44 protein-coding genes, 1 pseudogene and 1 CRISPR repeat array (2 of these 46 cut by a window edge) are annotated in these 57,671 nt (G+C 68.9%); of the genes and pseudogenes, 18 read left to right on the top strand and 27 right to left on the bottom strand.

Features of this window, described 5'->3' with window-relative positions; translation table 11 throughout:
- From FM112_RS09705 to FM112_RS17570, 5 genes are all read left to right on the top strand, one after another.
- Positions 1-599, top strand: partial view of an NAD(P)/FAD-dependent oxidoreductase gene (locus FM112_RS09705; protein WP_087006927.1) — the final stretch only. The gene continues 850 nt to the left of window position 1, outside the view; only the last 599 of its 1,449 coding nucleotides appear in the window; its start codon lies off the left edge, out of view; the stop codon is at positions 597-599.
- Positions 600-624: 25 nt separating this feature from the next.
- Positions 625-1,200 carry a hypothetical protein gene (locus FM112_RS09700; RefSeq protein ID WP_087006925.1) on the top strand — a complete coding sequence of 192 codons (576 nt, stop codon included), beginning with the start codon at positions 625-627 and terminating at the stop codon, positions 1,198-1,200.
- Complete coding sequence (locus FM112_RS09695; RefSeq protein ID WP_254910438.1) at positions 1,197-2,258, top strand: hypothetical protein; 1,062 nt, start codon at positions 1,197-1,199, stop codon at positions 2,256-2,258. The genes FM112_RS09700 and FM112_RS09695 overlap by 4 nt, the downstream gene beginning before the upstream one ends.
- A gap of 86 nt (positions 2,259-2,344) precedes the next feature.
- Positions 2,345-3,469 (top strand): DUF1611 domain-containing protein, encoded by a 1,125-nt coding sequence (locus tag FM112_RS09690; RefSeq protein WP_217874502.1) that lies wholly within the window; start codon positions 2,345-2,347, stop codon positions 3,467-3,469.
- A complete protein-coding gene (locus FM112_RS17570; RefSeq protein ID WP_254910437.1) occupies positions 3,466-5,505 on the top strand; it encodes an ABC transporter transmembrane domain-containing protein in 2,040 nt (679 codons plus the stop codon). Before FM112_RS09690 ends, FM112_RS17570 begins: the two co-directional genes overlap by 4 nt.
- 1,198 nt (positions 5,506-6,703) lie before the next feature.
- On the opposite strand, the gene FM112_RS09675 is transcribed toward FM112_RS17570, so the two are convergent.
- From FM112_RS09675 to FM112_RS09665, 3 genes are read right to left on the bottom strand one after another with little or no spacing between them, the layout of a single operon-like run.
- Positions 6,704-7,393 carry a response regulator transcription factor gene (locus FM112_RS09675; RefSeq protein ID WP_087006922.1) on the bottom strand — a complete coding sequence of 230 codons (690 nt, stop codon included), beginning with the start codon at positions 7,391-7,393 and terminating at the stop codon, positions 6,704-6,706.
- Positions 7,390-8,892 carry a cell wall metabolism sensor histidine kinase WalK gene (locus FM112_RS09670; protein WP_254910436.1) on the bottom strand — a complete coding sequence of 501 codons (1,503 nt, stop codon included), beginning with the start codon at positions 8,890-8,892 and terminating at the stop codon, positions 7,390-7,392. The genes FM112_RS09675 and FM112_RS09670 overlap by 4 nt, the downstream gene beginning before the upstream one ends.
- Before the next feature lie 9 nt (positions 8,893-8,901).
- The gene (locus tag FM112_RS09665; RefSeq protein WP_087006920.1) at positions 8,902-9,339 is read right to left on the bottom strand and encodes a hypothetical protein; all 438 of its coding nucleotides are present in this window, start codon (positions 9,337-9,339) and stop codon (positions 8,902-8,904) included.
- A gap of 656 nt (positions 9,340-9,995) precedes the next feature.
- Here FM112_RS09665 and FM112_RS17240 point away from each other — a divergent pair.
- Positions 9,996-10,646: a hypothetical protein gene (locus FM112_RS17240; protein WP_087006918.1), complete on the top strand. Its 651-nt coding sequence runs from the start codon at positions 9,996-9,998 to the stop codon at positions 10,644-10,646.
- A gap of 638 nt (positions 10,647-11,284) precedes the next feature.
- Positions 11,285-13,594, top strand: coding sequence for a phosphoribosylformylglycinamidine synthase subunit PurL (gene purL / locus FM112_RS09655; protein ID WP_087006916.1), 2,310 nt, complete (start codon positions 11,285-11,287; stop codon positions 13,592-13,594).
- Positions 13,595-14,819: 1,225 nt separating this feature from the next.
- On the opposite strand, the gene FM112_RS09650 is transcribed toward purL, so the two are convergent.
- A complete protein-coding gene (locus FM112_RS09650) occupies positions 14,820-15,743 on the bottom strand; it encodes a LysR family transcriptional regulator (RefSeq protein ID WP_087006914.1) in 924 nt (307 codons plus the stop codon).
- 70 nt (positions 15,744-15,813) lie between these two features.
- On the opposite strand from FM112_RS09650, the gene FM112_RS09645 reads away from it, so the two are divergent.
- Positions 15,814-16,848: a YeiH family protein gene (locus FM112_RS09645; RefSeq protein WP_087006912.1), complete on the top strand. Its 1,035-nt coding sequence runs from the start codon at positions 15,814-15,816 to the stop codon at positions 16,846-16,848.
- A gap of 1,086 nt (positions 16,849-17,934) precedes the next feature.
- Here FM112_RS09645 and FM112_RS09640 read toward each other — a convergent pair.
- From FM112_RS09640 to FM112_RS09620, 5 genes are all read right to left on the bottom strand, one after another.
- Positions 17,935-19,338, bottom strand: a complete 1,404-nt coding sequence (locus FM112_RS09640; RefSeq protein ID WP_087006910.1) for an MFS transporter — start codon at positions 19,336-19,338, stop codon at positions 17,935-17,937.
- A 219-nt stretch (positions 19,339-19,557) separates the two neighbouring features.
- On the bottom strand, positions 19,558-20,574 hold the full coding sequence (locus FM112_RS09635; protein ID WP_087006908.1) for an Ldh family oxidoreductase: 1,017 nt from the start codon (positions 20,572-20,574) through the stop codon (positions 19,558-19,560).
- A complete protein-coding gene (locus FM112_RS09630) occupies positions 20,571-21,551 on the bottom strand; it encodes an NAD(P)-dependent oxidoreductase (protein WP_087006906.1) in 981 nt (326 codons plus the stop codon). Before FM112_RS09630 ends, FM112_RS09635 begins: the two co-directional genes overlap by 4 nt.
- Entirely contained in the window at positions 21,548-22,414 is an 867-nt protein-coding gene (locus FM112_RS09625; protein ID WP_087006905.1) for an NAD(P)-dependent oxidoreductase, read from the bottom strand. The genes FM112_RS09630 and FM112_RS09625 overlap by 4 nt, the downstream gene beginning before the upstream one ends.
- An 86-nt stretch (positions 22,415-22,500) precedes the next feature.
- A complete protein-coding gene (locus FM112_RS09620; protein ID WP_087006903.1) occupies positions 22,501-23,925 on the bottom strand; it encodes an NAD-dependent succinate-semialdehyde dehydrogenase in 1,425 nt (474 codons plus the stop codon).
- Positions 23,926-24,154: 229 nt separating this feature from the next.
- Here FM112_RS09620 and FM112_RS09615 point away from each other — a divergent pair, with 229 nt between their 5' ends.
- Positions 24,155-24,892: a FadR/GntR family transcriptional regulator gene (locus FM112_RS09615; RefSeq protein ID WP_087006901.1), complete on the top strand. Its 738-nt coding sequence runs from the start codon at positions 24,155-24,157 to the stop codon at positions 24,890-24,892.
- 81 nt (positions 24,893-24,973) lie between these two features.
- On the opposite strand, the gene FM112_RS09610 is transcribed toward FM112_RS09615, so the two are convergent.
- Positions 24,974-26,134, bottom strand: coding sequence for a UxaA family hydrolase (locus FM112_RS09610; protein ID WP_087006899.1), 1,161 nt, complete (start codon positions 26,132-26,134; stop codon positions 24,974-24,976).
- A complete protein-coding gene (locus FM112_RS09605) occupies positions 26,113-26,415 on the bottom strand; it encodes a UxaA family hydrolase (protein WP_087006897.1) in 303 nt (100 codons plus the stop codon). Before FM112_RS09605 ends, FM112_RS09610 begins: the two co-directional genes overlap by 22 nt.
- 378 nt (positions 26,416-26,793) lie before the next feature.
- Between FM112_RS09605 and FM112_RS09600 the strand changes: the two genes are divergently transcribed.
- Genes FM112_RS09600 through FM112_RS09590 form a run of 3 tightly spaced genes read left to right on the top strand, consistent with a single transcriptional unit; the run spans position 26,794 to position 29,557 of the window.
- Positions 26,794-27,648 (top strand): ABC transporter permease, encoded by an 855-nt coding sequence (locus tag FM112_RS09600; protein ID WP_087006894.1) that lies wholly within the window; start codon positions 26,794-26,796, stop codon positions 27,646-27,648.
- Between the two features lie 50 nt (positions 27,649-27,698).
- Positions 27,699-28,733 carry an ABC transporter substrate-binding protein gene (locus FM112_RS09595; RefSeq protein ID WP_087006892.1) on the top strand — a complete coding sequence of 345 codons (1,035 nt, stop codon included), beginning with the start codon at positions 27,699-27,701 and terminating at the stop codon, positions 28,731-28,733.
- Complete coding sequence (locus FM112_RS09590) at positions 28,730-29,557, top strand: ABC transporter ATP-binding protein (RefSeq protein ID WP_254910435.1); 828 nt, start codon at positions 28,730-28,732, stop codon at positions 29,555-29,557. The genes FM112_RS09595 and FM112_RS09590 overlap by 4 nt, the downstream gene beginning before the upstream one ends.
- 259 nt (positions 29,558-29,816) lie before the next feature.
- On the opposite strand, the gene FM112_RS09585 is transcribed toward FM112_RS09590, so the two are convergent.
- From FM112_RS09585 to FM112_RS09570, 4 genes are all read right to left on the bottom strand, one after another.
- Positions 29,817-30,674, bottom strand: coding sequence for a sugar phosphate isomerase/epimerase (locus tag FM112_RS09585; RefSeq protein ID WP_087006890.1), 858 nt, complete (start codon positions 30,672-30,674; stop codon positions 29,817-29,819).
- The gene (locus FM112_RS09580; protein ID WP_087006888.1) at positions 30,671-31,888 is read right to left on the bottom strand and encodes a dihydrodipicolinate synthase family protein; all 1,218 of its coding nucleotides are present in this window, start codon (positions 31,886-31,888) and stop codon (positions 30,671-30,673) included. Before FM112_RS09580 ends, FM112_RS09585 begins: the two co-directional genes overlap by 4 nt.
- The gene (locus tag FM112_RS09575) at positions 31,888-33,042 is read right to left on the bottom strand and encodes a Gfo/Idh/MocA family protein (protein ID WP_087007114.1); all 1,155 of its coding nucleotides are present in this window, start codon (positions 33,040-33,042) and stop codon (positions 31,888-31,890) included. The genes FM112_RS09580 and FM112_RS09575 overlap by 1 nt, the downstream gene beginning before the upstream one ends.
- A gap of 123 nt (positions 33,043-33,165) precedes the next feature.
- Positions 33,166-34,212: a LacI family DNA-binding transcriptional regulator gene (locus FM112_RS09570; protein ID WP_087006886.1), complete on the bottom strand. Its 1,047-nt coding sequence runs from the start codon at positions 34,210-34,212 to the stop codon at positions 33,166-33,168.
- 112 nt (positions 34,213-34,324) lie between these two features.
- Between FM112_RS09570 and FM112_RS09565 the strand changes: the two genes are divergently transcribed.
- From FM112_RS09565 to cas2, 4 genes are all read left to right on the top strand, one after another.
- Positions 34,325-35,437, top strand: a complete 1,113-nt coding sequence (locus tag FM112_RS09565; protein WP_087006883.1) for a glycerate kinase — start codon at positions 34,325-34,327, stop codon at positions 35,435-35,437.
- Between the two features lie 393 nt (positions 35,438-35,830).
- Positions 35,831-39,211 carry a type II CRISPR RNA-guided endonuclease Cas9 gene (gene cas9, locus FM112_RS09560; protein ID WP_087007112.1) on the top strand — a complete coding sequence of 1,127 codons (3,381 nt, stop codon included), beginning with the start codon at positions 35,831-35,833 and terminating at the stop codon, positions 39,209-39,211.
- A 16-nt stretch (positions 39,212-39,227) separates the two neighbouring features.
- Positions 39,228-40,115: a type II CRISPR-associated endonuclease Cas1 gene (cas1, locus tag FM112_RS09555; RefSeq protein WP_176386773.1), complete on the top strand. Its 888-nt coding sequence runs from the start codon at positions 39,228-39,230 to the stop codon at positions 40,113-40,115.
- A 1-nt stretch (position 40,116) separates the two neighbouring features.
- On the top strand, positions 40,117-40,434 hold the full coding sequence (gene cas2 / locus FM112_RS09550; protein WP_087006878.1) for a CRISPR-associated endonuclease Cas2: 318 nt from the start codon (positions 40,117-40,119) through the stop codon (positions 40,432-40,434).
- A 63-nt stretch (positions 40,435-40,497) separates the two neighbouring features.
- A CRISPR array of direct repeats spans positions 40,498-43,668; the repeat unit is 36 nt; unit sequence CAAGTCTAGCTGGGATTACGGAACGGGATTCCCAAC.
- 11 nt (positions 43,669-43,679) lie between these two features.
- On the opposite strand, the pseudogene FM112_RS09545 reads toward cas2, so the two are convergent.
- Positions 43,680-44,947: pseudogene (locus FM112_RS09545) on the bottom strand (ISL3 family transposase); the annotation flags it as partial.
- Between the two features lie 240 nt (positions 44,948-45,187).
- Between FM112_RS09545 and FM112_RS09540 the strand changes: the two are divergent.
- A complete protein-coding gene (locus FM112_RS09540; RefSeq protein ID WP_140400647.1) occupies positions 45,188-45,808 on the top strand; it encodes a DUF4352 domain-containing protein in 621 nt (206 codons plus the stop codon).
- Positions 45,809-45,879: 71 nt separating this feature from the next.
- Here the strand turns inward: FM112_RS09540 and FM112_RS09535 are convergent, their stop codons facing one another.
- The 10 genes from FM112_RS09535 to FM112_RS09490 all read right to left on the bottom strand — a co-directional run bounded on the left by FM112_RS09535 (position 45,880) and on the right by FM112_RS09490 (position 55,635).
- Positions 45,880-46,161, bottom strand: coding sequence for a putative quinol monooxygenase (locus tag FM112_RS09535; RefSeq protein WP_087006874.1), 282 nt, complete (start codon positions 46,159-46,161; stop codon positions 45,880-45,882).
- Positions 46,162-46,214: 53 nt separating this feature from the next.
- Positions 46,215-46,550 (bottom strand): hypothetical protein, encoded by a 336-nt coding sequence (locus FM112_RS09530; protein WP_087006871.1) that lies wholly within the window; start codon positions 46,548-46,550, stop codon positions 46,215-46,217.
- Positions 46,551-46,656: 106 nt separating this feature from the next.
- A complete protein-coding gene (locus tag FM112_RS09525; protein WP_254910434.1) occupies positions 46,657-47,697 on the bottom strand; it encodes a zinc-binding dehydrogenase in 1,041 nt (346 codons plus the stop codon).
- Positions 47,694-48,635 (bottom strand): NAD(P)-dependent oxidoreductase, encoded by a 942-nt coding sequence (locus FM112_RS09520; protein ID WP_087006869.1) that lies wholly within the window; start codon positions 48,633-48,635, stop codon positions 47,694-47,696. Before FM112_RS09520 ends, FM112_RS09525 begins: the two co-directional genes overlap by 4 nt.
- Entirely contained in the window at positions 48,632-49,417 is a 786-nt protein-coding gene (locus FM112_RS09515; protein ID WP_176386772.1) for an HpcH/HpaI aldolase/citrate lyase family protein, read from the bottom strand. The genes FM112_RS09520 and FM112_RS09515 overlap by 4 nt, the downstream gene beginning before the upstream one ends.
- Entirely contained in the window at positions 49,414-50,844 is a 1,431-nt protein-coding gene (locus tag FM112_RS09510; RefSeq protein ID WP_087006867.1) for an aldehyde dehydrogenase family protein, read from the bottom strand. Before FM112_RS09510 ends, FM112_RS09515 begins: the two co-directional genes overlap by 4 nt.
- 52 nt (positions 50,845-50,896) lie before the next feature.
- Positions 50,897-51,619 (bottom strand): GntR family transcriptional regulator, encoded by a 723-nt coding sequence (locus FM112_RS09505; RefSeq protein WP_087006864.1) that lies wholly within the window; start codon positions 51,617-51,619, stop codon positions 50,897-50,899.
- Between the two features lie 67 nt (positions 51,620-51,686).
- Positions 51,687-52,544, bottom strand: coding sequence for a 5-deoxy-glucuronate isomerase (iolB, locus tag FM112_RS09500; protein ID WP_087006862.1), 858 nt, complete (start codon positions 52,542-52,544; stop codon positions 51,687-51,689).
- A complete protein-coding gene (locus tag FM112_RS09495) occupies positions 52,541-54,013 on the bottom strand; it encodes an MFS transporter (RefSeq protein ID WP_176386771.1) in 1,473 nt (490 codons plus the stop codon). The genes iolB and FM112_RS09495 overlap by 4 nt, the downstream gene beginning before the upstream one ends.
- Before the next feature lie 350 nt (positions 54,014-54,363).
- Entirely contained in the window at positions 54,364-55,635 is a 1,272-nt protein-coding gene (locus FM112_RS09490) for an aldo/keto reductase (protein WP_369678166.1), read from the bottom strand.
- Here FM112_RS09490 and FM112_RS09485 point away from each other — a divergent pair.
- Entirely contained in the window at positions 55,634-56,962 is a 1,329-nt protein-coding gene (locus FM112_RS09485) for a hypothetical protein (protein ID WP_087006857.1), read from the top strand. The genes FM112_RS09490 and FM112_RS09485 overlap by 2 nt on opposite strands.
- A 34-nt stretch (positions 56,963-56,996) precedes the next feature.
- On the opposite strand, the gene FM112_RS09480 is transcribed toward FM112_RS09485, so the two are convergent.
- Positions 56,997-57,671: the 3' end of a CopD family protein gene (locus FM112_RS09480; protein ID WP_176386770.1), read on the bottom strand. Its footprint extends 978 nt past the window's final position; 675 of the gene's 1,653 nt are visible here — the last part of the coding sequence; its start codon lies off the right edge, out of view; its stop codon occupies positions 56,997-56,999.

Below are 57,671 nucleotides of genomic sequence, written 5' to 3'. Positions count from 1 at the left end.
TCGGCCGCTGGCGCTACGGCGTCGGCGTCTACAAGATCGACTACCTCCTGGCCGAGCCGATCCCGTGGAGCGATCCGCGCAGCGCCGAGGCCACGACGGTGCACGTGATCGGCGGACCCGGGGAGCTCGAGCGGGCGGAGGCGCTCGCCGCCGCGGGCAGGATGCCCGACCGCCCCTTCGTGATGGTGGGCCAGCAGCAGGTCGCCGACCCGGGCCGCGCCGGCGGCACCGGCTACCACGTGGTGTGGACCTACGCGCACGTGCCCCACGGCTACGAGGAGCCCCGCGAGGGCGAGGTGATCGACCTCGTCGAGCGGCAGCTGGAGCGCTTCGCGCCGGGCTTCCGCGACACCGTGGTGTTCCGCAACGCGACGCCGCCCGCCGCGCTCGAGGCCTGGGATCCGAACCTCATCGGCGGCGACGTCGCGGGCGGGGCGTCCACCGGCCTGCAGGCGCTGCTGCGCCCCGGGCCGACGCTCGACCCGTACCGGCTCGGGCCGGGGCTCTACCTCGCCTCGGCATCCACCCCGCCCGGCGCCGGCGTGCACGGCATGCCCGGCGCGTGGGCCGCCCGCGCCGCGCTCGCCGACGCGCCCTGACGCCGGCCCCTTCCCAGGAGGATCCATGCCCGCCCGACCGTCATCCCGCCGCGCCGACCGGCGCGGCCTGCTCCTCGGCCTCGCGTTCGCCGCCGCGCTGCTCTCGCCGCTGCGCCACTACGCCCGCCCGCTCGACGAGGTCGCCGAGCGGAAGTTCGCGAGGGACTCGTTCCCGCTGTCGACCTACCCCATGTTCTCCGTCGACCGGAAGGGACGGGTGGTGGTGCCGCACGTCATCGGCGTCACCGCGCACGGCGAGCGGGTGGTCCCGCACTACCGGCACTACGGATCGGGCGGGCTGAACCAGGTGCGCAAGCAGGTGGCCCGCGCGCTGCGCCGCGGCCGGGCCGCCGAGGTCGCCCAGCGCTACGCGGACTCGCTGGCCGACTCGCAGGCGCGGGCGGCGGAGGCCGCGGGCGCCGCCTCCGCGGACGAGGCGGCGATCGTCACCGTCGCCGTCGTGCGCTCCCGGTTCGTGTTCGAGGACTACTTCGCCGGGCGCCGCCTCCCCGACGCCGAGTCCATCCGCGCGGAATGCCCCGTGGGCGGCATCGCCTTCGCGCATCCGCCGAGCCGGCTCTCGAAGCGGGCGTTCGCATGAGCCGCCTCCTCAGCGCGCTCACCGGGCGCCCCAACGGCGGCCACGCCGCGCGGCGCCTCGAGAGCGGCCGCGGCCGAGAGCCTGCCGCGGTCGGATCCGCGGGCGTCGGCGACCCCGCCCGCCGGCGGTCCGCGCACGCCGAGCGCCGGGGAGCCGCCTCCGCGCGATCCGGCCTCGGCGAGCACGTCCTCGACCTGCTCCGCCCTCGCGCCCACGCCGCCCGCCCCGCCGTGCTGCGGATCGCGGCGCACGGCTACTCGGCGGCGCACAACCTCCGGCGCCGGCGGATGATGCGCGCGCTGCACCGGCAGGACGCCTCGCGCTTCGCCCCGGTCGGGGTCGTGCGCGTCCTGCGCGCCCCGCTGCCCCCGCGCATCGCCGACCTGCTCTTCGACGCCGCGCAGGTCGCGAACCTGCTCGCCGCGCTGGGCGTCGCGCATCGGGTCACCGGCCCGCTCAACGCCGCGCTGCAGCTCTGGACGCTCGCCTATCGCAACTCCTGGGGCATGGTGCTCCACAACGACAACATGCTCGTGCTGCATCAGGCGGTGCTCGGCGCGACCCGATCGGCTGATGCGCTCTCGGTCGACGCCCTGCTGCGCGACGGCGCGCTCCTGCCCCGGCGCGAGGGCCGGGAGTACGGCGCCGTCGCGACCGCGATGAACCTCGCCACGACGTCGGTCTACCTCATCTCGGGCGTCGCGAAGGTGCGCAGCCCGAAGGGGTTCGGCTGGGCGAGCGGCGACGTGCTGCGCGAGCAGATCGCGGCCGACGCGGTGCGCAAGGAGCGCTTCGGCGTCGAGGCCCCGCGGCTCGCGGGCGCGCTCTACCGCAGCAGGGCCCAGTTCGGCGTGCTCGCGGCCGGCGCCCTCGCGATCGAGCTCGGCGCGCCGATCTCGCTGCTCCACCGAGGGGCGGGCAGGCTGTTCGCCCTCGCCGCGTGGTCGATGCACGCCGGCATCCGCGCCATCATGGGCATCAAGTTCCCCTACAACGTCTCCGGACTGTCGTACCTGCCGTACTTCCCCGTCGAGCGGCCGCTCGTGCGGGGTTCATGAGAGCGGTCTCATCCGCACCTCATCGCCGCCTCATCGCGCCGGGGTTCACTGCGAGCAATCGTTCCGAACTCCGAAAGGCGATCATCATGACCACCGCGCTGCTCTCCCCCGCATCCGCCACCCGTGCCGAGGCCGACGCCGTGTCCGCGCCGCTGCCGGGGCGCATCCAGGCCGCCTACACGACCAGGTTCGTGGCTGCCGCCGTGCACACCGACCGCGCGGCCTTCCACCTGCGCTCGGGTGCGGGGCTGCACCCCCGCCCCGGCGATGTCGTCGTCGCCCGCATCGGCCGCATCGGCAGCCACAAGCGCATCGAGACACCGGAGTCGCGCAAGGCGATCCTCTTCGAGGGCGCGCTCGTGATGCTCGCCTACGGGCACCGGTACGCGGCCGACCAGTTCCTCGCGCACGTGCCCGGCGGCCTCGAGCCCTGTCACATGGTCGCCGCCGGGGGCGTGGCCGGCCGCGTCGTCGCGGCCCACGACCGGGTGTCGGCGCCGACGGAGATCGAGCCGCTCGGGCTCCTCGCCGACGCGCGGGGCGTCGTGAACCTGCGGCGCTTCGCCCCGCTGCGGAACGATCCCGCGACCCTGCGGGTCGAGCGCCCCGCGGTGATCGGCGTGCTCGGCACCTCGATGAACTCCGGCAAGTCCACCGCCATGGCCTGCCTCATCAACGGGCTCGTGAAGTCCGGACGGACGGTGGGCGCGGCGAAGATCACCGGCACCGGGGCCGGCAACGATCCGATGATCTACGGCGACGCCGGCGCGGCCGAGGTGCTCGACTTCACCGACTTCGGCTACGCCACCACGTTCCGGCTCGACATGCCCTCGATCCGCGCGCTCACCGCGAACCTCGTCGCGAAGCTCTCGGCCTCGCGGCCGGACGCGATCGTCGTGGAGATCGCCGACGGCGTCTTCCAGGAGGAGACCGCGGCGCTGCTGCGCGACGGCCGCTTCCAGCGCACCGTGGACCGGGTGCTGTTCGCGGCCTCGGATGCGCTGGGCGCCCGCGCCGGCGTGCAGGAGCTCCGCTCGGCGGGGCTCGAAGTCGCGGCCGCCACCGGCGTGATGACCTCCTCGCCCCTCGCCTCGGCCGAGGCCGGGGCGGTGCTGCTCGATCAGGGCGCGGAAGTGCTCGGCACCTACGAGCTCGCGCTGCCCGAGGTCGCCGAGCGCGTCCTCGCCGGCCGCGGCCCCGCGGACCGATGACCCGGGCCGTCGCCCGCTCGGAGGCGCCCTCGATGCCGCCGGTGTGGCGCGGGCGGCGCCGCGCGCTGCTCCTCTGCCTGGCCGGGCTGGGCGTGCTGCAGGCGGTGCTCGCGCTGTGCCTCGCCCTGGGCGTGGACGGGCTGCTCTCCGGCGCCGGGGCGTCGGCGGCCGGGGCGTCGGGCCCGCTCGGGGCCGGGGCGCTCGGCATCCTCGCCTCGGCGCTCGGCATCGGCGCGGCGCGCTGGCTCGAGCGGGTCGTGGCGGAGCGGCTGGGGCAAGACTACGTCGCCGAGCAGCGGCGACTGCTCGTCGCGGCCTCGCTCGACGGCGTCGGCAACCCCTCCCTCGGGGTGGTCGTGACGCGGGCGTCGAACGACCTGACGGCCGTGCGCAACTGGATCGCGCAGGGCGTCGTGCCCCTCGTCACCGCGCTGCCGCTCATCGGCATCGTCCTCGGCGCGCTGGCTCTGACGAATCCGCTCCTCGCGGCCGCGGTCGCGCTGCCGCTGCTCGGCATGGCCGCGGCCCTGCCCGGGCTGTCGCGCAGCGTGCACCGCCGCGCCCGCGAGCTCCGGCGCCTGCGCGGGCGCATGTCGGCGCACATCGCCGACACCGTGCGCGCGGGCGAGTCGGTGCGGGCGTCGGGCGCCGTGCGGCGGGAGCTCAACGCCGTCGACCGGCACTCGGGCAGGGTGGTGGATGCCGCGGTGCGGCGCGCGTGGGCCACGGGGCTCGTGCGCGCAATCACCGTCACGGCGGCCTCGCTGGGCACGGTCGCGGTGGTCGTGCTCGCGGCGGGCGGCGGGATCGGGGTGGCGCAGGCGGCGTCGGCGATGACGCTGCTCGGCGTGCTGGCCGCGCCGCTCGCCGACCTCGGCAGGGTGGTCGAGTACCGGCAGAACTACCGGGCGGCCCGGCGCATCCTCGCGCCGCTGCTCGCCGAGGCGCGGCAGCGCATCCGGGAGGAGCGCAGGCGCGAGCGGCGCTGGCGGGATGCCCCGATGCCCGAGGCCGGCCCCGCGGAGCTCAGCGCGGTCGGGATCCGTGCGAGCGGCGTGGAGCTGCCCGCCCTGGTCGCGCGGCCGGGCGAGCGCATCCTGCTGCGCTCGGCGCATCCGGAGCACGAGCGCGCGGCGATCCGGGCCCTGCTCGCGGGCGAGGCCGCGGCGACGGGGGCCGGCGAAGAGCCGGACGGCGAGGCCGCGGCTCCGCGGGTCGACGGCACGGGTGCGAGCGGGAGGCTCGGGAGCGGGGCTGCCGCCACGCCTCGACTCCACGATGCGGACGCGAGCGGGATTCCCGATGGCGAAGCCGACGCCGCACCTCGCATCGGCGACTCGGGCACGAATGGGATCACCGGGAGCGGGACGGATGAAGCCGGCTCCGCCCCGTGGATCGATGACGCGGACGCGAGCAGGATCCCCCGGGACGGGACGGGCAAGAGGATTCACGGCACCGAGACGTTCCGGAGCCCCCACCCGTTCGGCGGGCCGACCGTCGAGCCGGATCCGCGGCCTCGCGGCGTGCGGCTCGGCGGCGTGGATCTCGCGGAGGTCCCGGCCCGGCGGCGGCGCGCGCTCGTGGGCTTCGCCTCGCAGCTGCTCCCGCTCGAGCGGGGGTCCGTGCGGCGGCTCGCGGCCTACCGGAATCCGGATGCGCTGACCGGTCAGGTGCGCTGGCTGCTGCAGCGGGTGGGGCTCGGTGTGCTCTCGGATCGCGAGCTCCGGACGACGCTGAAGAACGACGGCGCCCCGTGGAGCGGCGTGGACGTCGCGAAGCTCAAGCTCGCGAGGGCGCTGCTCGGCACGCCTCCCCTGCTCGTGCTCGAGCACCTGGATTCGGGGCTCGACGCCCCTGGTCTGGATCGGCTGCGCGAGCTGCTCGCCGGCTACCCGGGCGTGGTCGTGCTCGCCTCGCGGCACCCGGATCGCGTCCTCGCGGACTACCGCGAATGGGATCTCGACGGCGACGGGCTCGAGCCGGTCGCCGTAACGGGTCGCGGCCGCATCGCGGGCGAGGATGCGGAGGACGAGTGAGTCGCAAGCCGGCTCGATCGCTCCCGGCGGCCGGGCCGCTCCGCTCGATCCCGGCGACGGCGCCGCCCTACCTCCCGCGAGGAGCTGTGCCCGCTGCTGCAGACGGCGAGGCGCATCCGTTAGCGCAGACGGTGAGCCGCTTCCACCGCCGCAGGTGGTGAGCCGCGCGCGCCCGGTCCGTCAACGTTCCCGTGCCCGCACTTGAGCCCGAACCCGCATCCGAACCCGCACCATCCGTTTCTGATTCCGAGATAGGCGCTTCCGCGGATATGAGGATTCTGCGCGATATGAGGATTCTGCGCGATATGAGGCATATCCCAGGTATGCGACGCGCAAACCCGTCATCGGTCTCACATCAGCCATGGATCACGGCATATCCCTCACATCCCGGCACTGCCCTGCCCTGCCCTGCCCTGCATATCCTTCGCATCCGGTCGAGGTCCCGCACAAGGCCGCCTCACGATCAATCTCTGCGATGCGGCGCCGACCGTCTGCCGTCTGCCGTCTGCCGTCTGCCGTCTGCCGTCTGCCGTCTGCCGTCTGCCGTCTGCCGTCTGCCGTCTGCCGTCTGCGCAGGTTCCCCCATCCCGAGCAGACTCCGCGGATATGAGACATATCACCGAAATACGGCGCGCAAACCCGACATATCGCTCACATCCGCGCCCGGCTGCAGCATCTCCCGCACATCCGAACCCGGCTTCAGCATCTTCCTCACCTCCGAACCCGGCTGCAGCATCTTCCTCACATCCGGGCCAAAACCCGCATATCCCTCACATCCACGATGAGTCCTCGACTGCGACAACAGCCCTTCGCGGATATGAGACTCATACACGGAAAGCAACACGCAAACCGGGCATCTCCCTCACATCCGCGCCCGATCACGACGTTTCCCTCACATCCGCATCCGATCACGACGTTTCCCTCGCATCCGCGCACGGGCCCCTCGCATCCGCGCACAGGTCTCGCATCCGGGCACGGACACGGCGTCTCCTCCACATTCGCGCCCGCGTCCAACGCCGCACTCATATCCGCACGAACACGGGGACACGCTCTTATTCGACGCGGACCGCGGCGCATCCGCGAAACGCGAGCCGGCCCGATCGCTTCCGGCGCCTGCCCCGCTCCGCTCGATCCCAGCGACGGCACCGCCGCAGGCGGTGAGCCCCACCCGGCACCGGAACGAGCCCCGCGCGGGCGGCTACCCCAGGTATCGCCGCTCCTCCACGAGCCGGTAGCCGACGCCGCGCACCGTCTCGAACCTCGATGCGCCGAGCTTGTTGCGGAGGTAGCGCACGTATACGTCGACCACGTTCGAGGCCGCATCGAAGTCATAACCCCACACGTTCGCGAGCAGCTGGTCGCGGGTGAGCGCCTGACCCGGATTGCGCAGGAACATCTCCGCCAGGTCGAACTCGCGCGCCGAGAGATCCACGACGCGGTCGCCGATGGTCACGAGATGCCGCACCGGGTCGAGCACGAGGTCGCCGTGCCGCAGCGCCTCCTCCTCGGGTTCGGGCTCCTGCGCCGCCGCAGACCGGAGCCGCAGCCGCACCCGCGCCACGAGCTCCGGGAAGCGGAAGGGCTTGGGCACGTAGTCGTCGGCGCCGGAGGTGAGGCCGGCGACGGTGTCGGTGCTCGAGGTGCGCGCCGTGAGGATGATCACCGGCAGCTGCTCGTCCACCGCGCGGATCTTCCGGAGCACCTGGAACCCGTCCATGTCGGGCAGCCCGAGGTCGAGGATCACGAGCGCGAACCGCCCCGAGAGCGCGAGCCCGAGCCCCTCCGCGCCGCTCGCTGCCGAGGTGGACTCGAAGCCCTCCATCGCGAGCCCCTTCGAGATGAAATCGGTGATGCGGGGCTCGTCCTCGATGATCAGGATCTGCGTCATGTCGCTCCTCGGGTCGCGGCGGGAGCCGCCCGGCCGCGAGCGCCGAGCGGGAAGCTCATCGTAAAGGTCGAACCGGAGCCCGGCTCGGAGTCGACGCCCACCGAGCCGCCGTGGGCGCGCACGATCTCGACGACGATGTTCAGGCCGAGCCCGGTGCCCTCGGCGCGCGTGGCGTTGCCGCCGCGTCCGAACCGCTCGAAGATGCGGTCGCGGTCGCCCTCGGCGATGCCGATGCCCGCATCCCGCACCCACAGCTCGAGCGTCGGTTCGAGTCCCGGCACCACGCGCGATCCGAGCGAGATGGGCGATCCGGGCTCGGAGTACTTCACCGCGTTGCCCGCGAGCTGCAGCCAGGCCTGGGTGATGCGCTGGCTGTCGAGATCGTGCACGATCCGCGCCGACTCCGCCACCGACCATTCGCGGTCGCCCAGCCGAGCCGCCTTGTCGGCGACCTCGCTCGTGAAGGTCTCGAGGTCGAGCGGCGCGGGCGAGACGAAGTCCGGCCGTTCGGCCTTCGCGAGGGTCATGAGGTCCTCGATGAGGCGGTTCACGCGCTCCAGCTCGTCGAGCGAGATCTCGCGCACCTGCTCCACCTCGGCCGGGTCGCGGGGGTTCAGCAGCTCGAGGTTGCCCTGCACGATCGTGATGGGCGTGCGGAGCTCGTGCCCGACATCGTCGAGCAGCTGCCGCTGCGAGCGGAACGCCGCCTGGATGCGGTCGAGCATCTCGTTGAAGGTCAGCGAGAGCTCCGCGATGTCGTCCGCGCTCGTGACCGGCACGCGGCGCTCGAGATCCGCATCCGAGATCTCCGCGGCCGTGGACTGCAGCGCTCGCAGCGGGGCGAGCTGCCGGCCGATGATGATCGAGCCGAGCAGGGCGATGACGAGGGCCACGCCCAGGCCTGTGAGCGCGTAGGTGAGGAAGATGCCGTCGAGCTCGCGCAGGGTCTCGCCGTAGTCGATCGCGAAGACGAGCAGGCTCGGCTCGGCGTCCTGCGCGAAGTGGACAGGGATGAGCACGGCCCGGTAGGTGGTGATGTCGGTGGCGATGGTGCGGATCTCGACATCCTCGAGGAAGGCGCCGGGGCTCGCCTCCTGCTGCAGCGCCGCCACGAGCTGCGGGTCGTCCTCGAGCCGCAGCGGCACGCTGCTGTGCGGGTAGACGGCGATGCCCGCGGCGTCGAGGCCGAGCATCGACTCGTGCTGGCCGGGCCAGTGGCGCTGCATGGCCACGTAGACGAGGTCCTCGGATTCGACGAAAGGCTCGCCCGTCTCGGGCATGACCCCCTCCTGCGCGAGGATGCGCACCTCCTCGACGCCGCGGATGAGCTCCTGGTCGATGCGCGCCTGGGTCGCGTTGCGCTGCAGCGCGTAGGAGACGACGCCGGAGATCGCGATGGCGAGCAGCGTGAGCGCGACCAGGACGAAGATCATCCTGCTGCGCACGGTGAACCGCCGCCAGGCGCGGGCCCGGCGGCGGGGAGGCGATGCCGCGCTCACGACCTCGGCTCAGTCGTCATCGTCGTCTCCGTCGTCATCGCCGTCGTCGTCATCGTCGCCGTCCTCGTGGCGCTCCGGCTCCGGCTGCGGCAGCTGCACGCCGGGCCCGGGCACCGTCACGGGATTCTCGCGCTCCCCGTCGGCCGCCGCGTCCCCGTCGCCTTCCGTGGGCGGGATGGTCTCGGTCGGATCCTCCGGCTGCGTGGGCTCGGGCGACTCGGTGCCCTCGGGGTCGGTCGGCTGCGGCGCCCCGGTCGCCGATCCGCCGATCGGCCCGTCGTTCTCGCCCACGAGGGGGCCGAGGTTCACGGTGCCCGGGGTCGCGCTCGCGAGGCCGAGCGCCAGCGCGACCACGATGACGACCGCCGCGATGCCCGCGGCGATGAGCGCGCCCAGCCGCACCCACGGGGTGCCGCGGGTCGCCGGGCCTCGGAGTCGTCCGTTCACGGCGTTCAGTCTGCCCGCGCCGGATGAGGCGCGGATGAGAGGCGGGGCGGCGGCCGCCTTCTCGGCCGGGCGCGGCCGTGTCCGTCCTGGTGCGCGCAGCCTCGGGGTCTCTGACCCGGGATGCTCTGGCCCGGGATGCTCTGGCCCGGCGCGCTCTGGCCCGGCGCGCTCTGGCCCGCCCCGTCCTGCCTCGAGCCACTCAGCGCCTGGCCGGCTCCGCTCCTGACCTGCTCCGTCCTGGCCCAGCCTTCACCCGGGCTCTCTCCGCCTCCGGCCGCCCACACCTGGCCGACTCTGCTTCGGCGCACGCTGCCTCGTCCTGTTCGCCGACCCGTTCTGCACGTGACCGGCTTTGTCCCAGGCCGTTTCTGTCTGGGCCGTTCTGCATACGGCCACGACGTACTTGCTCCCGATGCACGTTTCCCAGCTTCGTCGTATCCCCACCTCACCGCTGCGTCGATCCTCGAATGCGCCTGCCGCCGGGAGAGGCGCCTGCCGGGAATCCGCCGAGGAGAGGCTGCGTGTCAGGATGCCTTGCACCGGCATGGCACTCGGGGAATCATCCGCTCGGGCGGAGGCGGCTTCAAGGCCCGCGCCGCATACTGGCGTCCCGTCGGCGAAGCGGCCGGCGGGACGGACGAAACAGGTGATCCACCATGAATACGATCCGCACACGCCTCCTGCCGCTGAGCCTGCTCGCGGCCGCCTCGCTCGCCCTCGCCGGATGCGCCGGCGACGCCGAGCCGGTAGAGAGCGCCCCGCTCACCTCCGACTCGGATGCGGCCGCCGATACCGCACCGACGCAGGAGACCGCCGACACCGGCGATACCGCCGCGGAGGACGCCGCGGCCGACGCCTCCGAGGAGCCCTCCGGCGAGCCCGCGCCCGGCGACCTCCCCGATGACTATGAGGACCTCGTGACCCTCGCCGTCAACGACCTCACGATCGAATGCGAGAACTGGTGCATCTCTCCCGAGCAGGACCAGTTCGAGGCGGCCGATTGGGACGCCGTCGCCGACGGCGAGGCGGTCTACCAGTTCACGGTGCTCGAGGGCCAGGTGCTCGAGTTCGAGCACATCACCCCGGACAGCCAGTCCTGGCCGGCCTGGCAGGACGTGATCGCCGGGCAGCCCGACGGCCAGTTCGTCGAGGTGCAGCCCATCGTGATGGATGCGTCGAAGGCCGAGTGCGGCGACGCGGGCTGCGAGGCCTCCGAGGAGGAGCAGTTCCGCGTCGAGGGCGTGCGCCTGCTGTACGAGGTGTCGACGGGCGAGGCCGTCTACGCCGGCATCACCGGCACCTCCTGATCCGCCGCGGCCCTTGCGCGCAGCCATTCTCGGGCGGATAGCCGAACCATCCACATATACGGTCCCCACCGGCCATCCGTCCCAATTGGGGCCGCCACCAGCCCTGCGTGCCACCATTCTCGGGACGGATAGCCGAACCATCCACATATACGGTTCCCACGGGTTATCCACCCCAATCGCGCCGCCACCCGCCAAGCACCCCGCCGCCTTCGGGGACGTGCGGCTCCCGCAGCCGTCTCCGGAACACATCCCTCCGGTTCCGGAACGCACCCCGCCCTTGCGCGCGACCGCTCTCGGGGCGAATAGCCGAACCATCCACATATACGGTCCCCTCCAGCTATCCACCCCAATCGCGCCGCCGCGCACCCGCATCCCCGCAGTCCCCTCCTCGAGGACGCACCTCGCCGGCTCCCGGATCCGTGTCCGCACCCCACCACCTCCGGGACGCATGGCTCCCGCATCCACGCATGCGACGCCGCGCCGCCATCCGCCCCGAAACCGGCTCCGGAAGCCCGAATCCGCGCCCGACCTGCACCGCGGCGGCCGCGCCCCGAGCGACTAGACTCGTCGGAGGACCGGCGACCGACCGCCATCCGCATCCTCCGCAGTCCGCATCCGCACCATAGGAGCCGTCGCAGTTGAGCATCCAGCACGTTCCCGACACCGTTGAAAACGCGAAGGCGACGCCCGAGAAGGAGCAGCCGTACGAGACCCTCGGACTCAAGGCGGACGAGTACGAGGCCATCCGCAAGATCCTCGGCCGCCGCCCCACCTCGGGCGAGCTGGCCATGTACTCGGTCATGTGGTCGGAGCACTGCTCCTACAAGTCCTCGAAGAAGTACCTGCGCCAGTTCGGCCAGAAGACGAACGAGAAGATGACCGAGCACCTCATGGTCGGCATGGGCGAGAACGCCGGCGTCATCGACCTCGGCGACGACTGGGCGGTGACCTTCAAGGTCGAGTCGCACAACTCCCCCAGCTACATCGAGCCCTTCCAGGGCGCGGCCACCGGCGTCGGCGGCATCGTGCGCGACATCATCTCGATGGGCGCGCGCCCCGTGGCGGTCATGGACGGCCTGCGCTTCGGCCAGATCGACCACCCGGACACGGCGCGCGTCGTGCATGGCGTGACCGGCGGCATCTCGTTCTACGGCAACTGTCTGGGCCTGCCGAACATCGGCGGCGAGACCTGGTTCGACCCGATCTACCAGGGCAACCCGCTCGTGAACGCGCTCGCCGTCGGCGTGCTCAAGCACGAGGATCTGCACCTCGCGAACGCCCGCGGCGCCGGCAACAAGGTCGTGCTCTTCGGCGCGCGCACGGGCGGCGACGGCATCGGCGGCGCATCCGTGCTCGCCTCCGACAACTTCACCGACGGCGGCCCCACCAAGCGCCCCGCCGTGCAGGTCGGCGACCCCTTCGCCGAGAAGGTGCTCATCGAGTGCTGCCTCGAGCTGTTCGCGCACGACGTGGTCGAGGGCATCCAGGACCTCGGCGCCGCCGGCATCTCCTGCGCCACGAGCGAGCTCGCCGCGGCCGGCGACGGCGGCATGCACGTCTCGCTCGACGACGTGCTCCTGCGCGACCCCTCGCTCACGGCCGAGGAGATCCTCATGTCGGAGTCGCAGGAGCGCATGATGGCGGTCGTGCGGCCCGAGAAGCTCGACGCGTTCCTCGAGATCGTCGGCAAGTGGGAGGTCGAGGCGAGCGTGCTCGGCGAGGTCAACGACTCCGGCCGCCTCACGATCGACTGGAAGGGCGAGCGCATCGTCGACGTCGATCCCTCCACCGTCGCCGTCGACGGCCCGGTCTACGACCGCCCCGTCGAGCACCCGAGCTGGATCGACGCGCTGCAGGCCGACCGCGCCGAGGCGCTCCCCCGCCCGCAGTCCCCGGAGGAGCTGCGCGAGCAGTTCCTCGCGGCGCTCCGCTCGCCCAACGCGGCGGATGCGTCGTGGATCACCGACCAGTACGACCGCTACGTGCTCGGCAACACCGCGTTCGCATACCCGGAGGATGCGGGCGTCGTGCGCGTGGACGAGCGGACCGGCCTGGGCGTGGCGCTCGCCATGGATGCGAACGGCCGCTACGCGCAGCTCGACCCGCGCACCGGCGCGCGCCTCGCGCTCGCCGAGTCCTTCCGCAACGTGGCGACCACGGGCGCGAAGCCCATGGCCGTCTCCGACTGCCTGAACTTCGGCTCCCCCGAGAACCCCGAGGTGATGTGGCAGTTCAAGGAGGCCGTCGAGGGCCTCGCGGACGGCTGCCTCGAGCTGTCGATCCCGGTGACCGGCGGCAACGTGTCGTTCTACAACCAGACCGGCGACAACCCCATCTTCCCGACCCCCACCGTCGCGGTGCTCGGCAAGTTCGACGACGTCGACCGCCGCGTCCCCTCGGCCTGGCAGGACGAGGGGAACAACATCTACCTGCTCGGCACCACCCGCGAGGAGCTCTCGGGCTCGCTGTGGGCGGATGCGGTGCACGACCACCTCGGCGGCCTGCCGCCGCAGGTCGATTTCCAGGTCGAGGCCGAGCTCGCGGACCTCATCCAGGGCGCGTCGAAGCAGGGGCTGCTGGGATCGGCGCACGACCTCTCGGAGGGCGGCCTGGCGCTGGCGCTGGCGGAGTGCGTGACGCGCTTCGGCATCGGCGCGCGGATCGTGCTCGACGAGATCCTCGCTCGCGACGGCGTGGATGCGGCGACCGCGCTCTTCTCGGAGTCGACCGGCCGAGTGATCGTCTCGGTGCCGCGCGAGGACGACGTGCGCTTCAACTTCATGTGCGAGGCGCGCGGGTTCCCCGTGCTGCGCATCGGCGTGACCGACGGCTCGGGCGAGGATGCGCAGCTCGAGGTGCAGGGCCAGTTCACGCTGCCCGTCTCGCAGCTCCGCGAGATCCGCGAGGCCACGCTGCCCTCACGATTCGGGGCGCGCGTCACCGAGTAGGCCTGACCGGGGCTCGCGTGCCGGGGCTCGGCTTTGGGTTCACGGCGCCGAGCGGGCTCGCCCTGGGCTCGTGGCGGCGAGGAGCCTGCTTCGGGCTCTCGGTGACGAATGGGCTTGCGGTGGGCTCGTGGTGGCGAGGGGCCTGCTTTGGATGCTCGGGGTACCGGAGTGCGATGCTGCAATGCGTCGCATCCGAATGGTGTCCCGGTCACAGATGCGTCGCAATCTGCTGTTCCGACAGCCCCATAACGACAAACTTCGACGCATCTGGGCTGAGCATCCGGGCTGAGCGAGGCCAGCCCGGTCGACACCCGGCAATCGCCGACCACCAGCGAAGGCGGCTCCCCGACACAGATGCGTCGCAGACTGCAGTTCTGACAACCCCATAACCACAAACTTCGACACATCCGATCTGAGCGGTCGACCAGACCGATGGCCGGCGGGTCACCCACCCGCACAACGGCACCATCAGCCGCAGACGCGTCACAGCCTGCCGTTCCGAGAGGCCGATAACCGCAATCTGCGACGCACCCGTACAGACGACCCCATAGCAGAGGACCGACAGCATCCCTCGGGCAACAGATGCGTCGCAATCTGCTGTTCCGACGGCCTAATAACGACAATCTGCGACGCATCTGTGCCGGGGCGAGGACCGTGGGCAGTCGTGATGGGCCTGGTACCGGGCGGGACTCCCTGCCCTCTGGGCGGGAATGCCCTTCACGGGCCCCCGCGGGGCGCTCCCCGGGGACGCTCCGCGGGAACCCTCCGCAGGCGCCCTCGGTAGAACCGCGTCCCGGGGTCGCCCGCCTCCGGACCACACATCTCAGGTTCGCCAGCCTCAGGGCCACACGTCTCAGGATCGCCCGACTCGGGGCCACAGGTCTCAGGGTCGCCGACCTCAGGGGCCGGGGCCCGGGGCCGGCCCACCCACCTCAGATGCGTCGCAGATGGCGGTTATCGCGCTTCCAAAACAGCAAACTGCGACGCGTCCGTGGCCGGAGCCCCGTCCGAGAGGACGAACGAAGCCCGGGGGCCCCGCGTCCCGCGCCTCAGCCTCAGCCCAGGCCTCCGCCCCGGCACGAGGGCCACAGGGCCACAGGACCGCAGGGCCACAGGGCCACAGGGCCGCAGGGCCACAGGGCCGCAGGGCCACAGGGCCGCAGGGCCACAGGGCCGCAGGAACCACTGGAGCAGCGCGTGCACCGCGCCTACTGCTCGACCGCGGCTACTGCTCGCCCTGCATGACGGTCTCGAGCAGCAGCGCCGCAGTGCCCACGAGCTGACGCGGCCCCGACCACACGGCGCGCAGACTGCGGCGGATCGGCCCCTCCGCGATCGGCACGCTCACGAGCCGTCCCGCCGCCAGCTCCTCCGATACCGCCAGGCGGCTGAGCAGCGTCGGCCCCGCGCCCGCCCGCACCGCGCGAACGATCGCCGAGGAGCTGTTGAGCTCGGCGAGCGGCGGCACCCGGTCGAATCCCGCGAGCGCCGCATCCGCGAACGCGCGCGTGCCCGACCCCGGCTCTCGCGTGACGAGCGGCGTCTCCGCGAGCTGCGCGAGAGCCACCTGCCCGTCCCGCCGCCCGAGCTCCGCCCACGGATGCGCCGGCGCCACGACCAGCTCGAGGGGATCCTCGCGGATGACCACCTGGTGCAGGTGCTCGGGCACGCCCGGCGACTCCACGAATCCGATGCCGTACTCCCCCTGCACGACGCCGGCGATGACCCGCTCCGAGTTCTCCATGTCGAGCACGATGCGCACGGCCGGAGCCACGCGGTTCAGGCGGCTGATCCAGATCGGCGCGAGATGCTCCGCGACCGTCTGCGAGGCGCCCACCGTGAGCTCGCCCTTCCCCGCCGCGCTGAGCGCATCCGTGCCGACCGCGAGCCGCTCCTGCGCTTCCACGACCTCCTTCGCCCACGCGGCCATGAGATGGCCGATCTCGGTGAGCGCGGCACCGCGCGTGCTCCGGTTCAGCAGGCCCAGGCCGGTGCGGCGCTCGAGCGTGGTGATCGCCCGGGATGCGTTGGGCTGCGCCATCCCGAGGCTGCGCGCGGCGGCGCTCAGCGAGGGGGCGTCGCTCAGCGCGACGAGCAGGCGCAGCGTCGGCAGCTGCACCCAGTCCAGCCATTCCCGGCTCTTACTCATATCGCGACCATATACCCCTATGCGCGATATCGCACTACCGGCGGCCGGCGCCGCTCCGCAGCATTGGAGCATGCCGACGACAGACTCGAAGCCCCGCACCGCCGACCGCATCCGCGCCATCTGGCCCGGCCTGCTGGTCTGCGCCGCGGTGGGGATCCTCTCGACAGTCGTGGCCCAGTTCATCCCGGGCATCAGCGGCCTGCTCATCGCGATCGTGGTCGGCATCCTCTGGCGCAATCTGCTGCCCTACCCCAAGGTGCTGTCGGGCGGCACGGCGATCGTCGCGAAGCCGATCCTGCGGTTCGGGATCGTGCTGCTCGGCCTGCAGCTGTCGATGGGCGACATCCTCGCGCTCGGCGGATGGGGCGTGCTCGCCGTGATCGCCGCCGTGGGCATCACCTTCTGGCTCACGATGCTCGTGGGCCGGTGGCTGCGGATCGGCCTCGACCAGCGCATCCTCATCGCGTCGGGCTTCTCGATCTGCGGCGCCGCGGCGGTGGCCGGCGCGAAGTCGGTGACGGATGCGGATGAGGAGGAGACGGCGACGGCGCTCGCCCTGGTCGTGGTCTTCGGCACGGTGATGATCCCGGCGATGCCCGCGCTCGCTGCGCTGCTGGGCGCGACGCCCGAGCAGACGGGGATGCTCATCGGCCTCACCACGCACGAGGTCGCGCAGGTGGTCGCCGCCGGCGGCATCGTGGGCGGCGGCGCCCTGGCCGTGGCCGTCACGGTGAAGCTCGCGCGCGTGCTGCTGCTCGCGCCGATCATGATCGGCCTCTCGGCGGCGCGCCGGCGCAAGGTCGGCGAGTCCGGCTCCGGTTCGCGGCCGCCGCTCGTGCCGCTGTTCATCATCGGATTCGTCGCATGCGTGGCGCTCCGCAGCCTCGGCGTGCTGCCGGAGCCGGTGCTCGACGTCACGCAGGTCGTGCAGACCGTCGCGCTCTCGACGGCGATGTTCGCGCTCGGGCTCAACGTGCACATCAAGTCGCTCATCAAGGTCGGCGGGCGGCCGGTCGTGCTGGCGGCGGTGTCGACCGCGGTGATCGTGCTCGTGGGGATCGCGGCGGTGTTCGTGCCCGGCCTGCTGGGCTTCGACGCGATCTGAGGCAGTCCGCCGAGGGTTGCGCCCGCAGCGCTGCGGCTGCCCGCCCGGACTCATCGACGGCATCCTGCCGAAGGCGCCCGCCGGGCACCGATTCGCTCCGGGTCCGCTCGTCTTCACTACGGGCCCGCTCGTCAATGCACAGGACGGACGGGGGCATCCTCGCCGGTCATCCGATTCCGCTGCATTCTGCGGTTGAGTCCACTCGGTTCCGGTCTCTCCGCGCCGTCGAGCGACCACTGAAGACCGTGCTTCTGCACTAGGAGGGCAGTCAGCGCCGCATGCCCCCGATACGAGGGGGATGGCTCGCTCACTGCCCTCCTAGTGCAGATTCTCCCTGCCGAAGAGCGCGGCGCAGGCGAACACGACAGGTGCTGAAGAGTTCAGCCGCTCGGTGCCATGGCCTCGCCACGCGTCATCGCATCACACCGCCGCACGCCACACCACTCGCGACCCAGCGCGCCCCAGCTGCGGTCCCCCGGCTGAGGCCCGGGGTGCGGGGTGCGGGGTCCGGAGTCCGGAGTGCAGAGTGCAGAGTGCAGAGTGCAGAGTGCAGAGTGCAGAGTGCAGAGTGCGCATCATGTCTGCAGCCAGCCGTACTTGCTTGGGGTTCACATGGTCTTGCCTGCCGCTCGCATGGCGCCCTTCGACGACTGCGGCGATCCCACCTTCCCGTTCCGGACCGCCGCCTCAGTCCGGATCCGCTTTCTCGTTCTGGCTCTGCCTTCCCGCTCCGGGCCCGCCTTCCCATTCCGGCCCTGCCGTCTCAGTTCGGAACGCCACCTCAGTCCGGACCGGCTGTCCTGTCCCGGCCCCTTCGACGTGCCGAGCGGGCGACCGGGAGCCGGGCGCCTGCGGGAAGACGTCGCTGAGCGCAGCATCCTCCCCGTACAGGGGGCATGCCGCGCTCAGCGACGTCTTATCGCAGATTGGAAGAGTACCGGTCGGCGCAGCAGGATGACGGCGCCCCGGCCCGGCGCCCTGCGCTTCTACAAGCGCTGACGCACCAACAGATTCGGGGCGAATAGCCCCGCCCACCCATATACGGGTGCAGCGCGGCTATTCGCCCCGAATCCGGCGAGCCCGACATCACTCGTTCACGGTGACGTCCTTCTCCGCGTCGAGCACCGCGCGGATGTGCTTGGGCCGGATGGCGATCACGCACACCACGGTGACCACGCAGGTGGCGATGACGTAGGCGAGCGAGAGTTGCAGCCCGCCCATCCCCAGCAACCACGTGAGGATCATCGGCGTGAGCCCGCCCGCCACGATGCCGGACACCTGGTACACGATGGAGATGCCGCTGTATCGCGTCGAGGGCGGGAACAGCTCGGCGTAGAACGCGGCCTGGGGGCCGTACATCGCCGGGTGGATGATGCCGAGCACGAGGATCAGCACGAGCGTGAGCACGATCCAGGACCCGGATTGCATGGCCCAGAACGCCGGGAAGACCACGATCGCGAGGGCGATCGCCCCGCCGCCGAAGACCCAGCGCCGCGGCAGGCTGTCCGAGACGCGCCCCCAGATGGGGATGAACACGGCGAGCACGGCCGCGGTGATCATGAGCGAGATCAGCACGTCGGTCTGCTCGAACCCGATGGATCCGGTCGCGAACGAGATGAGGAACACCGCCCAGAGGTTGTACGAGACGCCCTCCGCGTAGCGCGTGCCCATGCCGAGGAACATGTGGCGGCGCGAGATGCGGTCCTTGAACAGCTCGGCGAGCGGCACCGCCCGCTCGAGGCCCTCCATGTTGGCGCGGGCGGCGCGGAACGCGGGCGTCTCGGCGATCTTCGACCGCAGGTAGAGGCCGACGATCACGAGGACGATGCTCGCGAAGAACGCGATGCGCCAGCCCCAGGCGAGGAAGTTCTCGGGAGACATGAACACGCTCAGCATCGTGAACGCGCCCGTGCCGAGCAGCAGGCCGAATGCGATGCCCATCTGCGGGAAGCTGCCGAAGAATCCTCGTCGGTTCTTGGGCGCGTACTCGACGCTGAGCAGGACGGCGCCGCCCCATTCGCCGCCGATCGCGATGCCCTGGGCGATGCGCAGCAGCGTCAGCAGCACGGGCGCCCAGTAGCCGATCTGGTCGTAGGTGGGGATCGCGCCGATGAGGAAGGTCGAGATGCCCATGATGTACATCGTGGCGACGAGCGTCTTCTTGCGGCCGATCCGGTCGCCGAGGTGGCCGAACACGAGTCCCCCGAGCGGTCGGGCGATGAAGCCCACCGCGAAGGTCGCGTACGCGAGGAGCGTCGCGACGATCGGGTCGTCGTTCGGGAAGTAGAGCCGGTCGAAGACGAGGCCGGCCGCGGTGCCGTAGAGGAAGAAGTCGTACCACTCGATCGAGGTGCCGATCGTGGATGAGGAGACCGCCGTGCGGACCTCCTTGTTGGTGACCTGGTGGTCGCCGTCCGCCGCCTGTGCGCCCGGCGGGTCGCTCTGGGCGGCGGCCGCCGCCCGGTCGTTCGCGCTGTTCTGTGCGTCCATTGTCGATCTTTCCTTCGCTTGTCGGGCGCGCTCGGGCGCCCGGTTCGCCGTGCAGCGGGCAGCGGCCGCCGGCTGCGGGGCCCTCAGCGCTGTGCCGCCGTCGGCGCTGACGGCCTGCTGATCCGGGCCCCGCCGTGGATGAGGCGGGCTGCTCCTGCGATTGCTATGTGCGGCGATGCGCCTTCGCACCGCACGGTTGTCACGCCGGTTCGGCGCGGTTCACTCGGTCGATTCGGTCGGTTCTCGACGGGTCGTGAGTTCCTCCCAGAGGTCGTCTGCGATGTCGATCGGGGTGTCGGGCTCGACCTGCTCGAGGCTGCGCCGCCGCGATCCGGGGACGCGGCCGCCGGCCTGCGCGGTCCGCTCCGCGAGCTCGCCGAGGCGCTGCTCGGCGTCGCCGCCCGCGCCGGTCCTGGCGGGGTCGAGCACGATCACGAGGTGCGCGATGCGCTGGGATGCGCCGTACTGCTCGCGGTCGAAGAAGTCGGGCACGTCGGCCGAGAGCAGCGGCCCGACGAGTCCGGCCGTGAGCGCCTCGACCATGAAGGCGAGCGCGAATCCCTTCGCGCCGCCGAGCGGCGACAGCATGCCCGTGAGGGCTGCGACGGGGTCGTTGGTCGGCTCGCCGTCCGCGTCGAGCGCCCAGCCGTCGGGCAGCGGCTCCCCGGCCCGGGCATGCGCCGCGATCTTGCCGCGCGCCACGGTGGACATCGCGAGGTCGATGATCGCGTTGCCGCCGGGCATCGGGAAGCCCGCGGCGATGGGCGAGGTGGACAGCAGCGCCGTCCTGCCGCCCCAGGCCGGCAGCGCGGCCGGGCCGCACGAGAACACGAGCCCGGCCATCCCGACGTCCGCGATCTGCGCGGCGTAGACGCCGAGCGCGCCGCAGTGGCCGGAGTTCGCGACGCCGGCCGCGGCGATGCCGTACCGCCCGGCCCGCTCGACGGCCCGCGAGGTCGCCTCCGCGAGCTGCCAGTGCCCGAGCCCGCCGTTGCCGTCGAGCGTGAGGAGCGGCCCGGTGTCGTCGACCGTGGTCAGGTCGGCGTCCGCCGGGTGCCCGCCCTCGGCGAGCCGGTCGAGGTAGATCGGCAGGCGCAGCACGCCGTGCGAGCCGATGCCCCAGAGCTCGGCCTGCACGAGCACCTTCGCGGTGCGCTCGGCCCGGTCGCGGGCGAGCCCGCGGTCGACGAGCAGCTCGGCGGTCAGCGCGAGGAGGTCCTGCACCGTGGTCCTCATCCTTCGGCGCCCCGCTCCGGCGCGCTGCGTCTGCCGACGTGCGCCTCGGTCGGGCGGCCGTCGAGCACCGCGTCGATGTCGCGGCACAGGATGCGCATGATGCGCGCCTGCGCCTGCTCGGTGATGCCCGCGATGTGCGGGGTGAGCACGACGTTGTCGTACCGCGCGAGCGGGTCGGGGGCCGGGGTGGGCTCCTGCTGGCGCACGTCGAGTCCGGCGCCGAGGATGCGCCCGGCCGCGAGCGCGTCGGCGAGGGCGGATTCGTCGATCACTTCGCCGCGGCCGCAGTTGATGAGGATCGCGTGCGGCTTCATGTGCGCGAGGAATCCGGTGTCGACGATGTTGCGGGTGGCGGGCGTCGCGGGGAGGTGCACGCTGAGCACGTCCGCGAGCGCGGCGACCGCCTCGAACTCGACCAGCCGGATGCCGAGCTCGGCGAGCCCGGGGTCGGCGGGGTCGACGTAGGGGTCGAAGGCGACGACCTCCATCCCGATGCCGCGGGCGAGCCGCGCGGTGGCGCGGGCGGTGGCGCCGGCGGAGAGGAGGCCCCACGTGCCCCCGGCGAGTTCGCGGCCGGGCGCCCGGTTCCAGCCGCCCTCGCGCACCTCCGCGTCGAGCGGGAGGGTGCGGCGGGCCGTGGCGAGTGCGAGGCCGAGGGCGTGCTCGGCGACGCTCGCGGCGTTCGCGCCGAGGCCGGCGACCACCACGACGCCGAGCTCGTCGGCGGCCTCGAGGTCGATGTTGTCGAGGCCGACGCCGGCGCGGGCGATGAGGCGGAGCCCCGGCGACCGCTCGAGGAGTTCGCGGGTGACCTGCGTGCGGTTGCGCACGACGAGCACCGCGCTCGCGGCGGCGATCTCCGAGAGCCGTGCCGGGTCCGCCCAGGCCTCGGGGTCGACGAGCACGTCGCGCCTGGTCTCGAGCTCGTCGAAGGCGGCGCCCCAGACGTCCTCGACGACGGCGATGCGCTCGCTCATCCCTCCGAGCCTTCCGCGTAGAGCTTCGCGACGGCGACGACGTCCTCCCGGCCGGAGCCCTGGGCGGAGCTCTTGCGGAGCTGCTCGAGGGCGGCAGTGCTCACGGGGGTGTCGAGGCCCTGGGCCCGCGCGGTGTCGAGCGCGAGCCCGACGTCCTTGGCGGCGAGGTCGACGCCGAAGCGGGAGGACCAGTCGTGCTCGAGCATCCAGGGCAGGCGCACCTCGGATTGGAAGGAGACCGCGCCGGTGTCCTTGAGCGCCTCGGTGAAGAGCTCGGGCGAGATGCCCGCGCCGCGTGCCACCGCGAGCCCCTCGGCGAGCGTCACGACGTTGGTCATGCCGATCTGGTTCGAGACGAGCTTGAAGGCCGTGGCGCCCTCGACGTCGTCGAACCGGTAGGTCTTCTCGCCCATCCGCTCGAAGAGGGGCTCGAGCGCGTCGAGCACGTCGGGGGCGCCGCCGACGAAGAGGGGGATGGCGCCCTGCTCGGCGTGCGCGGGCGTCTTGCCGAGCGCGCAGGCGACGAAGTCGAGCCCGTGCTCCTCGCAGATCGTCGCGGCCCGCCGGGCGGTGCCGGGGTCGATCGTCGAGATGTCGACGACGGTGCGGCCCTCGGGCAGCTCGGCCGCGATCTTCTCGACGGTGTCGAGCACCAGCGCCGTGGTGGGCAGGCTGGTCAGGACGACGTCGCCCGAGCGGACGGCCTCCTCGAACGAGGACGCCTTGGTCGCGCCGGATTCGACGCAGCGGTCCATCGCGGCTTCGTCGGGGTCGTAGACGGTGACGTCGAATTCTCCGGTGACGAGGCGCCGGGCGACTGCGCCGCCCATATTGCCGACACCGATGCAGGTGAGTGTGAACATGGCGTTCCTTTCGCGTGATTCGTTCGAATCGTTCTCGGCAGCGGTGCCGATTCGTGCTGTGCTGAACGGATGGGTGCCTGCGGGATTCAGGAGTTCATCCCGATGGCGAGGTAGACGGTCTCCTGGAACTCCTCGAGTCCGACCTCGGCGCCCTCCCTGCCGAGTCCGGAGCGCTTGACCCCGCCCATGGGTGCGAAGCTTACGGTCGGCAGGGGCTCGTTGACGCCGAGCACGCCCACCTCCATGCGTTCCGCCGCGCGCCAGATCCGGTCGGCGTCGCGGGTGTAGACGTAGCCCGCGAGGCCCATGTCGGTGCCGTTCGCGAGATCGAAGGCCTCCGCCTCCGTGTCGAAGGGGAACGCGGCGGCGATGGGCCCGAAGATCTCCTGCCGCGCGAGGGCGCTGTCGGCCGGCGCGTCCGCGACGAGCGCGGGGGCGCAGTAGCTGCCCGTGGCCGGCGTCTCGACCGGCGAGTTCAGCAGGCGGCCTCCGCCGTCGAGGGCCTCCGCGAGCATGGTCTCGAGCTCCTCGACGCGGCGGTCGTCGATGCACGGGCCGAGGTCGGGCACGGGGTAGGCGGTGCCGTCGCCCACGGTCATCGCGGAGATGCGCTCGGCGAGTCTGCTCGTGAACTCGTCGAAGATCGAGCGCTGCACGTAGAACCGGTTGGCGCCGATGCAGGACTGGCCGGTGTTGCGGAACTTCGCGAGCATCGCGCCCTCGACCGCGTTGTCGATGTCCGCGTCCTCGAAGACGATGAAGGCGGCGTTGCCGCCGAGCTCGAGCAGGGGCCGGGCGACGTTGCGCGAGGCGAGCCGCATGACGTCCTGGCCGATGCCGGTGGAGCCGGTGAAGCTCACGACGCGCACGGCGTCGTGGGAGAGGTAGGCCTCGGTGATCTCGCGGGCGGGGCCGTGGACGAGATTGACGACGCCGGCGGGGATGCCCGCGTCGGTGAGGCAGCGGAACATCTCGGTGGCGGCGAGCGGCGCCTTCTCGGAGACGCGGGCGACGACGGTGCATCCGGCCGCGAGCGCCGGGGCGAGCTTGCGCGCCTGGATGGAGCAGGGGAAGTTCCACGGGGTGAGGCTCGCGACCACGCCGGCGGGGCGGCGGATGGAGGCATGGCGCCGGTTGGGCGCCTCGTGGGTGTAGACGGCGCCGTGCGGGCGGCGGGCCTCCTCGGCGAACCAGCGGAAGTACTCGGCGGAGCCGTGCACCTCGCCGATGGCCTCGGGAAGCCGCTTCCCCGCCTCGCGGGCGAGGGTCGCGCCGATGGTCTCGGCGCGCTCGCTGATGAGGTCGGCGGCCTTGCGGAGCAGGTCGCTCCGGCTCCGGGCCGGGCGGGCGCCCCATTCGGCCTGCGCGGCGGCGGCCGCGTCGACGGCGGTGCGGGCGAGCTCCGCGTCGCCGTAGCCGATCTCGCCCACGACGGATCCGTCGACGGGGTTGAGGACTTCGCGGCGGCGTTCGGGATCGAACCAACGGCCGTCCACAAGATTGGTGGTCATGTTCGCACAACTCCTTTGTTTGCTGAACTCACTGGCCAGACCTCTGGCCAACATATGACGGGCGATGCCCGCTGTCAATAGCGGTGGAATCGGCTTTCCGCACCGCTATTCCGGCGGGAGAAGCGCTGCCGATCCGGTCGGTCCGCGCTCCGGTTCCGCCCGACGATCGGGGGCATCCGGGAGCGGATACTGGTCAGACCTCGATGAATGCGCACTATGCTCTTGAACCATGGCCACTTCCCCGGATGCACATGTCAGGCACACCTGGCGAGAGCTGAAAGAGCCGTCGATCACCGAGCGCATCAAGGACGAGATCGTCCGATGGATCGAGGTCGAGGGGCTCGAGCCGGGCGAGCGACTGCCCTCCGAGCGGCAGCTCGCGCAGGCGCTGTCGGTGAGCCGGCCGTCGGTGCGCGAGGCGGTTCGGGCGCTGCAGAGCGAGGGACTGCTGGTGGTGCACCACGGCCGCGGGGTGTTCGTGGCCGAGCCCGCTTCGGTGAAGGAGCTGCGGCAGTCCGTGATCGAGTCGGTGCACAGCAAGGAGGAGCTCTTCGACATGCGCGAGGTGCTCGAGGTGCCGGCGGCCCGCTGGGCCGCCGAGGTGCACGAGGCGGATGCGCTCGAGAAGGTCCGACTCGCGCACGACCGCCTGCAGGAGGCCTCCCTCGCCGAGCCGCCGGATTTCGATGAGATCCAGCGGCTCGACATGGACTTCCACCTCGAGATCGTCCGCGCCTCGGGCAACCGGTTCCTCGCGCAGACCCAGGGGGTGCTCAACGGCATCCTCTCGGAGGGCATGCAGTCCACGCTCGACATGCCGGGGCGTCTCGAACAGGCGCGCGAGGAGCATCGGAGCATCCTCGAGGCCATCCTCGCGGGCGACGGCGATGGCGCCGCCGCGGCCGCGAAGCTGCACGTGGAGTGCGCGCGCATCACGGCCCACGCCCGGGGCGTCGAGGAGGCCTGAGCGGCTCCTCCCCCGAGGCGCTGTCGGCGTTGAGGCCGCCGGGTTCGCAGCAGTCCCAACGCCGACATCCGCTTGCCCCCGCTACGCGCTTCGGTAGAGCTTCGTGAGGGTGAACTCGCGGTGGCCGAGCGATTCGGCCGCCGAGAGGCGCCCGTTGATCGTCCGCTCCACGACCTCGATGAGCTGCTCGCCGGCCTCTTCGAGCGACTGGCCGCGCGTGAGCAGCGGGGAGCAGTCGACATCGATGTGGTCGGCCATCAGGTCCGCCGTCTTGGGGTTGGCGGTGATCTTCACCACGGGCTGCACGGGGTTGCCGATGACGTTGCCCTGGCCGGTGGGGAACATGTTGAGCACGCCCCCGCCTGCGGTCATGAGCGTGACGCACTCGGCGGCCGCGGACGAGGTGTCCATGTAGTGGAGCCCCTGCACGGACGGCGCCTCGGCGGGTGCCAGCGCGCCGGCGATGGGATGCGAGCCCGTCTTGACGATGTTGCCGAGCGCCTTCTCCTCGATGGTCGAGAGGCCGCCGGCGATGTTGCCCTGGGTGGGCTGCGAGCCGAGGAGGTTCGCGCCGGTGGATTCGATCATCTCGATGTAGCCGTCGTAGAACGACTGGAAGCGCTCGCGCACCTTGTCGTCGATGCAGCGGTCGGCGATGAGGTGCTCGCCCCCGGTGAGCTCACTGGTCTCGCCGAAGATCACGGTGCCGCCGTCGCTCACCCACTGGTCAATGAGGTAGGCGGTGGCGCGGCAGGAGCCGAGGCCGGTGGTCGTGTCCGACTCGCCGTCCTTGGTGGTGAGCAGGATCTCGGCCCGCTCGACCGGCTCGCGGTGGATCTCGGATGCGTCCTGCAGGAACTTCTGGGCGACGCGCGAGGCACGCTCGACGACCTTGAGGTCGCCGTGGCCCTCGATCGAGAAGCCCTCGACGGGCACGCCGTTCTTGGCGATGCCCTCGACGACGCGGGCGGTCCAGTTCGGCTCGATGCCGATGACGACGACGGCCGCGATGTTCGGGTTGGAGCCGACGCCGATGAGCGTCTGGAACGTGAGCTCCAGGTCCTCGCCGAACTGCAGCCGGCCGAAGGCGTGCGGCAGCGCGAGCGTGCCGGGCACGTGGAACGCCACTGCCTCGGCGGCGGCGTTCGAGAGGTCGTCGACCGGCAGGATCGCGACGTTGTTGCGGATGCCGACCTTGCCGTTGGGACGGCGGAAACCGGTTAGGCGACGCTGTTCTGCCACCGTGCGCTCCTTACGTTGTGGGTGTGGACGTAGTCACCCTGCTTGATGTCAGTGGTTGCGGTGCCGATGGGCAGCGAGTACTCCGTGACCTCGGCACCGTTCGCGACCTCCTTGAGCGCGACCTTGTGGCCGAGCGGGATGTCCGCATTGACGACGACGGACTTCGTAGGCGAGCCGTCCAGGAACCCGACGATGGATTCACCCGGAGCGACGTCACGAACCGCAACGGCGACAGCGTCGTCGGCGTCGTGGCCTAGGAAGTCGGGATATTCATTAGACACTTGTATCCTCCCTTCTGGTCAGTGGTCTGACCAGTTGTTGAAGGATATACATGGGTTGGGCGGGAGCGCAAGGGAAACCCCAAGATCCTCGGGACGCGCCTCCACGGCGCGGACCGCCCCGTCAGGACTTTTGCGGCACGCCCCACGTCGCCAGGACTGCCGCGACACGCACCCACCCTGCGCAGAGCTTCCGCGACGCCGCCGGATTCCCCGCATTGGAAAATCGAGGGAAAACTCTCGCGCTCAAGGGCACCCAACAGCACCACTGCTCACACTATCTGCCCCGAACAGTTGCCCCGAGGATGGGGTGGCGCTATCCTAAACCCATTGGGAAAGCGGTTACCCGCTTGACCACTTACAACGATGTAAGGAGCCCGCATGACCAGTGCGACCACCGCAACGCCCGTGATCGATTCCCCGCAGAAGCGACCCCCGAAATCGAGGGGCAATGCCCGCGGATCATGGCTGCAGAGCATGAGCGGGTACGTCTACCCGACCATATTCCTCGTGCTCGCGGCCATCGCCTGGTGGATCGTCACCGAGGCCGACCTCGTGGCCCCCTATATTCTGCCCTCGCCGGCCGACACGATCGCGGCGTTCACCGAGAATGCCGCCTACTTGTGGCAGCACACGGTGGTGACGACCGCCGAGACCGTCTTCGGCTTCGTCATCTCCGTCGTCGTCGGCATCATCGTCGCGATCGTGATGGTCTATTCGCGCACCCTCGAGCGCACGTTCTATCCGCTCATCCTCTTCGCACAGGTTATCCCCAAGATCGCGATCGCGCCGCTATTCATCGTATGGATGGGGTTCGGCCCCGAGCCGAAGATCCTCGTGGCCGTGCTGATGGCGTTCTTCCCCATCGTGATCGCGGGCATCAGCGGCCTGCGCACCATCGATCCCGAGATCCTCGAGTTGACGAGCACGATGGGCGCGTCCCGCTTCAAGACCTTCATGAAGGTCCGCTTCCCCGCCGCGCTGCCGGAGCTGCTCTCGGGCATGAAGGTAGCCGCGACGCTCGCGGTCACAGGTGCGGTGGTCGGCGAATTCGTGGGCGCGAACGAAGGTCTCGGCTACGTGATCCTGCAGGCCAACGGCAACGTCGACACCGCCATGCTCTTCGCCGCGCTCTTCATCATGTCGCTCCTCGGCATCCTGCTCTTCGCGATCATCCTCATCGCCGAGCACTTCCTCGTGCCTTGGCACGCATCCCGGCGCAACCTCGAGCAGTAGCGGCCGGCCTCAACCTCATCCGACAACCCAACAACCCTGAGAGGCACCCAATGTCAACGAAGACAACACGCAACGCCCTCGTTGCCGCCGTAGCAAGCGCAGGTCTGCTCCTGTCCGGATGCGCGGGCGGCGACGCCGGCGGCGGCAGCGGCGACGGCGAGCTCACCGACGTCACCCTCATGCTCAACTGGTATCCCTATGGCGAGCACGCCCCCTTCTACTACGGCGTGGAGCAGGGCATCTTCGAGGAGCACGGCATCAACCTCACCATCCAGGCAGGGCAGGGCTCGACGAAGACGGCGCAGGCCACCGGCCAGGGCCAGGTCGACTTCGGCTGGGCCGACACCCCCGCGGTCCTCTCCAACATCGACAAGGGCGTGCAGATCCACAGCGTCGGCGTGTTCCTGCAGACCACACCCTCCGCCGTCCAGGTCTTCACCGATTCCGGGATCACGGAGCCCGAGGATCTCGTCGGCGCGACGATCGCGACGACCGCGGGTGACGCCCCGACCACCACGTTCCCGCTCTACCTCGAGGCCGCCGGCCTGGAGGAGGGTGACGTCACGCAACAGAACCTCGATGCCGCAGGCAAGATGTCCGCGATGATGAACGGCCAAGTGGACGGGCTGATCGGATTCGCCCACGATCAGGGTCCGACCATCGCCGCCGAGAGCGGCCGCGATGTGACCTATCTCCGCTACTCCGATGTCGGGCTCAATTTCTTCAGCAACGGGCTCATCGCGAGCAACTCAATGATCTCCGACGACCCGGAGCTCGTGTCGAGCATGGTTGCGGCTACCTCCGAAGCATTCGCCGCCGCAGTGGAGAATCCGGAAGACGCCGTGGCCGCCATGGACGGCAAGGACCCCCAGATGCCCGAAGCCGAAGTGCTGCTCGAGCAGTGGAACGGCACCATTCCCCTCCTCGAATCGCCCACGAGCGGTGCCGTCGTGCCGGGCGCGAATTCCACCGAGGACTGGGACGCCACCATCGACGTGCTCGCGGAGGCCGGGCTCATCGAGGAGGCGAAGCCCGCGAAGGACTACTTCGACTCGAGCTTCGCTCCGTCCGGGAGCGCTGAATGACCCTCATCACCGACGAACGCAAGGCTGAAGGCACCATGGCACCAGACCGCAGTGACACGCTCCTCGACGTCGCCGACGTCGGCATCCGATTCGAGACCAAGCGCAGAAGCGTCCAGGCTCTCGAGCACGTCGATCTGACGGTGCAGCGCGGCGAGTTCATCTCGATCGTCGGTCCATCCGGATGCGGCAAATCCACGCTGCTCCGAGCCGTCGCGGGCCTGACCCTCCCCACCTCGGGGCGCATCGAGCTCCGTGGCTCGGAAGTGACCGCGCCGCGGAAGGACGTGGGCTTCGTCTTCCAGCGCCCCGCACTGCTGCCGTGGCGGGACGTGCGCAGGAACATCATGCTGCAGGCGGAGATGCGCGGCATCGACAAACGGGCCGCGAACGCGCGCTGCGACGAGCTTCTCGAGCTGACGAGCCTCACCGACTTCGCGAAGGCGCTCCCCCACGAGCTGTCCGGCGGCATGCAGCAGCGCGTCTCTCTGTGCCGCGCGCTGCTCCATGATCCTGATGTGCTGCTGATGGACGAGCCGTTCGGCGCGCTGGACGCGCTCACGCGCGAACATCTGAACGTCGAGCTGCAGCGCGTCTGGGCACAGACGAACAAGACCATTCTGCTCGTCACCCATTCGGTGCCCGAGGCCGTCTACCTCGCGAGCCGTGTGGTCGTGATGGGTCCCCGACCGGGCCGCATCATTGAGGAGTTCGACATCGATCTGCCCCACGAGCGCGAGTACGAGCCCACGCTCGAAGACCAGCGCTTCCACGCGGTCGCCGGACGGGTCCGCGAACTGCTGGGCAGCCCCATGGGCGGAGACTGAAACCCCTCCCGCTCGGCCCCGGTTCCTCTTCGAGAGGGGTCGGGGCCGAATCGTGCGTGCGGAGACCGTGCCTGCTCAGCGGCATGTCTGGGGGCAGAGCCGGATCGGGCCGCATCTTGCCGCTCGTCCAGGGAGCGCTCCGCACCGCGCCCGTATCCCGGCGAGCTGCGCATTCCGCCGCGCTCCGCTACGCCCGACATCCGTCGGAGCAACGGGAATGCCCGCCCCCTTCGGGGCGGGCATTCGTGTTCGCCAGCGCTCAGGAGAGGTGGACCCCCACGTGTGCGTTGAAGGTCTGCCAGGTCTCCCGGAGCGCTTCGCCGTACGGCTGCGCCCACAGCTCGGCGTTGAACACCTCGACCTCGACGTCGCCGGTGTAGCCGCTCTCGTTCACGAGCGCGGTGAGGGCGGCGAAGTCGATCACTCCCCCGCCGGGGAGGTGACGGCTCAGCAGCACGTCCGCCGGCAGCGGCGTCCTCCAGTCGCACGCCTGATACGAGGCGATCCGCCCCGCGGCACCCGCGCGACGGACCTGCGCCGCCACGTCGGGATCCCACCAGACGTGGAAGGCATCGACCACCGCACCGACGGCGGGGCTCCCGACCCGCTCCGCGATGTCGAGCGCCTGGCCGAGCGTCGAGAGCACGGCCCGATCGGATGCGTACATCGGGTGCAGGGGCTCGAGCGCGAGCGTCACGCCGGCCGCCTCCGCCTCCGGGGCGAGCTCGGCGACGCCTTCCTCGAGCCTCGCTCTGGCCTCCGCTATCGTGCTGCCCTCGGGGATCCCTCCCGCGACCATCACGAGCACCGCGGCGCTGCCGCGGGCTCCCGCCGCCGCGAGCGCGGCGGTCTCCTCGATCGCGCGACGGTTCTCGTCGAGGGCGGCGGAGCGATCCTTCGGATCGGTGAGGAAGCCACCGCGGCACATGCTCGAGAACCGCAGGCCGGAGTCGCGCAGCAGCCGGACCGATCGCCCTAGGCCGGCCTCGGCGACCGGCTCTCGCCACAGACCGATGCTCGCGACCCCCTGCTCGACGCAGAGCCCGATCGCCTCACCGAGCGAAGCGTGCTTGATGGTCGCCTGATTCAGCGAGAACCGCGCATGGGGGAGCGTCATGACCGCACCTCCCCGTCGAGCAGTCCGTCGAGGCGGAGCATCCCGTGCCATCGCTCGAGGGCGAGTTCCGGCTGCTCGAGCGCGCCCGATGAGTTCGCGAGTTCGACGATCCGCGACAGGTGCGGCAGGCTGCGGGCCGAGTGGAGGCCTCCGACCATGCGGAAGGCGTCCTGGTGCCCGTTGAGCCAGCTAAGGAAGGCGACACCCGTCTTGTAGTAGAAGGTGGGCGCCGCGAACACCTGACGCGAGAGCTCCTGTGTCGGCGCAAGGATGCGCTCGAACTCGGCGGCGTCGCCGCGGTCGAGGGCCTGCACAGCAGCCGAGGCGTTGGGGGCGAGCACGCTGAACGCCCCCAGCAGGGCGTCCGAATACGCGCCCGTCTCGTCGGCACCGATGAGCTCGACGTAGTTGAAGTCGTCACCCGTGTACATCGCGACGCCCTGAGGCAGTCGCGAACGCACCAGGCGTTCGGCCTCGGCATCGAGCAAGCTCATCTTGATGCCCGCGATCCGGTCCTCATGCCGCTCGACGATGCCGAGGAGCACGTCTGCGGCCGCCTCCCAGCGGGAGTCGCCGAAGTAGCCCTCGAGCACAGGATCGAACGCGGTGCCGAGCCAGTGGATGACCGCCTTGCCCGATACCTCGCGGAGCACGCGATCGTAGACACGGACGTAGTCCCGGGGCGACCGCGCCGCCCTGGCGAGGTGCCGGCTCGACATGATGACCGGGATGACGCCCCGGTCCTCGGCGAACTCGAGCTGTTCGAGATAGGCGGCCTCGATCTCGTCAAGGCTCAAGTGCTCTTCATCACGACCGTCGGTGTTCACGCCTACGGCGACGCGACCGCCCTCCTTGCGCGCGGCCTCGGCCGTGCGGGTGATCAGCTCGCGGGTAGCCGCGGCATCGAGGCCCATGTTGCGCTGTGCCGTGTCCATCGCGTCGGCGACCCCGAGGCCCCACGACCACAGCTGCCGCCGATAGTCCAGCGTGGCCTCCCAGTCGATGTCGGCCGGCGCTCCCGGGACGGTCTCGCTCGTAGTCTTGGGGATGACGTGCGCTGCCGCGAAGAGCTCCCTCGAGGCCAGGGGGCCGGAGGGCCGCTCGAAGCCGGGGGCCGCGAGCAGCTCGGCGGCGCCGAGGGAGCCGTCGGCGCCGATCAGCCGCAGGGCGGAGCCGAGCTCGGCCCGCGACGCAAGGTCGAGGGTCTGAGTCATCACGCACCCGCCTGTTCCGCGAGCACGATCCGACGGCCCTGCGCGTCCGAGGCCAGGGCGGCCTCAGCGAGCAGCATGCCGGCCGCCCCGGAGCGGAAGTCGTAGTCGTGCCGGCCGTCGTCGAGCACATAGCGCAGGAACTCGATCCACTGCAGCTTGAAGCCGTTCTCGGCAGGCTCGTTCTGCGGCACCTCGATCCAGTCCCCGGAGTAGTCGTGCGTGTCGGGGAGATCGGGGTTCCAGGTGGGCTTCGGCGTGGCGTCGCGCGGCTGGATCTTCGCGCCGAACAGCCCGACGACCGCGCTGCCGCGCGTGCCGTCGACGTGGAGCTCCACGAGCTCGTCGCGGTTCACCCGCACCGTCCAGCTGGAGTTGAACTGCACGATCGGGCCGTCTTCGAGGTCGAATACAGCGTAGGCAGCGTCATCTGCCGTTGCGGCGTATCGCTCCCCCCGCTCGTCGACCCGCTCGGGGATGTGCGTGCGGGTTTCGGCGTAGACGGATTCGATCTTGCCGAAGAGGTTCTCGATCACGTAATTCCAGTGCGGGAACATGTCGACGACGATGCCTCCGCCGTCCTCCGAGCGGTAGTTCCAGCTGGGGCGCTGAGCGGGCTGCCAGCCGCCCTCGAAGACCCAGTAGCCGAACTCGCCTCGGACCGAAAGGATCTCGCCGAAGAAGCCGCTGTCGATGAGGCGCTTCAGCTTGAGCAGGCCGGGCAGGTAGAGCTTGTCGTGAACCACCCCGTTCTTGACCCCAGCCGCCTCCGCCTCATCGGCGAGGGCGAGCGCCTCCTCGTAGCTCTCCGCGGTGGGCTTCTCGGTGTAGACCGATTTGCCCGCAGCGATGGCCTTGCGAATGGCCGGCACGCGCAGCTTCGTGACGAGGGCGTCGAAGTACACGGGGAAACCGGGGGTCGCGAGCGCCTCGTCGAGATCCGTCGTGTACTTCTCCACTCTGTGCTGCTCCGCGAGCGCGCGGAGCTTCTCCTCATTGCGGGCGACGAGGTAGAGCTCGATCGGTCGCCGGGTGCCGTCGGAGAGCGGCACCCCGCCTTCGTCGCGAAGCGCGAGTAGCGAGCGAACCAGGTGTTGGCGGTATCCCATCCGCCCAGTGGCACCGTTCACGATGATGCCGAGCACGTCGTTGGTCATGTCCATCCTCTCGTCGGGATCTCGTCGTTGAGATATCCTCATCCTATGGAAAGCGCTTACCAAGCACAAGCGTGCACGAAGAAGCGCCTTCGAAGCAGGCCTCGAAGGCGCCGGATTCACCCCTCAGGCGCGGGCAGCGGTCCGTACCGGCGTGCTCTCGCGCACGACGACGGAGGTGTTAACCCGCAGAACGACAGGCTTCTGCTCCGATGGCTCCTCAATCGCGAGCCGCATCGCGCGATAGCCCATATCAGCGAGCGGCACGACGACCGTGGTCAGCCTCGGAGTCACGTCGCGCACCGTCTCGATGTCGTCGAATCCTGCGATCGACACATCTTTTCCCGGAGATTTCCCGAGGTCCCGCATCGCCGTCATCGCACCGATAGCCATGACGTCGCTCGTCGCGAAAACCGTATCCACCTCCGGAACCCTCGAGAGCAGTGTCCGCATGCCCTCGTATCCGCCATCGCGGTTGAACGGCACCTCGACCGTCGCATCCTCGAATAGGGCCATGCCGCTGTCCGAGAGCCCTTCGCGGAATCCTTCGATGCGATCGTGATTCGTGGCGAGCTTGCGAGGCCCCGCGATCACGCCGAATCGTTCCCCTCCGCGCTGAACGAGCGTGCGCGCGAGCTCCCGGGCCCCTTCACGGTTCGCGAGCTCGACGACATCGAACGGCGAAGGCGATTGCGAGATCATCACGACGCGACCGCCCGTGGCGGCATAGGCCTCGAGCTGCTGGTCGAGCAGCACCTGATTGGGATCTCCGAGGGTGCGGGAACCGCTGAGGATGATGGCCCGCGGCCGCTGCCCGCGGAAGGTGCGGACGATGTCGAGCTCGTTCTGGGGCGTGTGCTCCGCGGCGGCGACCGTGACAACGAGGCCGGCCTCGCGGGCGCCGCGCATGATGCCCGCAGTGATCGCGCTGAAATAGGGATCGGCGATGTCGCTGACGACCACCGCAATCGTCGAGGAGGCCCCCTTGGCGACCGCCTGGGCCGAGAGATTCGGCAGGTATCCGAGACGATCGGCGGTCTCGCGGACGCGCTTCTCGATGTCTTCGCTGACTCTGCGGCTGCTCCCGTTGATGGCCCGCGATGCGGTCGCGATCGAGACCCCCGCGGCCTTGGCCACTTCGCCGAGCGTGACCGGCTGGCTCTTCCTACCCATGCCCCGACCCTTCCCGTCTTTGTCCGCGCGCCGTTGCGAATCTATTTGAGCATATCGGCGCCCATTCCGGGTAAGTGCTTTCCGCAACGCCGAAAATCGCTATGTTGGTGATATGCAGCGTCGCATCGTCATCGCCCCGGACAGCTTTAAAGGCACCGCCACCGCGCCCGAGGTCGCTCGTGCCATCGAGCGCGGATGGCGCCGGGTGCGCCCAGAGGACTCGACCGTGCTGCTGCCGATGGCGGATGGCGGCGAGGGGACGATCGACGCTCTCGAGACGTCTGACCCCGGCGCGGCTCGTATGATGCTTCGGGTGCGCGGTCCCCTCGGCGTCCCGGTGGATGCCGCACTGCTGAAGCTCTCGGACGGCACCTGGATCGTCGAGCTCGCGGAGACGAGCGGGATCACCCGGTTGGAAGCAGTGTCCCGGTTTTCGGCGTGCACCGCGAGCACGTTCGGGCTCGGCGAGGCGATCCGATTCGCGACGTCCCGTGGGGCACAGAACGTGCTCGTGGCCCTCGGCAGCAGTGCGTCCACCGATGCCGGGGCCGGGATGCTGCAGGCGCTCGGTGCGAAGCTCCTGGACGCCTCGGGACGGGACATCGGGCCGGGGAACGTCGGCCTGCACGACTTGGCCTCCGTCGATCTCTCCGGTATCGCCATGCTGCCACCCCGCGGCATCGTGGCGCTCACCGACGTGACCAACCCGCTGCTCGGCAAGCGTGGGGCCGCCGCGGTATTCGGGCCGCAGAAGGGCGCCGCATCCGAGGACATCGTGGAATTCGAGTCCGGCCTTGCACGGTTCGCCGAGCTGGTGGGACTCGAGCCGGATGCGCCCGGCGCCGGCGCCGCGGGAGGCACCGCCTACGGTTTGCTCGCGATCGGTGCAACCATCTCGCCGGGGGCGGCGACGATCGCCGAGGCGATCCGCCTCCACGAGACAATCGCCTCGGCCGACCTCGCGATCACCGGAGAAGGATCCTTCGATACGCAGTCGCTCGCGGGGAAGGTGCCTTCCGAGGTGATCGAGGCCGCGATCGCCGCTTCAACGCCCACGGTCGTCCTTGCAGGTCGCGTCGCGGATGAGGTCGCCAACGACCGCGTGCGCGGAGTAGCCGCGACGTGGTCGCTCTCCGAGCTGGCGGGAAGCGCCGAATCGGCGATGCGTGAGACGGAGCTATGGGCGGAAACGGCCGGGGCGCGAGCGGCTGCATCGGCGTTTTGATGGCGGCTTGAGGTTCTGACCACCTCGGAGGCGAGCGAATGGGGCTTCCCTACACGGGAACACACTGCCCCATGTGAACGATGCCCCTCGAATCCACATTCTGGTGACGCCAGCACTCAAGTACCACCGCTCAGGTCAACGGTGGAGAGCAGTTGCACATAACGACTAACCACCCCAGCCCCCACCCACTGACCGCGCGCAGCCACCAGCCTTGTGCTATTCTCTTGCGCGAACGGGATTCTCAATAAGGTGTTGGCCATGAGGTTGCAGCATTGATTTCTCGCCCTCCCCCGGCTTCGCCGATCAGGGGAGGGTTTTTCTTTTCCGGACTTGACGAGATGCGTGCGCCGACGCAGGCTAATACTGGATAGCGTCAGGCAAACACCAGCGGCAATGGAGGCGAGCGCAATGCACGTGTTGGGTACGGATGTCGGAGAAAACTCTCTCGGCCTGGCGTCGATCGAAGTTGACGAGAACGGGTCTCCAGCAGCCGTCAACCGTCTCATGGTCGTGCTGCACGATAACGGACGTGATGGGATGGCGTCGGGAAGCGGCGGTTCAGTCAGCCGAAAGGCGTCTGGGGGTTCAGCCCGCCGCGTACGACGTCTGTATCGGAACCGCCGCCGTCGCAGCATCGAGCTCGAAAAGAGGCTTCGCCAGCTCGGCTACCCAGTCGTCGCCCCGGAGCCCCTGCAAACCTATGAGGAATGGCGGTCCCGCCAAGAACTGCTTCGGGAGCACATCAAGGACGATGACTCGCGACGCAGTCTGCTTTCGATTGCCATCCGACACATGTCCAACCATCGCGGTTGGGCGAACGCTTGGGTCAGTCTCGACACGTATCTCTGGAAGGAAGAGCCTTCACCAGAATTCAAGCAGGCGGTGGAGGACCTTGTAGCTTCAGAACGCTTCGACTTTGCAACGGCTCCCCAAGAGATCCACTACCAGGCGGACCTCGCTGCATTCGGCCTGCGACAAGATGAACGACTTCGTCCTAGACAGCCACAGCGTCCGGGGCCGGACGCCGTACCACCTGAACAAGCCCACCTGCTTGGCAGCCAACGTCGTGTTGATGTCGTACGCGAGTGGCGCCAGATCTGCCGCGTGCAACAGGTGCCCGACGATCATTTCGAGCAGCTCGCGCGCATTGCCTTCTCACAGGAGAAGCCGTCCATTCCTGCGGAGCGAGTCGGTAACGATTGGCTTCCCGGCTTCAAGAACCGCAAGCGAGCCTCCCGCGCATCTTTGGAGCATCAGGAGTTCCAGATCCGTCAAACCGTGGCGAATCTGCGCATCCGCGAAAACGGGGCCAAGCGCCGTCTCACCGTAGAAGAGCAGAAGCGCGTTGTCGATCACCTCTTCGCCGTCACCTCCAAGAACGATGCCCCCACCTGGAAGGACATCTCAGAAGAAGTCCTCCAGGTCTCGCCCCGTTCGCTCGTCACTGCAGATCGCGATCAGTCGGTCGGCTCGGTCGCTCCCACCTTGCGCTCAGTCGCAACGGTGAACACGCTTCCGAAGCGCCATCCGATCCGCCAATGGTGGGATACCGCGAACGATCAAGACCGCAGGGACTTCATCCGATGGATCGCGGATCCGGTCAAGCTCAAGCGTCCCGCACGAATCGAGTCCCAGATCGAGCCGATCCTAGAGGCACTCAACGACAAGCAGGCTGAAGCCGTTCAGAGACTCACTTTCCCTTCCGGGCGCGACGCTCACTGCGTAGACGCGCTTGACCTCATGAACGCGGAGATAGAACGAACCGGCAAATCCTACGTAGAGGTTCGAAACTACCTCTTCGATCTTGACGAGCAGAAGAATGCACCCACGCCTTCCACACTCGATGTGGTGGCAGATCACCCAACCCTCCAACGCATCCTGCCTCCGATGCGCCGGTTCCTCCAGGGAATCGTCTCGAAACATGGGGAGCCGGAGCGTGTCGTCATCGAGCATGTTCGAAGCGCTTTCCAAGGATTCCAAGCACGAGAAGATGCGCTTTCCGAGCAGCGCAGGAATCAGCGCGACCGTGAACGTGCCGCAGAGCACATCCGACATGCCTACGGTATCTCTGAACCGAGCAATCACATGATCCGACGCGTACAAGCATTCGAGCGGCAGGGATCGCGTTGTCTCTACTGCGGTTCCACACCGGGTTTCGGCGACATTGAATTGGATCATATCGTTCCGCGGAAAACAGGCGGAAACTCGACCCGGGCGAATCTCGTCGCGGTGTGCCGCGCGTGCAATGCCGCGAAGGGGAAGCGCACCTTCGTCGCCTTCGCTGCCACGTCACAGCGTGAAGGAGTGTCACTCGAGGCCGCGTTGCAACGTATCGACGAACTTCAGCAAGGGCAGCTCGACCGCCGGGCGTTCTCGCGGTTGAAGCGTGAAATGAGACGCCGCTTGAAACAGGACGAATTCGACGATCCCATCGACGAACGGTCCCTCGCCTCTACTGCCTACGCGGCGGTCGACATCCGTGAGCGAATTCAAGGGACGCTCTCTCTGGGGACAGGCGAAGTCCCTGTGTACTCGGGGCGAATCATCCAGGCCGCCCGGAAGGCATCCGGAATCGATCGGGTCATCCGCATACGAGAGGGAGTACACGCGAAGAGCCGTTTCGACCGCAGGCATCATGCCATTGACGCCGCGGTTGCTGCAATGATCAATCCATCAGTCGCGAGAACACTCGCCGAACGTGATGATATGCGAAGGGCCGCCTACGAATCGAACGAAGACCGATGGAATTGGACGACGTACGAGGGATCAACGCCAGAGGCAGTCCGAAAGTTCTGCAAATGGAAAGAAGACATGCAGGAACTGGCGAGGCTGGTCGACGAGGTACTCAAACACGATGATGTGGTTGTCACGTATCCCGTACGTTTCTCTGCCAAACACGCTGCGCTGCACGAGGCCGGGCGGTCTCCTCATAGAACGAAAGCCGTCGGCGAGGCATGGACCAGTGGGGAACGAGCACGGATCGTCGATGGAAGGGTCTATGAGGCCCTATCGAAAGATCTAATTCCAAGCGCTCCACTTCATGAAGACGAGTCCCGGACGCTGACGTTGCCCAGCGGTATGCGGCTCGATGGCAAGGGCGAAGTGTACCTCTACCCCGATGCCAAGGCGCGTATGCCTCTTCCGAATAAATCGTCGGCACCGCTTGGCCAATCGATGCACCATGTCCGTCTTTACCGATGGCTCACCCCGAAAGGCGAGGTAAAGGCAGGCGTCGTCCGCGTATGGGCAGCGGATCTCTACGAACTCGAGGACGGCATAGAAGGAGATTTGCTCACCAGTCCGCTGTCGGGGACCTCTCAGGCAGTCAGGCGAACCGCCAATGCGAGACTGCGTGACGCGATTCACCAAAACGCAGCGGAGCACGTCGGCACATTCGTTATCGGGGATGAACTTCTGATCGACCCTTACGAATGGAGAGGGGCGAACGAGACCGGACGATTCATGGATGAGTGGCCAGAACGGCATTGGCGCCTGAGCGGCTGGGAACAGTTGGGTGTTGCAAATATCAAGCCCGTGTTGCTTTCCGAGGAGGGGATCCGAAAGAAGGCAGAGGACACTTCGGACCGACTTGTCGATGTCTCCACCCTTACAAAGAAGGTGCTTAAAGCTTCACTTCGAATTACGGCTTCTCAACTCTGGTCCACACCTTCAACGCAGGTCATCCGCCGAACAGCAACCGGTGAACCTCGTCAAAACATTTCTTCTGGGTTGCCTACATCCTGGTCTCCCATCAAAGCGGTATACGGAGAATGAGGTGCGAGCCCGCCAGGTGGTTGATGCCACGGCATTGACCGGAACCATCCGTTCAACACGAGGCGGTCTCGAGATTAACGGCAACAACGTTCCTCTTACCGATGTCGCTGTGATACTCCTGGGAAACAAAGCAACCATATCTGGCGGTGCGATGACGATGCTCGCGAAGTATGACATCATACTGCTCAATTGCGACTGGCGTGGAGTTCCCGACCTGGTTGCCTACCCTTGGATCGACAATTCTCGAGTAGCCGCTCGACACCGATATCAAGCTGAACTCTCTCAGCCTCGAAGGAAGAACGCTTGGCAGCAGATTGTCCGTTCTAAGATCGAAGGCCAGGAGAACAACCTGACGGCTGCAAGTCTTCCCGCAGCACAACGGCTACGAGTGATTCGCAAATCCGTCCGTTCCGGCGACCCAGATAACCGTGAAGGTCAAGCGGCACGAGCTTACTGGCAGGTTTATTTCGGGGAAGACAGTCAGTTTCAACGCGTCCCGGGCTCCGCAGATCGTCTGAACGCTATGCTCAATTATGGCTACACGATCATGCGTGGGTTCGTGATCCAGGCAATTTCTGCTTCTGGCCTGTGGCCTACCTATGGCATCTGGCATCGTAACCGATCCAACTCATTTGCGCTCGCAGACGACCTGATCGAACCATTTCGTCCCGCAGTTGACTTCATCGTGCAAAATCTTGATACCGACGCTTCTCTCGAAATACCAACAGTGAAGAAGCAGCTCGTGAGCGTACTTTCGATGCCGATGAATGGACTCGGCGGTTCTACCGTGGCCACTTCGATCTATGAGCTTGCAGCGCAACTCGCGTACTATATTGAAAATGATCGGGATCGGCTTGAACCTGCAGTCTGGGTACCGCCTCAGGATTCACCCCGCTTAGAGTGAAATGGCTGATCCAGTGTGGCTTCTTGTGATGTTCGATCTGCCAACCCTCACCAAGGAGCAGCGACGCACGTCCACTGCATACCGCAATCTGCTGCTCGATCAAGGATTTTCCCGAGCTCAACTCTCGGTCTACTGTCGCTACCTCATCAACGGAACTGCAGCGCTTCCTGTCATCAACTTCTTGAAAGCGACAGTGCCCGCTGAGGGATACGTACGCATCCTGCAGCTCACGGACCGCCAGTGGGCTGGTGGATGGCACTTGTTCGGGACGAAGTACATCGAACCGGAGGCCCCACCGGACACGTTGCTGCTGTTCTGACCAGGTTTTTGGGACGTTCAAGGCCCCGAGATCCGCACCACAGTGCGGATCTCGGGGCCTGATCAAGTCTAGCTGGGATTACGGAACGGGATTCCCAACTGCGGGGCGCGCTGATCGGTGGCGTGAACAAGTCTAGCTGGGATTACGGAACGGGATTCCCAACAGGACGGTGACTTCGTCGACGTACGCGACAAGTCTAGCTGGGATTACGGAACGGGATTCCCAACCCAGAGCTGCAGGTGACGCCGCACATGCCAAGTCTAGCTGGGATTACGGAACGGGATTCCCAACCGCCGGGCACGTAGGCGTTGAGGGTGCCCAAGTCTAGCTGGGATTACGGAACGGGATTCCCAACGGAGTGGGCGACGTGGGCGGAGAAGCTCCAAGTCTAGCTGGGATTACGGAACGGGATTCCCAACCGATGATCGACTGGAGGTTGTCTTCCTCCAAGTCTAGCTGGGATTACGGAACGGGATTCCCAACTCGACGGACCTGCTCATCCGCGCGGACCCAAGTCTAGCTGGGATTACGGAACGGGATTCCCAACCCAGCACGATGAGCTGCCCGCCCGCGATCAAGTCTAGCTGGGATTACGGAACGGGATTCCCAACTTGAGGAGATAGGAGAAGCGGCATGAGTCAAGTCTAGCTGGGATTACGGAACGGGATTCCCAACGCCGCGGACGAGTACGGCGAAGCGATCACAAGTCTAGCTGGGATTACGGAACGGGATTCCCAACTGCAGGTTGGTTTCGACGACCTGGAACTCAAGTCTAGCTGGGATTACGGAACGGGATTCCCAACAGGTCGTTCACGACCTCGAGCCGCTTCTCAAGTCTAGCTGGGATTACGGAACGGGATTCCCAACTCGCCAACGGCGGACGCTTCCACGCTGCCAAGTCTAGCTGGGATTACGGAACGGGATTCCCAACTGCTCTCGGGCGGGGTCTGGGCGCTGGCCAAGTCTAGCTGGGATTACGGAACGGGATTCCCAACTCGAGCCAGTCCTTCGCGATCCGCCAAGCAAGTCTAGCTGGGATTACGGAACGGGATTCCCAACCCTGTGACGCCGCCACCGCGTCGGCGAACAAGTCTAGCTGGGATTACGGAACGGGATTCCCAACGGGGGACAGTCACCCAAACGAGCACCCACAAGTCTAGCTGGGATTACGGAACGGGATTCCCAACAGACGACGGACTGCTCGCGCATCGTCGGCAAGTCTAGCTGGGATTACGGAACGGGATTCCCAACTGGCCGTCAATGTCCTAGCGGGCCGCGACAAGTCTAGCTGGGATTACGGAACGGGATTCCCAACTGGGCGCTGAGGAAGCCGCGGCGCTCGCCAAGTCTAGCTGGGATTACGGAACGGGATTCCCAACGCGGCCTCCCCGTGGACGCGTTCGATTACAAGTCTAGCTGGGATTACGGAACGGGATTCCCAACTCGGCCTGCCGGGCTTCGACCCGGTGTCCAAGTCTAGCTAGGATTACGGAACGGGATTCCCAACTGTGGCTGACGACGGACGTCGACGGCCGCAAGTCTAGCTGGGATTACGGAACGGGATTCCCAACTCTGAAATGGTGGCCGCCCAGTTCAATCAAGTCTAGCTGGGATTACGGAACGGGATTCCCAACAAGTGGATGCCGAAGGCAACAGCCTCGACAAGTCTAGCTGGGATTACGGAACGGGATTCCCAACTCGATGTATCAGCAGAGTCCGGCCCCGTCAAGTCTAGCTGGGATTACGGAACGGGATTCCCAACTCCGGGGACGCGGCGACCATGCCGGCGACAAGTCTAGCTGGGATTACGGAACGGGATTCCCAACGCTTGCACGCGGATCTGCTGCGCGAGGCCAAGTCTAGCTGGGATTACGGAACGGGATTCCCAACTTGCATGTCGTGTTCCGCGCAGAAATAGCAAGTCTAGCTGGGATTACGGAACGGGATTCCCAACACTCGCAGCCGACCCTGACGTTCAGCGGCAAGTCTAGCTGGGATTACGGAACGGGATTCCCAACTGGTAGCCCGCTGAGCGTCACGCGCCCACAAGTCTAGCTGGGATTACGGAACGGGATTCCCAACTGGGTGTCGCTGTACGGGTACGCGTCCGCAAGTCTAGCTGGGATTACGGAACGGGATTCCCAACACGAGGATCGGGCTGTGCAGGAGGAGGCCAAGTCTAGCTGGGATTACGGAACGGGATTCCCAACTCGGTTCGGCGCCGTGCGTCGTGGGGCTCAAGTCTAGCTGGGATTACGGAACGGGATTCCCAACCGAGGATCGGGCTGTGCAGGAGGAGGCGCAAGTCTAGCTGGGATTACGGAACGGGATTCCCAACCCGGGTCGGGGCGGGAAAATCTCCTGGACAAGTCTAGCTGGGATTACGGAACGGGATTCCCAACGTGGGCATGTCCTCGGGGAACGCGGCGGCAAGTCTAGCTGGGATTACGGAACGGGATTCCCAACTTAGTCGTCGGTCCTTTCGAGGAGTGAGCAAGTCTAGCTGGGATTACGGAACGGGATTCCCAACCAGTGGCAGTGCGTGTTGCCGCAGGCGTCAAGTCTAGCTGGGATTACGGAACGGGATTCCCAACACCATCGCCCGGGGTTCGGACCGGATCGCAAGTCTAGCTGGGATTACGGAACGGGATTCCCAACCTCTGCCCCTGCGGCGCCTCGTGTCGTACAAGTCTAGCTGGGATTACGGAACGGGATTCCCAACGACCCGAGGAACACCCTCGCCGGTGCGACAAGTCTAGCTGGGATTACGGAACGGGATTCCCAACGCTCCTCGAGCCAGGTCTCGGCCTGCTCCAAGTCTAGCTGGGATTACGGAACGGGATTCCCAACGAAGCACCCCGGCGCACCGCGCCGAACCCAAGTCTAGCTGGGATTACGGAACGGGATTCCCAACGGCTCCTCGCCGCGACCGAAGCCCCCGCCAAGTCTAGCTGGGATTACGGAACGGGATTCCCAACATATCGAGGGCGTCATCCGGGTCGAGGACAAGTCGAGCTGGGATTACGGAACGGGATTCCCAACAGGCTGTGCAGCGTGGAGCCAGACATCGCAAGTCTAGCTGGGATTACGGAACGGGATTCCCAACGAGTGCTCGGTCGCGGTGCCGGTGGCACCAAGTCTAGCTGGGATTACGGAACGGGATTCCCAACCGGCTTTTTTGATGGCCGTATGGCCGGACAAGTCTAGCTGGGATTACGGGCTCTTCGGAATCAAGTGTGTGGGTGGGGCCTGAAGCCACTAGCCTCGAGCAGGCTGCGGGCGATGTAGTTCGTGACCCGAGCGTGGAGTCTCGAAGGTGCTCGAGGCGGCCGTTGATCACCTCGGTCGGTCCGTTCGACGTGCCGGGGCGGTCAAAGAACGCGAGGATGTCCGCGGCACGTTGCTTCAGGGCGCGACCGAGTCTGCGGATCTCGACCAGCGCGGCGGGGAACCCTGTGGTGAGGGAGTGGAACACGGCGTGCTTCATCTGCTTGGCCTTGGTCTTGTCGGGTTCCCGGTAGGCGGCGACGATGCGCTGGTAGGTGCCCCAGATCGCTTCGACCTCGACATGCTCCTCGGCGGCGAACACCGTGTCCAGCCGGATCTTCTGCTTCTCGGTGAGCAGGCTCGCGCCGATGTGGAGGGTGCGGCGGGTCTTGTAGAGCGGGGCCCCCGGCGGCCGAGCAGGTCCTGTTGGACGCGGTGCCGGCAGGCATCGAGCGCGTCGCCGGCGAGGCGGAAGACATGGAACGGGTCCATCACTGGGACCGCGTCGGGGAGTTCTTCAGCGGCAACGGTCTTGAACCCGGTGAACCCGTCCATCGCGACGACCTCGATCCGACTCGCCCAGTCATTCGGGCGGGCGGCGAGCCACTGCTTGAACACCGCCTTCGGCCTTCTCTCGACCATGTCCGGCAGCCTGGCCGGGCCCGTCTCGTTCCTCGCAAGCGTGAGGTCGATGATCACGGTCACGTTCTTGTCCCCGAACCGGGTGTGACGCCAGACATGCTCATCGCCCTCGATCGTGGTGACAACGTCGAACCTCGCCGGAGCGTCGATCAGTCGCCTCCTGCCCTCGGCGAGAATCGCGGCGTTCGCGGTATGCCACGACACTCCGAGGCCCGCTTCGGCGCGAGAGACGGTGAGGTGGTCGACCATGACCGCTTTCGGCACCCACCCGATCCCGCCGCGGGAGATCTTCGACCGCGGCGCCGCCACCTTCGACGTGTCCTGCCGCCAGATGCGTCGACAATGCGCGCACCAGTACCGGCGCACTCGCACCAACAGTTGTCGTCGGCCGATGCCCGAACGGCTCATGCGCGAGCGGAGGCGTCGCCGTGTCCCGGGGCACACCCTCGGCGCTACACTTCCGGCACCACGCGTCGTCGTCAACGACGCGGCACTCCAGCACCACCCGATCCGGCTCGAGCAGCTGCCCGATCACTTCGAGGCCGAGCTCGTCGAGACGGCAGAACGTGGTCAAGTCAGGCGCAGCGAAGGTAGCGTGGTGCACGTCGAGGTCTTCCGGCGGATGGGCAGTATAGAAACTTCCATCCTGGGAGACCTCGACGCCTATCCGCGAACCAGCCGCCGACCCTCGGCTACACCCTCAACTGCGAAGAACCGTAAACGTCATGCCTGAGGAATACCGATACTAATCTAGAGCGAGCCGCAATCGCTTCGGCACGGACCTGCCGCTCCACGATGCCCTCCTAAGTCATCGCATGTCGGTGGCTCATGTGAAAGTCCCCACATGAACAAACGTATTTGGAGTATCGCAACCGGCATCGTCATGGCGGGAGCCCTTGTCGGCTGCTCGAGTACAACGGAAGCGCCTCAAGAACGAGAAGACACCAGCGTGGCAGAGACCGAACGACCTCGCTACACCTACGATTACGCCGAGACCGCGGAGGAAGAGACTGCAGTCGAATCGGAACTCGACACCTACGCAGTCGGGGAAACGGTAGAGCTCACGGACACCATCATCACGATCGACTCCATCGAACCCGTCGAGAGTTTCCCGATGGAGTGCATGGATACCTACTACCCGCCCCAAGGACGTTCCCTCTTCGCCGTGCACGCCACTGTCACCAATACGGGGAACGAGGTCATCTATCCGGACGGCCAGCTCCTCGGCTCCACATGGGTGACCTGGCGAGCCGACGATGATACCGAGATGAACTATGCCTTCCCCGGCTGCACACTGGCCGGAGAACCCCAGAACGGCCTCATGAACGGCGAGACCGCTTCATTCCCGATGCTGATCGAAAGCGCAGGAGATGCCCAGCCCGGATGGGTGGAGTTCGACGACGCCTCGAGTGCGTACCCCATCGTCATCATCCTGCAGGAAGGGCTCGAAGTCGTATTCGAATGACGGCCTCGCCACGATCGCGCGTAGAGACCGCCACCGACGAATCCAGGGGCGGCCTCCGGGCCGTCCCACCCCTACCCCGGCAACTCCGTGAACCGCAGCGGCACCCGGTGGAACTGCTCGTGGAAGGCGATGAAGCGCTTGGTGTGTTCCTGCTCCATGTGGAAGTCGTGCGCGGCCTTGTCGTCCCAGCTCTCGATGAACACGAGGCGGTCGGGGTCGTCGGTGCAGGTGAAGAAGTCGTAGGCGATGCAGCCGGGCTCGGCCCGCGTGGCAGCCTGCGCTTCGGGCGCCCGTTCGAGAATCCGGTCGCGAGTGCCGGGCTGCAGGTCGATGTCGATGATGAATCGGTACATGGCCGTCCTTCCGAGAATGCGTCGAGACGCGTCCCACGCTAGCCGCAGGTCCTCTACAACTCCCCCGCCGTCAGCACCGGGATCACGTGGTGCGCGGGCTCCTCGTACGGATGCGCCGCCAGCGCCGCCTCGAGGATCTCCCGCGCGGCCTCCCGCGGCGCCACCGCCTCGATCCGGTCCTCCGGCACCTCCTCCGGCTCGCCCACCGCGCCGATCGCCGGCCGCGCACCATCGAGCGGCGTGAAGCGCCCCATCCCCGGCGTCGACCAGCTGCACCCGCGATAGTCGCCGATGCGCCCCGCGCCGGCCTCGTCCAGCGCCCTGCGCACCTCGCCCGCGTGCTCCGTCGGCACGTAGATCACGATCACGACCAGCGATCCCCCGCCCATCACGGCTCCTCTCCACGATCCGTCCCGACCCAGCCTGCCCGAGCCGCCTGACCGGCACATCGAAGACGGGGCCCGCGGGAAACCCCGCGGACCCCGTCGAGCACCGCTACGCCCCGATGCGGAGCACCACCTTGCTGCTCCGCGACGAGTCGGCGGCCTCCGCGAACGCCGCCTCGGCGTCCTCGAGCGGCACCACGCTCGTCACCACGTGCCGCAGCCCGGGATACGCCGCGAGGATCTCCAGCGCCTCGCCGATCTCGTTCTCGAACCGCTGCGAGCCGTGCAGCGTGATCTCCCGGCTGATGATCTTCGACAGCGGCGCGGCGAGATCCCCGCTGGGCAGGATGCCGAGCTGCACGATCGTGCCGCCCGCCCGCACCGAGTCGATCGCCGCGACGAACGAGGGCAGCACGCCCGAGCACTCCACCACCACGTCGAAGGAGCCCGCCGGCACCGCCTCGGCGGTCAGGTCGATCACCGCATCCGCGCCGACCCGCGCCGCGACCCCGAGCGGGAACGCCGCGATGTCCGAGGCGACGATCTCCCGCGCCCCGCGGGCCCGCAGCGCGGCGATCGCGAGGCAGCCGATCGGCCCCGAACCGGCGACCAGCACGCGGGCGCCGGCGATCCGATCCCGTGCCCGGTCCACGCCGTGCAGCGACACCGCCAGCGGCTCCGCGAGCACCGCCAGCTCGAGCGGCAGCCCCTCCGGGATCGCCCGCAGCTGCTCCGGCCGCACCGAGATCCGCTCCGCGAAGGCGCCCTGCGTGTGCGGCATCGCCGCCGCGCTGCCGAAATACCGTCCCTCGGCCAGCAGGTGCAGGCCCCGGCCCTCGGCGTCCCCCGGCCCGGGCGCGGGCGACGCCGGATGCAGCGCCACCGGCGTGCCCACCGGCGGCGCATCCGCGACGCGCTCCCCCACGTGCGCCACCGTGCCGACCACCTCGTGGCCGAGCACCAGCGGCTCCCGGATGCGGTAGACGCCGTTCGCGCCCGTCTTCACGTAGTGCAGGTCCGAGCCGCAGATCCCGCCGTACGCGATATCCACGAGCACCCGGTCCGCGTCCGCCGCGGGCCCCGGCACCGTCTCGACCCGAAGGTCCCCGGCGCCGTGCACCACCACCGCGCGCATCGCCTCGCCGCTCACGCCGCGCCCCCGGCCCGCTCCGCGTACCCCGGGTTCGCGACCGCCGCGGGCGCCTCGCCCCGCAGCACCGCCGAGACCGCGGCCGCCGCCATCTCCAGCGTCAGCACGGTCGCACCCGCCGAGAGCCCCGTCGTGTGCGGGCTGAGCAGCACGTTCTCGAGGTCGAACACCCGGTGGTGCTCGGGCGGCTCCACCGCGAACACGTCGAGCCCCAGCCCGCCGAGCCGCCCCGCCTCGAGGGCGTCGGCCGCCGCGTCGAGGTCCACGAGCTCCGCCCGCGCGCAGTTCACGATCACGGCGCCGGGGCGCATCCGCGCGATCCGCCCGGCGTCGACGATCGTGCCCTGGCCGCCCGGGATGTGCAGCGACACCGCGTCCGCCTCGCACAGCGCCTCGTCGAGCGACCGGTTCTCGTACTCCTCCGCCCGCACGAACGGATCGTGCACGAGCACCCGCATGCCGAAGGCGTCCGCGAGCGCCGCGATCAGCCTGCCGATGCGGCCGAAGCCGATCACCGCCATCGTCGCGCCCGCCAGGTCGCCCGGCACGGGCGGCCGCTCCCGCGCCCACCGGCCCGAGCGGACGAACTCGTGCGAGACGAGCGTGCGCTTCACGAGCGCTGCGGCCATCGTGAACGCCCCCTCGGCCACCGCGCGGGCGCCGCTGCCGGGCGTGATCGCCACGGCCACCCCGCGCGCCGTCGCCGCGTCGAGGTCGATGCGCTCCACCCCCACGCCGGTGCGGGCGAGCACGCGCACGTTCGGCATGCGCTCGAGCTCCGCGGCGCCCACCGCGTAGGCCGCGCGCACGATCGCCGCGTCGGCCGCCGCGAGGTCCGCGGCATCCGGCTCGGCCGCGAACCGCGCGCCCTCCGGCAGCAGCGGCCCGACCACCGAGCCGTCCACCGGCCCGAGCCCGACCACGGTGAACCCGCTCATCGCTCCCCGCCCACCTTCGCCGCCGCGCGGCTCGAGGCCGCGAGCATCGACGCGTCCGAGCCGATGCCGATGAACCGGAAGCCCTGCTCCCGGCGCCGCTCGGCCACGACCGGATCCATCACGAGGATGCCCGCCGCCTTGCCGTGCGCCTCGGCCGCGGCCACGACCCGGTCGAGCGCCGCCGCGAACTCCGGATGCTCGTACTGCAGCGGCAGGCCGAGCGCGTAGCTGAGGTCCTGCGGCCCCACGAACAGCACATCCGCGCCCGGCTCCGCCGCGATCTCCTCGACCGCGTCGAGCGCCGCGCGGGTCTCGATCTGGACGATCCGCGTGTGCCGCTCCCCCGCGCGCCGCAGCACGGCCGGGTCGAGCGACCAGCGCGCCTGCCGGTTGTAGGAGGCCACGCCGCGCGTGCCCGCCGGCGGGTACTGCATGGCGCTCGCCGCGTCGCGCACCTCCTCGACGGAGGAGACCCGCGGCACCATCACGCCCGCGGCGCCGGTGTCGAGCACCCGGCCGAGGCGGATGCGCCGCAGCTCCTCCACGCGCACGAGGGTGGCTGCGCCGTACGCGGCCGCGCGGGTGACGATCTCGCCGATCTGCGCCTCCGAGCCGGCGCCGTGCTCGAGGTCGAGCAGCACCCAGTCGAGCCCGCCCGCCGCGCACACCTCCGCGGCGGCCGGCGAGCCGAGCCCGAGGAACGTGCCGATCACGGTCTCGCCCGAGCGCAGCCGCTCCTTGAACGCGTGGTTCAGGGCGACCGGGTCGTGCGCCGCGCTCACGAGTGCATCACCACCGTCTTCTCCTCCGTCATCTCCGACACGGTCGAGCGGATGCCCTCCTTGCCGATGCCGCTGGCCTTGAAGCCGCCGTAGGGCATGAGGTCCGCGCGCCACAGCGGGGTCCAGTTGATGTGGACGCTGCCCGCCTCGATCTCGCGGATCGCGCGGATGCTCTCGGCCATGTTCTCGCTGAACACGCCGGCCGCGAGCCCGTAGCTCGTGCCGTTCGCCGCGTCGATGGCCTCGTCGATGCCGTCCACCGTGGTCACCGCGACGGCGGGGCCGAACAGCTCCTCCTGCGCCATGCGCTGCTCGGTGCGCACGCCCGTGAGGATGGCGGGCGAGACGAAGCCATCCTCGCGCACGCCGCCGGTGAGGAGGGTCGCGCCGTCGGCCACGGCGTCCTTGATCCGCTGCTCGACGCGCTCGGCCTCCTTGCGCTCGGTGAGGGGCCCGAGGGTCGTCTCGGGATCGGCCGGGTCGCCCATCCTGATCCGCTCGACCCTGCCGCGGAGCGCGTCGAGGAAGTCGCCCTCGACGGCGCGGTCCACGACCACCCGCTGCACCGAGATGCAGACCTGGCCGCAGTTGGTGTAGCCGCCCGCCGCCACCGCGCTCGCCGCGGCCTCGACGTCCGCGCTGCGGAGCACGACGGTGGGCGCCGAGGAGCCGAGCTCGAGCGAGAGCTTCTTCACCCCCGCGATCGCGGCGATGCGCTCGCCGACCCCGGTGGAGCCGGTGAAGGAGATCTTGCGCACGCGGGGATCGCTCACGAGGCGGTCGCCGAGCTCCCCGCCGGAGCCGGTGACCACCGAGAGCACGCCCGCGGGCAGCCCGGCGTCGAGGAAGCAGCCGGCGATGAGCAGGGAGGTCAGCGGCGTGGTGCGCGCGGGCTTGAGCACGACGGCGTTCCCCGCCGCGAGCGCCGGGGCGATCTTGTGCATCACCAGCAGCGCCGGGTAGTTGAAGGGCGTGATCGCCACGACCACGCCGACGGGCTCGCGCAGCGTGAAGCCGAGCTTGTCGCGGCCGGTGCCGGGGTTCGCGTCGAGCGGCAGGCTGCTGCCGTAGAGCTGCGTGCCCTCGAACGCGGCCAGCCGGGTGATGGCGCCCGAGCGGCCGGCCTCCCCCTGCGCCTCGCGGATGGGCTTGCCGTTCTCGCCGGAGATCGCCTCGGCGATGCGGGGCGCCCGCTCGTCGAGCAGCGCGGCGGCGCGCTCGAGGATGGCCGCGCGCTCGTGCGCCGGAGTCCGGCGCCAGACCTTCGCGCCCTCGACCGCGGCGTCGAGCGCCGCCTCCGCGTCCTGCACCGTGGCCACCGCCACCCTGCCGACCTCGCGGCCGTCGTAGGGCGAGCGGATCGCCTCGGTCTCGCCGGCGCTGCCGGGTCGCGACTCGCCGCCGATGATCAGACCGAACTCCGTCATAAGTATTATCGCTTTCTCTTGGCATCCGCGGCGTATCGTGCCGCGGATATCGTTATTGGGGATGTCGCCGAACGAGATCCTGTGTGAACACGTGTCGATCGGCGTGATGAACGTGGATTCCGAAATCCACGAGTTCATCGTTTTCGTCATAACTGCTGCGCGTCATCGTGAGCACCGGGGCGCCCTCCTCCGAATCGAGCAGCTCGGCCTCCTCGGCGGTGCACCTGCGCGCGCCGAGCTCCTGGTGCGCGCGGACCATCTGCACCCCCGATTCGGTGATCAGCTGGTAGAGGCTCCGCTTCTCGAGGTCCGGCTTGGTGAAGGTCACCAGCGACTCCCGCATCCACGTCTCGAAGACCGCGATGGGGGTCGAGTTGACGAGGCACAGGCGGCGGAAGTGCGCGAGCGGCTCCCCCACCGAGAATTCCCGGCACAGCCGCCGGATCTCGCGCGAGCACGGGATGTACTCGAAGACCAGCACCTTCGTGTCGATCTCCACCCCCGGCCCCACGAGGTCCTCGAAGAGGCTGTGGAACTCCGTGGGCCGGACGATGGTGCGCCGCGCCACGGTGGTCGGCACGCCCCGGCTCCGGTGGATGAGGCCCTTCGTCTCGAGCCTCGCGAGCGCCTGCCGGACAGTCGCCCGCGAGACCTCGAACTGCGCCATCATGGTGGCCTCGCTCTCGAGATTCGCACCGACGGGAAGCTCCCCGGAGATGATCCTCGCCTCGATCGATCTCGCGATCTGCTCGTAAAGCGGAATATCGGGATTCATCAGTGCGGACCTCTTTCTTCTCGAATTCCCGGCGCAAGTCGATATGCGCCGGGCATCGAGTCACACCCTACTGCGCGATGGGAAGCGAGGAATGGGGCGGCTGCCCGTCCCAGGTCGACCTGATCCAGGTCTGCTCGGGATGGTCCGTGATATTCCAGGTCGGCCCGTTCGGACCCGCCATCAGGTAGAGGTTGTAGAGCGTGCAGCCGGGGGCCACCGCCACCGGCCCGTGCCATCCGTGCGGGATCGCGATCGCGTCGCCGTGCTTCGCCTCCGCGAGGATGTCGAGCTCGCGGTCGTCCGCGCTCCACACCCGCTGGTACGCGAAGCCGTGCCCCTCCGGGCCCTCGCCGTCGTCGATCTCGAAGTAGTAGATCTCCTCGAGCTCGCTCTCCTCCTCGGAGTCGTCGTCGTGCTTGTGGGCGGGATAGGAGGACCAGCCGCCGCCCGGCGTGAGGATCTCGCCGATGATGATCGACGTGGACTCGGCGGCGTTCTCCCCGACGAGCGCGTTGATCTGCCGCGAGGTCGTGCCCCCGCCGCGGATACTCACCCCGACCTCCTCGCGGGCGACCACCCGGGTCGCGGGGCCCCGCTCCGCCTTCGCGAAGGCGAGGGCGATGCGCGCGCCCCGCTCGCCGCGGATCGTGACGGCCGAGTGCGGCTCCACGTAGAGGAAGTCCGTGAGCTCGTGGATGGGCGACTCGCGTCCGGCGAGGCGGTGGACCTCGCCCTCGCGCTCGATGTCGAAGCCGCCGGAGAGCGGGATGGCGACGAGCTCCTCGTCGTCGACGCGCAGCGAGTGCTCGCCGGTGCCGTCGATGCGCACGACCTGCAGTCGCGTGTACTGCGGCCTTCCCCGGTCCCCGCCCACGTCGAGGACGATCCCCGTCGCGTCGCGGTCGGTCGAGAACTGGTAGGTCATCGGTGTCCCCCTTCGGGAGTCGGGATGGGCTGGTCGAGTTCCGCGAGGACCTCGGCGCTCGACCGCCCGGCGTAGTCCGGGTCGTCGACCGCGTCCGATTCGCGGGTCAGGTCGCGGCCCACCGTCTCGGGGGCGATGAAGGTCGCGACGAAGGCGATGAGGGCGAGCACCGAGATGTACACGGCGATCGGGATCCAGGAGTTCGAGAACCAGGCGAGTAGGCCTGTGGCGACCACCGGGGCGATGCCGCCCGAGACGAGCGCGCCGATCTCCTTGGCCGCGGCGAGGCCCGTGTAGCGGTAGCGGCTGCCGAACATCTCCGGCAGATAGGAGGACTGCACCGCGTACATGCCCAGCATGCCGATGCTCATGCCGCCGATGAGCGCGAGCATCACCGAGGCCACGCTCGTGGTCTGCAGGAAGGCGAGCGCCGGGAAGGCGAAGAGCGCCTGGAACAGCGAGACGTAGCGGTAGATGATGCGGCGGCCGTACTTGTCGGCGAGCAGGCCGAACAGCGGCACCGTGATGAAGCCGAGCAGCGAGGCCACCATGACGCCGGCGGAGGCGATCGAGCGGTCCATGAGCAGCGTCGTGGCGATGTAGCCGACGAGGAAGGTCTGGTAGAGGTACGTCGTGCCGGATTCGCCGATGCGCAGCATCATCGCGAGCAGGAAGGTCTTCCAGCCCTTGCGCAGGATCTCGCCGAGCGGCTTGCGCGCCTCCTCGATCTGCTCCGCGCGGGCGGCCGTCTCGGCCTCGATCTGCTTGACCGCCTCCTGCTCCTCGATGGACTTGAACACGGGGGTCTCGTCGAGGTGGCGGCGGATGTAGAGCGTGAACAGGGTCACGAGGATGGAGGCGACGAACGGGATGCGCCAGCCCCAGCTCAGCAGCATGTCCTCCGGCATCATCGCGAGCAGCAGCCATGTGAAGGAGGCGAGCAGCGTGCCGGAGTTCGTGCCGAGCGCGACGAAGGCCGAGACGATGCCGCGCTTGCGCTTGGGCGCGAACTCGGCGAGGAACACCGTGGCGCCCGCGAGCTCGGCACCGGCGCCGAGGCCCTGCACGACGCGCAGGAGCAGCAGCAGGATGGGCGCGAGGATGCCGACCTGGTGGTAGTCGGGCAGCAGGCCGATCAGCATGGTCGAGACGCCCATCATGCCGATGGTGACCACCAGCACGAGCTTGCGCCCCTTCTTGTCGCCGAGCCAGCCGAAGAAGATCGCGCCGATCGGGCGGGCGAAGAAGCCCACCGCGTAGGTGCCGAAGCTCGAGAGCATGCCCAGCGCCGGGTCGAGCTCCGGGAAGAAGATCCGGTTGAACACCAGCGCCGCGGCGAGCGCGTAGATCTGGAAATCGAAGAATTCCAGGGTGGTGCCCGCCCACCCGGAGAGGATCGGCTTCCTGAGCCGTCTGAACCAGCCGCGGTCGCTCTGCTGCGCCGCGCCGGCATCAGAAGTCGTAGACATCTGAACTCCTTCGTTCAAGAAAAGGTCACTGATCCCCCCGGAGCGGCGATCACGCTGACGATGCTCACACATGTACGGATAAGCTGTCAAGTAGCGTTCTTATGCGTACATGTGGCCGCGACGGCCCTCGACCCTGCGCACACACTGCCGCCGCTTCGTCGATGCCCGGCAGGCATCCCCGCTCGCCATCGCGCGCAGAGTCGCCGGACCGGCCGAGGAGGACTGCGGGCGCAGTCCACGGACGCCTCGGGCACGCTCCTCCTCAGCGTCGCGCGGAAGGCGCCGAAGTCATGCACGCGAACGGTGCCGCGGCGAACTCCGCCCCCGACTGCGCGTCCGTGCTCGGAGCGCTACTCGCGCCCCGACGAGATCCACGCCGGGTCGAAGGAGCGCGAGCCTTCGATGCGATCCGCGAGCGGTTCGAGCCGCCCGAGGTGCACCTGCTGAAGCGCGATGCCGAGTGCGGCGATGTTCTCGTCCACGCGCTCCGGAAGGCGAGTTCCCGGAATCGTCACCACCGGCAGCTCGAGTTCGGCCGCCTTGCCGTGCACCCACGCGAGCGCCACCTGCGCGGGGGATGCATCGAGCTCGCGGGCGACGGCGAGCACTTCTTCCAGCACGGGCTGATTGGCTCGCAGCGCCTCGGGTGCGAACCGGGGGAAGATCTGCGGACGGCTGTCGCCCTCCTCGCACCTCGTCGGGTCGTAACGCCCCGTCAGCCACTGGCGGCTCAACGGCGAGTAGGCGACGAAGGCGATGCCGAGCTCGCGCGCCGCCGGGACGACCCCCGGCTCGACGTCGCGGCTGATGATGTTCCACTCCGACTGGACGGCCGCGATCGGGTGCACCGCCGAGGCGCGGCGCAATTCGTCCCCGGTGGCCTCGGAGAGGCCGATATGGCGGATCTTTCCCTCGTCGACGAGTTCGGCCAACGTCCCGACCGATTCCTCGATCGGGACTTCGGGATCGATGCGGTGCAGGTAGTACAGGTCGACGTGGTCGGTGCCGAGACGCCGGAGGCTGAGATCGATCTGCTCGCGGATATGACGCCGGTCATTCGACGCTTTCCGCTTCCCCGGCGTTCCCGAAGGAACGATGCCGACTTTCGTCGCCACCTGCACCTCATCGCGACGCGACGCGAGCAGACGCGAGATGATGCGCTCGCTGCGACCGTCCCCGTAGATGTTCGCCGTATCGATGAGCGTCGCGCCGGCGTCGACGGCGTGCGCGAGCGTCGCGAGCGCATCCTTCTCATCGACCGCGCCGTAGATATCGGTGAGCGACATCGCGCCGTAGCCCTGCGGCGGCACGACGAGGCCGGGCCCCAACTCGACACGGTCGTCGATGGACGAAGTGCGGAACGAAGATCTCGTGCGGCCTGCCATGAGTGCACAGTAGCCTTCGCAGCCCGCCTCGAGAACACCCGCCGTCACATGCCGGAACACGCAGGCGCGGCCGCCACGGCTCGCCGGGACAGCGGCTCGGCCGGGCGCCGCTCGTCTGCCGGCCCGGTGCCGGGAGCCCGGGGCCCTGCTGCGGCTGCCGTCGCGGGCAGGCAACGCGGCGTAATGCTTCGCCACATCGTTGCACTCGGGTCCGGCATCCCCGTTGACTGGGCCCATGACGAGTTTCAAGAACGGCATCCCGGCGATCGAGCTCGACGACCGCGAACGCGCAGCACTCGCCGAGCTCGCCGGCTTCCCTCTGTACTCGGCGCTCTTCGGGCGCCGGTCGCGGCGGTTCCCCGCGGGCGGCGAGATCCCGGACGGCGTGCTCGCGTTCAAGAGCAGGCAGCCGGCCCGACCGCTGACCTCTCTGCAACGCGCACTGGTGCTCGCCACGACCGCAGGACAGACGGGCTGGCACCACGCGATCACGCGGCACCCCGGCTACGCCCCGCAGCTGCCCAACTATTCGGGCTCGGCGATCGGCCGCACCTTCCCGTCGGCAGCCGGTTTCCACACCACGCAGTTCTTCTTCACCGACGACTCCGGCACCTATTACCTCCCCACCAGGGACGGCGCCTTCACGAACCGGCTGAACGCACAGACCTTCGACAGCGGCGACGCCGTGCAGGACGCGCTCAACGAGCTCCTCACCCGGGTCGTGCGCATCGGAGATCAGCGGCTCTTCCTCCCCCGTGAGCAGCCGTACTTCGAGGGGCACAACACCTGGATCGGCAATCATCCGGGCTCCCTGCTCGTCATTCCCGTCGCGGATCTCGCCCAGCAGACGCTGCTGAACATCGCGTTCTTCGCACAGAACGGATACGTCGTCTATGACGACATCAACGGACGCGAGATCCCCGGGCTCGAACGCTTCGCGGACACCCTCGCGCACTGGGGCGACCCGCAGCCGCTGAGCTTCGTCGAACAGTACTCGCTGGCCGAGGCGAGCGCCGAGCTGATGACCTCGACCTATGCAGGCCACCTCGCGCTCGGCGCCATCGGCCTGGGAGGGTGGAGCTTCGACGGCCTCGACCGGCTCTCCGTGCTCGGCGCATCGGGCGACCCGAGGGTTCCCGGACTCGGTTTCCGCTACGACGAGGACGACCGCTGGTCGATCCCGAATCCCACCGGCCGCGAAGGCCTCTTCGAGAGCCTCACCCGCCCGCATTTCGGCTCCATGCGAGGCGCTGTCGAAGCGCTGGTCGAGCGCAAGTTCGGCCCGGGCGGGCCGTTCCATCCGGCGACGCCCGGCCCTTGGAAGGACAGCACCGGGGTCCGCGCCGCCGCCGCGCCCTTCGACGACCGGCTCGTCGACCTCATCACCGTCCAGGCCGAGTACATCGACAGCGCCTTCGGCAAGTTCCCGGGGACAGTGCCGAGCGTCTGGATCCAGAACTACCTGCAGGCGCAGCATCTCGATACCGAGTTCTACGACACCCATTTCATCCCCGGCGCCTATCTGCCCACCCACGCGAACGAACGCGAACGCTGGGGCAGCTGATCCGGCCTCCCGCCGCCGTGGCGGCGCATCCGCCTCAGCGGACTTCGTACCGGACAGTGCCGGAATATTGCTCCAGACGATCCACCACCAGGGTGATCGTGCCCTCCCACTCGCCGGTCTCGGGCACATTGACGGCCGCGCTCGTGAACGTGACCGGCACGGCCTCCCCCGGGGACAGCGGCGCGGGCAGCCGGTAGGGAAACTCCACGGGCAGGTCGCCCAGCACGCCGTCGACCTGCTGCAGCGTCACGCCCAGCTCGGGCGGGTTCGGCTGCGCGGGATCGAGCGGCAGCACGGTGACCTTGAACGTCTGAGGGCCCAGTCGGGCCGGGGCGATCTGCACGGTCACGTGATACGGGCCGATCTCGGCCTCCTGTAGGGCGAGCGGAGCCCACTCGTCGCCGGCCGGCTCGAGCGAGGACAACAACCCCGAAACCACGATCGCTGCCGCCGCCGCGCCCGCCTCCCAGCGCACCCGCCTTCGCAGGCGGGCGGTCTGCCCCGGCGCGGGCCGACCATCCGGGTTGTCCCGCGACACCCGGCGCACCCAGCGCCATCCGAGGCCGCCGAGCAGCAGCGCGAACGCGACGAGCCCGAGTTTAGCGAGCAGGATCCATCCATACGTCGTCTCGAAGAGCGCCTGCGGATACCGGACTGCGTCGACGCTCTGCAGCATCCCCGAAGCGAGCAGCACGGCGACGCAGATGGT

Source organism: Gulosibacter sp. 10 (assembly GCF_900163695.1).
In the GTDB taxonomy this organism is placed as follows: Bacteria; Actinomycetota; Actinomycetes; order Actinomycetales; family Microbacteriaceae; genus Gulosibacter.
The sequence above is the reverse complement of the archived record's forward strand: the minus strand, read 5'-3'. Positions and strand labels throughout refer to the sequence as shown.

Excerpts from the sequence above, each read along its gene's own strand:
- FM112_RS09700 (WP_087006925.1), top strand. The coding sequence starts at position 625 with ATGCCCGCCCGACCGTCATCCCGCCGCGCCGACCGGCGCGGCCTGCTC.
- FM112_RS09695 (WP_254910438.1), top strand. The coding sequence starts at position 1,197 with ATGAGCCGCCTCCTCAGCGCGCTCACCGGGCGCCCCAACGGCGGCCAC.
- FM112_RS09690 (WP_217874502.1), top strand. The coding sequence starts at position 2,345 with ATGACCACCGCGCTGCTCTCCCCCGCATCCGCCACCCGTGCCGAGGCC.
- FM112_RS17570 (WP_254910437.1), top strand. The coding sequence starts at position 3,466 with ATGACCCGGGCCGTCGCCCGCTCGGAGGCGCCCTCGATGCCGCCGGTG.
- FM112_RS09675 (WP_087006922.1), bottom strand. The coding sequence starts at position 7,393 with ATGACGCAGATCCTGATCATCGAGGACGAGCCCCGCATCACCGATTTC.
- FM112_RS17240 (WP_087006918.1), top strand. The coding sequence starts at position 9,996 with ATGAATACGATCCGCACACGCCTCCTGCCGCTGAGCCTGCTCGCGGCC.
- FM112_RS09650 (WP_087006914.1), bottom strand. The coding sequence starts at position 15,743 with ATGAGTAAGAGCCGGGAATGGCTGGACTGGGTGCAGCTGCCGACGCTG.
- FM112_RS09645 (WP_087006912.1), top strand. The coding sequence starts at position 15,814 with ATGCCGACGACAGACTCGAAGCCCCGCACCGCCGACCGCATCCGCGCC.
- FM112_RS09640 (WP_087006910.1), bottom strand. The coding sequence starts at position 19,338 with ATGGACGCACAGAACAGCGCGAACGACCGGGCGGCGGCCGCCGCCCAG.
- FM112_RS09635 (WP_087006908.1), bottom strand. The coding sequence starts at position 20,574 with ATGAGGACCACGGTGCAGGACCTCCTCGCGCTGACCGCCGAGCTGCTC.
- FM112_RS09630 (WP_087006906.1), bottom strand. The coding sequence starts at position 21,551 with ATGAGCGAGCGCATCGCCGTCGTCGAGGACGTCTGGGGCGCCGCCTTC.
- FM112_RS09625 (WP_087006905.1), bottom strand. The coding sequence starts at position 22,414 with ATGTTCACACTCACCTGCATCGGTGTCGGCAATATGGGCGGCGCAGTC.
- FM112_RS09620 (WP_087006903.1), bottom strand. The coding sequence starts at position 23,925 with ATGACCACCAATCTTGTGGACGGCCGTTGGTTCGATCCCGAACGCCGC.
- FM112_RS09615 (WP_087006901.1), top strand. The coding sequence starts at position 24,155 with ATGGCCACTTCCCCGGATGCACATGTCAGGCACACCTGGCGAGAGCTG.
- FM112_RS09600 (WP_087006894.1), top strand. The coding sequence starts at position 26,794 with ATGACCAGTGCGACCACCGCAACGCCCGTGATCGATTCCCCGCAGAAG.
- FM112_RS09595 (WP_087006892.1), top strand. The coding sequence starts at position 27,699 with ATGTCAACGAAGACAACACGCAACGCCCTCGTTGCCGCCGTAGCAAGC.
- FM112_RS09590 (WP_254910435.1), top strand. The coding sequence starts at position 28,730 with ATGACCCTCATCACCGACGAACGCAAGGCTGAAGGCACCATGGCACCA.
- FM112_RS09585 (WP_087006890.1), bottom strand. The coding sequence starts at position 30,674 with ATGACGCTCCCCCATGCGCGGTTCTCGCTGAATCAGGCGACCATCAAG.
- FM112_RS09580 (WP_087006888.1), bottom strand. The coding sequence starts at position 31,888 with ATGACTCAGACCCTCGACCTTGCGTCGCGGGCCGAGCTCGGCTCCGCC.
- FM112_RS09575 (WP_087007114.1), bottom strand. The coding sequence starts at position 33,042 with ATGACCAACGACGTGCTCGGCATCATCGTGAACGGTGCCACTGGGCGG.
- FM112_RS09570 (WP_087006886.1), bottom strand. The coding sequence starts at position 34,212 with ATGGGTAGGAAGAGCCAGCCGGTCACGCTCGGCGAAGTGGCCAAGGCC.
- FM112_RS09565 (WP_087006883.1), top strand. The coding sequence starts at position 34,325 with ATGCAGCGTCGCATCGTCATCGCCCCGGACAGCTTTAAAGGCACCGCC.
- cas9 (WP_087007112.1), top strand. The coding sequence starts at position 35,831 with ATGGAGGCGAGCGCAATGCACGTGTTGGGTACGGATGTCGGAGAAAAC.
- cas2 (WP_087006878.1), top strand. The coding sequence starts at position 40,117 with ATGGCTGATCCAGTGTGGCTTCTTGTGATGTTCGATCTGCCAACCCTC.
- FM112_RS09540 (WP_140400647.1), top strand. The coding sequence starts at position 45,188 with ATGAACAAACGTATTTGGAGTATCGCAACCGGCATCGTCATGGCGGGA.
- FM112_RS09535 (WP_087006874.1), bottom strand. The coding sequence starts at position 46,161 with ATGTACCGATTCATCATCGACATCGACCTGCAGCCCGGCACTCGCGAC.
- FM112_RS09530 (WP_087006871.1), bottom strand. The coding sequence starts at position 46,550 with ATGGGCGGGGGATCGCTGGTCGTGATCGTGATCTACGTGCCGACGGAG.
- FM112_RS09520 (WP_087006869.1), bottom strand. The coding sequence starts at position 48,635 with ATGAGCGGGTTCACCGTGGTCGGGCTCGGGCCGGTGGACGGCTCGGTG.
- FM112_RS09510 (WP_087006867.1), bottom strand. The coding sequence starts at position 50,844 with ATGACGGAGTTCGGTCTGATCATCGGCGGCGAGTCGCGACCCGGCAGC.
- FM112_RS09505 (WP_087006864.1), bottom strand. The coding sequence starts at position 51,619 with ATGAATCCCGATATTCCGCTTTACGAGCAGATCGCGAGATCGATCGAG.
- iolB (WP_087006862.1), bottom strand. The coding sequence starts at position 52,544 with ATGACCTACCAGTTCTCGACCGACCGCGACGCGACGGGGATCGTCCTC.
- FM112_RS09495 (WP_176386771.1), bottom strand. The coding sequence starts at position 54,013 with ATGTCTACGACTTCTGATGCCGGCGCGGCGCAGCAGAGCGACCGCGGC.
- FM112_RS09485 (WP_087006857.1), top strand. The coding sequence starts at position 55,634 with ATGACGAGTTTCAAGAACGGCATCCCGGCGATCGAGCTCGACGACCGC.
- FM112_RS09490 (WP_369678166.1), bottom strand. The coding sequence starts at position 55,635 with ATGGGCCCAGTCAACGGGGATGCCGGACCCGAGTGCAACGATGTGGCG.